Source organism: Saccharopolyspora oryzae (genome assembly GCF_027853915.1).
Lineage (GTDB): Bacteria > Actinomycetota > Actinomycetes > Mycobacteriales > Pseudonocardiaceae > Saccharopolyspora > Saccharopolyspora oryzae.
In genome coordinates, this window is the sequence record NZ_JAQGLA010000030.1 from 1 (window position 1) to 56,790 (window position 56,790).

Consider the following 56,790-nt stretch of genomic DNA (forward strand, 5'->3'; position numbering starts at 1 on the left):
CGGCGGGCCCCGACACGCCGACACCTGTGGACAAGTCGTCCTGCCTGTGGAGAACTTCCGCAAATTCAATGGAAATTGGATGTCCAATTTCCATTGAATTTGCGGAGGGTGCGGTCTGTGACCGCGAAGCACGGCCGGCACCGCGCGGTGAGGGTCGCATGCGCCGCAGGCGCATAGCACGCCCTCGGCACTCGCACCGCCACGCAGAGAGCGGATGGAAAACCCTCAGTGGGAACTGCGGATCCCTGGCGGGCGTCACCGGGCGGGCAGGCGGTTGGCGTAGATCGCGAGGCTGCCGACCAAGAGGAGGACGACCATGGACAGCAGGCCGACCACCGTGCTACCCGTGGCGTCCTTGACGAAGCCGATCAGCGTCGGGCTGACGAATCCGCCCAGCAGTCCGATGCTGTTGATCAGCGCGATCCCGCCCGCCGCGGCCGTGCCCTTCAGGTACTGCGACGGCATCGCCCAGAACACCGTGTACGACGCCCACATGCAGGCCGTCGCGATGACGATCGCGATGAGCGACACCGCGAAGTTGCTGGCCGTGAACGCCGCGACCGCGAGCGCCACGGCGCTGAGCAGCGCGGTCACCGCACTGTGCAGGCGACGTTCCCCGGTGCGGTCCGAACGGCGTCCGAGGACGATCATCAGCACGATGGCGAACGCGTAGGGCACGGCCGAGTACAGGCCGATCGTCACGGTGTCGGTCAGCCCGTTCTCCTTCAGGATCGTCGGCAGCCAGAAGCTCACCGCGTACAAGCCGCTGATCAGGCAGAAGTACCCGACGGCCAGCAGGTACACCTTCGGGTCGCGCAGCACCTGCCGGAAGCTGTGCTGCCCCTTGTCCTGATCGACGGCGATGTCCCGCCGCAGCTGGTCCTTCTCCGCCGCGCTGAGCCACTTCGCCTGTTCCGGCGTGTCCGCCAGCGTCTTCCAGACGATGAACCCGAGCACCACGCACGGCAGGCCTTCCAGCAGGAACATCCACTGCCAGCCGTGCAGTCCGGCCACGCCTTCGAAGTTCGTGATCAGCCAGGACGAGATCGGCCCGCCGAGCATCGAGCCGATCGGGCCGGGCAGCATCAGCAGGCCCATCGCCGCCGCCATCCGCGCCGGCGGGAACCAGTACGTCAGGTAGAAGATGATGCCCGGCGCGAACCCCGCCTCGAACACGCCGAGCAGGAACCGCAGCACGTAGAAGCTGGTCGCGTCGCTGACGAACATCATCGCCGCCGACGTCAGCCCCCACAGCACCATGATGCGGAAGATGGTCTTGCGGGTGCCGATCTTGGCCAGCAGCAGGTTGCTGGGGACTTCGAAGATCACGTAGCCGAGGAAGAAGATCCCGGCGGCCAGCCCGTAGACGGCGTCGCTGATCCCGACGTCGGACTGCATGTGCAGCTTGGCGAACCCGATGTTCACCCGGTCCAGGTACGCGAAGGTGTAGCAGAGGATCAGCAGCGGGAGGATCCGCCAGCTCACCCGTCTGTAGAGGGCGTCCGTTGCCGCAGCGGTCTGGGTCATGTCTGCTCCGTCAGTCGCGGTGACGACCGAAGACCGGGTCGCCCGGCAGCCGGTCGAGTTGGATCTGCGCATCGCGGACCACGAAGGTCCCGCCCACCAGCACGTGGTCGACGCCGGTGGAAGTCCGCACCTGGGTTCCGGTGGCGGGGCTGGCGATGGTGGCGGGGTCGAAGACCACGACGTCGGCGTCGGCCCCGACCTGGATCCGCCCCTTGCGCTGCATCGCGGGAGCCGCCGGTTCCAAGATCTGGGCCGGCAGCAAGGTGCACCGGCGAACGGCCTCGCCGAGCGAAAGCACCCCGAGCTCGCGGACGAGCCAGCCGAAGGTGCGCGCGTAGCAACCGACGCTGCGCGGGTGGGTGTGCACGTCGTCGGCGACCGGCCAGGTGTCGTCGACCTGCCCCATCAGCGGCACCGCGTCGGAGGCGATGGCGGTGTCGGCGAACAGCAAAGACCGTTGCAGCGTCTCGAGATCCGCCGGCGAGGACTCGTCCAGCCAGTCGAAGACGATCAGCTCACCGGGGCTCTTCTCGCGCAGTTCGGCCAACCGCGCGGCGTTCGCGACGCGCTCCCCCGTCGCCACGCAGAGGATGTTCTCCGGCTTCATCCCGAGCCGGTGCAGCTTCTCCGGCGCGAGGAACGCCGCACCGATCACGGTCGACGCCGAACCGTACGGGTAAGCCTCGGTCGTGACCTGCACGCCGTAGCCGCGGGCCCGGTCCACCGCCGCCGCGATGTCGTCGATCATCCGGTTCGACGTGCTGTTGAGGTGGCACATGTGCATGTGCGCGCCGGTCCCGGCCGCGGCCGCGATCACCTCCAACGCGCCCTCCAACGACGTTCCCGGTTCTTCGGTGGAGATGAACCGGGTGTGCGTGAAGGTCGGCACGCCCAACCGGGCTGCCAGCGACGCGACGGCGAAGTACTCGTCCCGCCCCGAGTCCGGCGCGTACCCGACGAGCATCCCGATGCCCAGCGCACCGTCGCGCACCTGCTCTTCCAGCAGGTCCAGCACCCGCGCCTGGTCCCGCGCACCGACCGGGAGCCGCCAGTTCGGCGCGCCTTGGTACTTCGCGAACACGTCGAACGACCCGCCCGGTTCGGCGCCGTCGAGCAGCCGCATCCGCGCCAGCGCCCACCCGGCCGAGAACCCGAAGTTGATGGGCCGACCTTCCGCGGCCGCCCCGGCGTAGGCGTCCCGGACCGGCAGGGCGCCCGCTTCCAGCTCCAACGCGGTGGTGACGCCGTCCATGGCCTGCAGCCGGAGCCCGGTCACCGTCTGCGCGTGGCTGTGCATGTCGATGAAACCCGGTGCGAGCACGCGGTTCGAGACGTCGACGACGGTGTCGCCGCGGAGCGGGTCGGCGGTGACCGCAGCGATGCGCCGACCGTCGATGCCGACGTTGCGCACCGCGTCGAGCCCGGTTTCGGGGTCGATGACCCGCGCCCCGGCCAGCACCAGGTCGAAGTGTTGTGGATCGCGCATGCGAAGCAGCGTCGGAGAAACCTCGCCACAGCACGCCCAGAACGATGGATTTCCGCGTTCCACCCCGCTTGGATGTCTGAAAACGACACCGGAGGCGCCGTGCTGGACGAAGTCGACCTCGCGTTGGTGGACGCGCTGCAGATCAATCCGCGGGCGAGCTGGACGGCGCTCGCCGAAGTCCTGGAACTGGCCCCGATCACGCTGGCCCGCCGCTGGCAGCGGCTCACCGACGCCGGAGCGGCCTGGACGACGGTGGCGCTGGGCAACAGCGCATCGCGGGGCGCGACGGTCGAGTTCGCCTGCGCGCCGGGCACCGCGACGGAGGTCGCCGAGCAGCTGGCGGAGCTGCCGCACGTGATCACGGTCGGCGTGACCACCGGCGAGTACCAGGTGTTCGCGCTGATCATGGCCCCGTCGCTGGCGGCGATCTCGGACGTGCTGCTGCGGACGCTGCCGACGCCGCCGCAGGTCACGAAGGTCCGCAGCCACGTCTTCGGCAGCACCTTCGGCGGCGTCATCTGGCGGCTGGGCGTGATGAACCGCAGCCAGGCCGACCAGGTCCGCGAGCAGATCGGCCCGCCACCACGCGAGATCCGGCCGTTCGGCGCCGAGGACCGCGCCCTGTTCCTGGCGCTCGGGCACGACGGCAGGCGCAGCTACGCCGATCTGGCCGCGGAGCTGAATTCCTCGCCGCAGGCGGTGAAACGCCGTCTCGACCGCCTCCGCCGCCACGGCGACATCGCGTTCCGCTGCGACGTCGCCCGCCCGCTGGCCGGTTGGCACACCATGGCCCTGCTCTGGCTGACCGTCCCGGACACCGAGGTCCACCAGGTCGGCCGAGCGGTCGGGGCGTGGCCGGAAACCCGCCACTGCGCAGCGGTGACCAGTCCGGCGAACCTCGGCCTGATCGTCGGCCTCCGCTCCCTGAACCACCTCGACGACCTCCTGCTCCGGCTGGCCGAAGACCACCCGAGGGCGAAGGTCGTGGACCGAAAACTGGTGCTGCAGATGACGAAGGTCCACGGCCGGATCCTCGACGCCCAGGGCAAGAGCACCCGAGTGATCCCGGTCGACCCCTGGGCCGCAACAGCTCCCAGCAGCGAGCTGTGATCGAGCACACGTAGTGGAGTGGGTGTTCTAGAGTGTGCGCTCCAGTACGGTCCGGCTGTGGCTCGACCTCGACTGCACTCGCTCGACGACCTGCTCGACGTCGCCGAGCAGCTGGTGACCAGCAGTGATCCTGCCGGGCTGACCTTGCGCGCGTTGGCGACCAGTGCCGGGGCGTCGAACGGCACGATCTACCACGCGTTCCGCTCGAAGGAGGACCTGCTCGCGAAGTTGTGGCTCCGCGCGTGGTCCCGGCTCGGCGAGCTCATGAACGAGGCGCCCGCAGCCCACGAGGGCGGGATCGAGGCCGTGGTGGCGGTCTCGCTCGTGCCCGCCGAGTTCGTGCGCCGCTTTCCCACCAGCGCGCAGCTCTTCTTCACCCAGCGCCGCGACCAGCTGTTCTCCCCCGAACTACCCGCGGACGTCGCCGAGGAGCTCAACGCCACGCAGCAGTGCTTCGTCGACCTGCTGATCTCGCTCGCCCGGGGCGTCTGGGACCGCGGCGATCGGGAAGCCGTCGAGGCGATCGCCGTCTGCGTCGTCGACGTGCCCGGCGGAATCCTCCGCCGCGCCCTGCTCGAAGGGCGCAGTCCCGACGAGGCCACCGGGCGCCGGATCGAAGCGGCCGTCCGCGCGATCCTCGCCCTCGACCCTCCCCCACCGCAGGAGAGAGGATCCAGATGACCGGCACAGCGCAGGGCCTCGACCGATCGGTCCTGGCCCGCCCCCTCAAGCTCCCCAACGGTTTCGAGATCCCGAACCGCCTGGCCAAGGCCGCGCTCAGCGAAGGCCTGGGTCGCCGCGACCTCTCCCCGGGCGACCGGATCAAGAACCTCTACCACCGGTGGTCCGGCAGCGGTGTCGGCCTGACGATCACCGGGAACGTCATGGTGGACCGCACCGCGCTCGGCGAACCGGGCAACGTCGTCGTCCAGGACCGCCGCGACTTCCAGGACCTGACCGAGTGGGCCGCGGTCGCCAAGTCCGGCGGATCCAAGGTCTGGGTGCAGATCAACCACCCCGGCCGGCAGACGCCCCGCACGCTGACGTCCCGTCCGGTCGCGCCGTCGGCGATCGCAGTTCCGGGCACCGCAGGCGTTTTCGCCCAGCCGCGCGAGCTCACCTCCCGCGAGATCGAGGACCTGATCGGCAAGTTCGCGACCACCGCAGGCATCGTCACCGAAGCCGGTTTCGACGGCGTGCAGATCCACGGCGCACACGGGTACCTGATCAGCCAGTTCCTGTCCCCGCTGTCCAACCAGCGCACCGACGACTGGGGCGGTACTCCGGAGAAGCGCCGCCGGTTCGTCGTCGAGGTGCTCCGCGCGATCCGGGCCGAGGTCGGGGCGGAGACCCCGGTCGCGATCAAGCTGAACTCCGCGGACTTCCAGCGCGGCGGCTTCGGCGAGGACGAGTCCATCGAGGTCGTCCACGCGCTGGCCGCCGAAGGCGTCGACCTGCTCGAAGTCTCCGGCGGCACGTACACCTCGGCGGCGATGCTCGGCGTCGATCCGTCGCTGAAGGAGAGCACCCGCAGGCGCGAGGCGTACTTCCTGTCCTACGCCGAGCGGGTCCGGTCCGAGCTCCCCGACCTGCCACTCATGCTCACCGGCGGTTTCCGGACGGTCGACGGCATGGTCGACGCCCTGGACTCCGGCGCGGTCGACGTCGTCGGCCTCGGGCGACCGCTCACCGTTCAGCCCGACTTCCCCGCCGAGCTGCTGGCCGGGCGTGCCGACGAGAGCATCGTCAATCCGCGCCGCAGCGGCATCCGGATGCTGGACAACCTCACCGAGCTCACCTACTACAGCGTCCAGATGCGGAGGATGGCCGCAGGGAAGGAACCGGCACCCGACCGGCACGCCGCCCTCAACGTCGGCCAGTACCTGCTCAACAACGGTTTCGAGAGCCTGCGGAGGCCTCGGCGCGGCCACTGATCGGAAGGGGAAGCACGTGCACACGCTCACCACCACCCGGACGATTCCCGCTCCCATCGACGACGTCTTCGAGGCCTACATCGACCACGAGAAGTTCTCCCAGGTCCCGCTCGTCCGCTCCTGCGAGCTGACGCGGCGGGGCGACACCGAGAAGAACGGGCTCGGCGCGGTCCGCGAGCTCGACTGCGGCCCGTTCCAGTTCCGCGAGGAGATCACCGGCTTCGACCGCCCGCACCGCATGGAGTACCGCATCCGGGAGTCCCGGCCGTCTCTCGAGCACACCTTCGGCCGCGTCGACCTGGCCGAGGTCCCCGGCGGCACCTTGGTCATCTGGACCACGGTCTTCGGCGTCCGGGTCCCGGTGGTCGGCAAGCTCGTCGACCCCGTCTTCGGAATCGCCCTGGAGATCGCGTTCGGCCTGATCCTGTGCAACGTGGAGAAGCGGGCGATCGCTTCGGCGAAGAGGCGCTGACACGGGCGCTACGACGTGTCAGGCTGCTGACCAGTAGGGAGAAGGAGAGGCCGTGTTCGACACCTCCGACGACGTCGGCACCAAGCTGTCCACAGTGGATTACCTGGCCGGGCCTGCCACCGCCACGACGGTGTTCCTGGCCGACCGGCTCGGCAAACCGCTGCTGATCGAAGGTCCCGCCGGGGTCGGCAAGACCGGTCTGGCGCAAGCGGTCGCCTCAGCCACCGGCGCGGAGCTGATCCGCCTGCAGTGCTACGAAGGCCTCGACGAGGCCCGGGCGCTGTACGAGTGGAACTACGCCACGCAGCTGCTGCGCATCCAGGCCGGGCGGGACGCGGACTGGGAGCACACCCGCGCCGACATCTTCACGCCCGAGTTCCTGCTGGAACGCCCGCTGCTGGCGGCGATCCGCCGCGAGGGGCCGACGGTGCTGCTCATCGACGAGGTGGACAAGGCCGACGTGGAGTTCGAGGCGCTGCTGCTGGAGGTGCTGTCGGACTTCCAGGTCACCGTCCCCGAGCTGGGCACCGTCCAGGCCCGGCACCGCCCGTTCGTGGTGCTGACCTCCAACGCCGCCCGCGAGCTCTCCGAGGCGCTCAAGCGGCGCTGCCTCTACCTGCACATGGACTACCCCACGCCGGAGCGCGAGCGCGACATCGTGCTGACCCACGTGCCGGCGCTCGGCGAGACCTTGGCGGGCAAGCTCACCGAGGTCGTGGCCGCACTGCGGAACCTGGAGCTGACCAAGGCCCCGTCGATCGCCGAGACCATCGACTGGGCCCGTTCGCTGCTGGCGCTGGGCATCGACGACCTCGACGACCCGGCGCTGGAGTCCACGCTCGGGGTGGTGCTCAAGCACCCCGGCGACCACGAGCGCGCCCTCGTGGGGCTGGGGCTGCGCGGCGCGGAAGCACCGCGGCGATGAGCCTGCTCGACCGGCACACCGATTTCCTCGCCGCCCTGCGCGAGCACGGCATCGCGGTCTCCACCGCCGAGGGCATCGACGCCGCCCGCGCGCTCGCCTCCGTCGACCTGCTGGATCGGGAGACGGTGCGGATCGCCTACGCGGCCACGCTGGTCAAGCGCCACAAGGACGTGGCGGTCTTCAACGCCCTGTTCGACCTGTGGTTCCCGATCGCCGTCGGCGAAGGCCTCACCACCAGCTCCGAGGTCGAGCAGGAGGTGGAGGTCACCGGCGCCCACGGCACCTCGCCCGAGCTCCACGCCATGCGCACCGAACTCGCCCAGGCGCTGTACACCGGGGACAACGCGGCGTTGGGTCAGATCGCCCGCCGCGCGCTGTCGCAGTACGGCAGTTTTCCCGGCTCGGGCGGGAATCCCGGCTCGTGGTCACCGCGTGCCGCTTTGGAGCAGTTGGATCCGACAACGCTGCTGGCCGGACTGATGCGCACCGCTGAGGGGAAAGCACGGCCCCTCGGAACCACCGCCACCGCGACGAAATCCCGGTTCACCAGCCGGATCGACCGGTTCAAGCAGCTGGTCACCGCTGAGGCCTACCGGCGCATCGCCGAGCAGAAGGGCGAGCGGTACGTTGCCGACAACCTGACCGACCCCGCGCTGGACCAGGTGTCGTTCCTGGGCGCTTCGCAGGCCGACATGGCGGCGATGCGGCGGGCCGTCCACCCCCTCGCCCACCAGCTCGCCACCCGCATCCAGCGCAAACGGCGCCACGGCACGCGCAGCGGGACGCTGGACTTCCGCCGCACCCTGCGGTCCGCGCTGGCCACCGGCGGGGTGCCGATCAAGCCGCACTTCCGGCCGCGCCGACCGCACAAGCCGGAACTCGTGGTCCTGTGCGATGTTTCGTCGTCGGTGGCGAACTTCGCGCACTTCGCGCTGCTGCTGGTGTACACGCTGCACGAGGTCTTCTCCCGCACCCGGGTGTTCGCCTTCGTCCGCGACGTCCACGAGGTGACCGACCACCTCCGCCGCGGCCGAGACGCCGCGGAAGCCCTGGCCGCGGTCCGCCGCGACACCCTCCAGCTCCCGGGCACCGGGACCGACCACGGCCGCGTGTTCACCGACTTCGCCGACAAGCACGGAGACGTGCTCACGCCTCGCACGGTCCTGCTGATCCTCGGCGACGCGCGCAACAACAACTACGACCCGGAGCTCGACGCACTAGCCGACCTGACCGACCGGTGCAAGCGAACCCTGTGGCTCAACCCGGAACCCAGCACGTCCTGGGGCACCGGCGACTCCGTGGCGCCCGAGTACGCCGACCTCGTCGAAATGGCCGAGTGCCGCAACCTCGCGCAGCTGACCGACCTCGTCCAGTCGCTCGCCTAAAGGTTGTCCCATAATCATGGGTCTGGGGCGGTAGTGGATCATGTAGCGGTGCAGGTGGTGCGGATCGCACCATGTCTGCTCAGGTGCGGCCGGAGTTCTGCGCCGGTGCCCGGAGCGGCCCAGAACCCTTCTTCTACTTCGAGGACCCAGTGCACTCCGCGGGAATCGGGCGCATCGGGGTTAAACCCGATGCCACCGAGATTCCACGCAGGCGAGCCGTGCCGGACTACCCTCTTGCTCAAACGAAGCGAACATCAGTGGCGGAGGGATCCGATGACTGGGCGCTATTTTGAAAATCCCGCTCTCGACCCAACACATCCATGGGAGGACAGCCCCGAAACAGAAACGGAGCTAACCCTCTTGATCAGCGGAATACGGAAACGAGTACACGAACACTGGGGCGTGGACGTCACGCAGTTCCTCGCCGCACTCGCCGAATCCGGCACGGCACTCGCGAAAGAAGACGAGCCTGTTGTCGCGTTCGTCAACAAAAACGCCACGGCCTTCGGGTACGTTCCTTTGATCGAGCGTCATCAGGGATCGTGCTCGGTGACGCCCGGGGCACGGGAACCACTGCGCAGGGCACTGGACAGAATCGCCCGCAGCGCCGGCTGAGCATCAGGCATCACACCGTCTCGGGCCGCGTTTCCCTCGCACGCCACCAGTACTTGATCATTACGGGACAGCCTTTAGGGCGTCACGAGGTCGAGGAATTCCCAGTGCGCTTCGGGCTTTTGGCCGCTGAGCGACTTTCCGCAGTTCTGCAGGACCAGCGGGCCCGATGTGACGTGCTGGCTGCCGGTGCCGAGGTCGCGGAGGAACCGGTCGATCGGTCCACGCCGGATCGCCGTCGTGCCCGCCCACCGGTGCACCGTGCGGCCCACCTCGTGCGCGGTCCAGGTCGCGTGGTTGAGGGTCAGCTTGATCAGCGTTTCCTGCTCGGTGCTCACCGGCTCGCCCGCGGCCAAGGTGTCCTCGATGCCCCGCCACTCCTGCATCACCCACGCCCGCGCTGAGCGGAGCTTGGCTTCGGCGGTCGCGAACTCGGCGTGGAACTGGGCGGTGTCGACCGCGGCGTTGTACGTGCCCGATTTGGCCACCGCGACCGACTTCAGCTCGTCGAGCAGCCGCCGTCCGACGCCGAGCGCCCAGCCGGTGTGCCCGATCGCGGCCATGTTCACCAGGCCGATCCGGTAGACAGCGCCGCCGTTGGCCGGGGTGGTCGTGGTGGCGACGTAGGTGTGCGTTTCCGGGACGAACACGTCGGTGCAGTGGTAATCGATGCTGTTGGTCGCGCGGAGCCCGAGCACGTCCCAGTTCTCGACGAGCTCCACCTGCGATTTCGGCATCGCCAGCACCCGCAGCTCCCCGGTGCCCTCGACCTGGATCGCGCTGTGGACGTGGGTGGCCAGCGCCATCCCGGAGGCGAACTGCCAGCTCCCGCTGACCAGGAAGCCGCCGTCCACCGGAACTGCCCGGCCGGGCCGGGTGCCGTGCCCGGCCAGCCGCGCGTAGGAGCCGTTCGCGGTGCCGGAGAACAGGTCTTCCGCCGCCACGTCACCGAGGTAGGCCGCCGTGGTGCCGGTGACGTGCTGCATCGCCATCATCGTCCAGCCGGCCGCGGCGTCGTGGTAGCTGAGCCGCTCGATGGTCTCGATCATCTGGCGCGGGGCGAACTCGTGACCGCCGAGGTTCGCTGGCAGCGCCGCCCGGATCACCCCGAGGTCCAGCAACGCCTGCGCGGTGTCCCCGGTGAAGCGACCGAGCTCCTCGGCTTCCGCCGCGTTCGACTCGAGGGTCCCGGCGAGTGCGTCGATCCGTTCGAGCATCGCCGGGAACTCCGAGCTGACGTGCAATCGAACCATGGACTGGTCACTCCTCGTGAACGGTGCCGATGCACGGCCACCGTACCCAGGAGGTCCCGCCGCTCATGGTCGTTCGATCGAGATCGAACCGCGCTTCTGCCGCACCAACCCGACGGTCACGGCGACCGCGGCGACGGAGAAGGTGAGGAACAGCGAGTGCCGGGTGGACGGGTCGACGACCATGAGCGCGAGGAACGCCACCAGCGCGACGACCACCGCCCACGACAGGTACGGGTAGCCCCACATGCGCACCGTCAGGTGCTGGCCGTCGCGCTCGGCGCGGGCCCGGCTGTGCAGCTGGGTGGTCGCGATCGTCAGGTAGAGCAGGACGATCACGGAACCGCTGGAGTCGACCAGGAAGTCGAAGATCGCGGTGGTGGTGAAGAAGTAGTTCGCCGTGACGGTCGCCAACCCGGCCAGCGCCACCACGAGCACGGCGGGCACCGGCACCCCGGAGGCGTTCGACCGGGCGAGCACCCGCGGGCCCTCGCCGTTGCTCGCCAGCGCGTACAGCATCCGGGACGCGGTGTAGATCCCCGAGTTCAGGCAGGACAGCACCGCGACGAGCACCACCAGGTCCATGATCAGCCCGGCGTTCGGGATCCCCAACCGGTTGAGCACCGCCGAGTACGGGCTCTCGGTGATCCCGGCGTCGTCGTACGGCAGCAGGGTGGTGATCACCGCGATGGAACCGATGTAGAAGACCAGGATCCGCACCATCGTGGTCCGGACGGCCCGCCGCACCGCCTCGGCCGGGCGCATCGCCTCACCGGCCGCGATCGTGACGACCTCGGCACCGCTGAACGCGAAGGACACCACGAGCAGCGCGGGCAGCACCGCGTACCAGCCGTTGGGCGCGAATCCGCCCTGCCCGAACAGGTTCGTCCCACCGGGCGCCGGAACTCCGGGCAGCACACCGAAGATCGCCAGCAGGCCGAGCCCGATGAACGCGACGATCGCGACCACCTTGATCAGCGCGAACCAGAACTCCACCTCGCCGTAGGCGCGCACCGCGACCAGGTTCGAGCCGGTCAGCACCAGCAGGAACACCAGCGCGGCGGCCCAGTCCGGCACCACCGGCAGGATCCCGTGCAGCAGCGCGCCGCCGATGACGGCTTCCACGCCGACGGTGACGCTCCACGAGTAGGCGTAGAGCCAGCCGATCGCCAGCCCGGCCCAGCTGCCGAGCTCGCGCGAGGCGTAGCTGGCGAAGGACCCGGTTTTCGGTGCGGCGACGGAGAGTTCGGCGAGCATCCGCATGATCAGGACGACCAGCAGCCCGGCGATCGCGTACGCCACCAGCGCCGCGGGACCGGCCTTGTTGATGACCGCGCCGCTGCCGACGAAGAGGCCGGCGCCGATCACCCCGCCGATCGCGATCATGCTCATCTGCCGGTCCCGGAGCGCTGGTCGCAGCCCGCTCGCTCCGGTGGATTCCTGGGTCCGTTCCGCGGACGTCGATTGATCGTTCATCTTGCCTCCAAGATGTCTCAACCGATCGATCGATCGAGAGATTCATGCACGATAGGTCCCGCAAATCGGAGGGTCAATAGCGACTTCTGCTGCCCACGCCCGATGTATCCGTGTCGTCACCGGTACGGTTGGAGGCGATCAGATCGATCAATCGACCGACAATTCGGGGAGCGCGAAGCGATGAGCGCACGAGGACGCGCGGGAGACGACACCCAGCGGCAGGTGTGGGCGGCGGCCGTCCGGCTGTTCGCCGCGCAGGGCTTCCACGGCACCGGCATCCGGGAACTCGCCGACGCCGCGCAGCTCTCCCCGGCGACCCTCTACCACTACATGGGCACCAAGCAGGACCTGCTGTTCTCCATCATGCGGACCTGCTTGGACCGGCTGGTGACGGCGGCCGAACGGGTCGCGGTCGACGGCGCCGAGCCGCAGGAGATCATCGCCAGCCTGGTGCACGTCCACGTGCTCACCCACGCGCTGCACCGCGACGAGACGACCGTGGTGGACAACGAGCTCGGGGTCCTCGACGCCGAGCGCAGGGCGACGATCGTCGAAATCCGGGACCGCTACGAGGAGTTCTGGCGCAGCGCGGTCGCGGACGGCTGCGAGCGCGGCGTCTTCGCAGTCCCGGACCAGCGCTTCGCGCGGATGGCGGTGCTGGAGATGTGCTCCGGCGTGGCGAAGTGGTACTCCCCCGAGGGCGAGGAGAACCTCGACGCGATCGCCACCGCGCACGCGCAACTGGCGCTCCAGCTGCTCGGCGTCCCGGCCACCCGCCTCGCCTCGACCGCCCTCCCCGAGGCCACCGACATCCACGGCCTCGTCGAGGAGATCTGGCACATCCAACTACCGTCCATGCGAGCCCGAGCAACCCGCACCTGACCTGCGCTTCCGCTCGGAGTGCCGCAAATTCAATGGAAATTGGATGTCCAATTTCCATTGAATTTGCGGGCCCCAGGGGACGGAGGGGGTGCGGCCGGGCGGTGTCGGGGAGGGGAGCGATCCCGCCCGGCCGCTCGACTCGATGCTCGGGGGAGGTGCATCGAGCCGGGTTCAGAGGCGTCGCAGGGTTTCCAGGACGCGGTGTTGGAGTTCCAGCGGCGGAGCTTCAGGTGGGGTTTCCGGCCATTGCGGTGGTGGTTCCGGGGACGGCTCGCGGAGGTGGTGCCTGCCGGTGGAATCGGCGCGGCGGGCTTCGGATTCGACGTGCTCGATCAGCTGCCAGACGTTCGTCGCGCCTTCGCCCGCGCCCGCGTGCTGGGGAAGCCGCCGGCGGTGGACGTGCATCAGCGTCATGCCAGTGAGCAGCGACAACAGGCAGGCCAGGGCGGTCAGCATCGGGGACATCAGTTGGTTCCTCCTGGTTGATCGATCGTGGTCGGCGGGATCTCCCGCAGCAGGTGGACGACTTCTTCGAGGGCGGTGGCCGTCGCATCGACGTCGGCGGTGTCGAGCTGATCGGCTCCGGCGCTGAACGCGAGGTCGTCGATGAGCCACTGGGCACGACGCAGGAACACCGCCAGGGTGGCGGTTTTCGAGCTCACGGCTCGACACCGGCGAGCCGCCGAGCCTCCCGGTTGCACTCGACGCAGGTGCCCCACAACCAGGCCAACTCGCTGTTGTCCGCGGAAACCACCTGCTGGCACAGCGTTTCGAGCTCGGTCCCGCTCGGATAAGCACACCCAACGGCCTTCTCGGCCAAACTCGCATGCCGCTGCCCAGCAGCAGGCACCCAATGAAACGGATACATCGGCGACCCCCAGGAAGGTTCGGTTCCGTTGGTACCAGTGGTTCTGTGTCAGATTTGACACCCGGAACCGACAGTCCCGCAATTAACCGTTCGAGGGATCTTCACCAGCGGTTATCCGCCGGTAGTGTGTGGTGCATGGCTGGTACCACCCCGAAAGCGCGAGCACTCGGCGCGGAACTCCGCAGGGCGCGCGAGGAATCTGGTCTGGGACTCCGGCAGTTGGCAGCCAAGCTCGGTACCTCGCACGCGACGGTCTCCCGATGGGAGAACGGAGCGCGATCGCCGAAGCCGGAGGACGTGGCCGCATATCTCGCCAAGGTCGATGCATCAGCTGAGCTGCGAGCCGAACTCGTTGAGCTGGCACGAGATCCGGACGGATCGCACTGGCTGTCCGTCGGCATGCCCGATCAGCACCGACAGCTGGCGGCCCTGCTGGAGATCGAGCGCGAAGCCACGAAGATCACCACGGTCTCGCCGCTGCTGGTTCCCGGACTTCTCCAAACAGCCGACTACGCAAGGGCGATCATGACGGTCGGTGAAGTTCCGAATGACGAGATCGACATGCGAGTCGCTGTCCGGCTCGGGCGGCGGGATGCGATCCTCCGGAAGGACGCGGCCGAACTTCGTGCCTTCATCGGAGAACCCGTGCTCTACCAGCTGATAGGCGGTTCATCCGTCATGGCGGACCAGCTCCGTGCGCTACTGAAGTGCAGCGAGATGCCCAACGTCGAACTGCGGGTCATTCCTATGCGCAGTGAATGGCATCCGGGTCTAGAAGGGCCGTTCTCGCTCGACGAGTTCGAGGACAGAGGACCAGTGGTCCAGCTGGAGAACCGGGTGTCTGCACTCTTCCTGCACGAACCCGACGAAGTCGGGGCTTACGTGCATGCCGTCGATAAGATTGCCGCGGTCGCGATGAGCCAGGCGGAGTCGGTAGAGCTCATTGGCGATGCGATCGGGAGGACGGAGAAGGCGCGATGAGTCCACGACGAAACATGCCTAATAGCTGGCGGAAGTCGAGTCGCAGCACGAACACCGACAACTGCGTCGAAGTCGGGCGGGTTGAGTCCGGCGCGGCGGTGCGGGACTCGAAGGCCCCTGACGCCGGGTACTTCACTACGACCGCTGACCAGTGGCGGTTATTCGTCACCGCCGTCAAGGCGGGCCGCTTCGAGGGCTGAGTCGCCCGGGGGTCGTGAGTACTTTGAGGGGCTATAGCCCCTCAAAGTACTCACGACCCCTGACCAGCCGAAACGTCCGCGACACCGGAAGACGGTGGCTCAGCCGGTCAGGCCCATCCGGTCGTGCTTGATCTCGCCGCCGACGACGGTGGCCGTCACCTCGACGTCCTTGATCGCGCGGGGATCGACGCGGGTGAGGTCCTCGGACAGCACTGTGAAGTCAGCGAGCATGCCGCGGGCGAGCCGTCCCTTGCGGTGTTCCTGGTGGTCGGCGTACGCCGAGCCGCTGGTGAACGCGCGCAACGCCTGCAACGGGGTCAGCCGCTCGGCAGCACCCATCACCTGTCCGTCCGCGGTTTCCCGGTTGACCAGCGCGTGGATTCCCAGCAGCGGAGCGCCTTCCACGATCGGGCAGTCCGAACTGCCCGGAACCTCGACACCCGCGCGCAGGAAGCTGAGCTGCCGGTACGCGAGCTCCGCCCGCTCCGCACCGAGCGCAGCGATCATCCCGTCCCCGAGCTCGTCGATGAACCGCCCCTGCGGCACCGGCACCACGCCCAGCCTGGCGATCTCGGCGACCTGGGCATCGCTGGTCACGCCGCAGTGCTCGATGCGATGCCGAGCATCGGCGCGGGGAAACTGCCGCTGCGCACGGGCGTATGCGTCCAGCACCAGCTGCACCGCCGCATCCCCGATCGCGTGCGTAGCGACCTGCCAGCCCGCCCGGTGCGCCCGAAAGATCTGCTCGCGCAGCCGCTCCGGATCGTCCTGCGTGAACCCCCGATTGCCCACGGCATCGGCATAATCGCAGCACATCGAGGCCGTGCGACCGATCAGCGAACCGTCGGAGAACAGCTTGACCGCGCCGATCCGCAAGGTGTCGTCGCCCAGCCCAGTCCGCAGCCCGAGGTCGAGCCCGAAGCCCGCGGACCCCGGCTCTCCCCCGTCGACGTCGTGCAGCGCGGCCATCTCCGGCATCACGGTCGCCCGCACACCGAGCACCCCGCGCTCCCGAGCAGTGAGGAACGCGTGCAGGTCAGCCGGGCCGTTGCCAGTGAGGCGCCCCGCAATACCGGGCTCGGTGACGCTGGTCAGCCCTTCGGCCAGCGCGACCTCCGACCCCAGCTCGATGGCCCGCACGTAGTCCTCCAGCGGTTCCGGCCGGATCAGCTCGTACACCAGGCCCTGCGCCTGTTCGGTGAGCAGTCCGGTGGGCACGCCGGCCGAGTCGCGTTCGACCGTGCCTCCGGGAACGTCGGGCAGGTCGCGCGGATCGGCGTACCCCATCAGCCGGATCGCCGCCGTGTTGACCACGCCCATGTGCGCGGAGTTGTGCGCGAGCCAGACCGGCCGACCACCGGTCAGCTCGTCCAGCACTTCCCGCGTCGGGTGCGCACCGCCGATGCGGTTCTGGTCGTACCCGTGCCCGCGCACCCAAGCGCCTTCCGGCAACCGCTCGGCGTGCTCGCGGATCGCGGCGTACAGCGCATCCATGCTGGTGACGGCGCTAGGACGCAGATCGAGCTGGGTCAGGCGCTGCCCGCGCATGCTCAGGTGGTGGTGGGCGTCGTGGAATCCCGGAACCACGTGCGCGCCACCGAGGTCGACGACGTCGGCGGCGGTGCAGCCGTCGAGTTCGTCGTCCAGTCCGACGAGCACCCCGCCGAGCACGCCCATCTTGCGGGCGCTGGGGCGATCCGGGTCCAGGGTCGTGATGTCGCCGTTGATGTACAGGACGTCCAGGTGCATGGGTGATCCTTCGACTGCAGGCGGTGGGCCGGAACAGACTCGCGCGTCTTGCGTCCCGGGCGCGAGCAACTCTACTCTGTCGATCGATCGATCGACTAGATTCGGATCGGAGGGCGCACCGACGTGATCGAGCACTGGTCACCGGTCCACTTCGACGAGCTGGACCCCAACGGCCACCTGCACAACGCGCGCTTCGCGCTGCACGTCGAACGGGCCCAGACCGCGGCTTTCGCGGCGGCGGGGTTCGACACCGCGGCCGTGGCGGACCGGCATCCCGACCTGCACTACGTCGTCCGCCAGTTCAACATCGAGTTCCACGCACCCGTCAGCAGCACCGGGCACCTGCTGGTGGCGCTGCGCCTGTCGAAGCTCGGCCGGACCAGCGCGACCTGGGCGTTCCGCTGCGGCCCGCCCGAAGCGCCCAACGCCACCGGCGAGCAGACGATCGTGAAGGTCGGCGCCGACGGCCGACCGCTCCCCTGGTCACCCCGGATGTCCGCGCTGCGCCAGGACGGTTGACCCCGCACACCAGCCCCGAGGAGGCAAGAATGTCCGCACCCCAGACCGGGTCGCTGGTCGAGACCGAGTTCGACGGCGACATCGGCGTGATCCGGCTGAACCGCGCGAAATCCCTGAACGCGGTGAACACCGCGCTCGTCGAGCAACTGGTCGCCGCGTTCGACTCCGTGCTCGCCGCGCAGGCCCGGGCCGTCCTGCTCACCGGCAGCGGCCGCGCCTTCTGCGCAGGCCACGACCTGAAGGCACCGCCCGAAGATCCGGCGACCGTGCGGGCCCGGCTGGACCGGATCCAGGACGTCACGCGCCGGATCCGCAGCTGCCCGGCGCCGGTCATCGCGGTGGTGCAGGGGTACGCCGTGGGCGCGGGCGCGGAGTTCGCCCTGGGCTGCGACCTGGTGCTCGCCGCCGAGGACGCGCAGTTCCGCTTCCCGGAGGTGGGGCTCGGGCTCAGCGCCACCGGCGGGCTCTCCGCCCTGCTGCCGATGCTGGTCGGCCCGATCAAGGCCAAAGAGCTGGTGATGTTCGGCGAACCCCTCGCCGCCACCGACGCCCACCGGCTCGGGCTGGTCAACGCCGTGACCCCCGCCGACGAGCTGCTGCCGACCGCGATGAGCTGGGCCCGACGACTCGCCGAGCTACCACCGGCGCCGCTGGCGATGGCCAAGGAAGGCATCGACGCCGGCACCGATCGCGCGCTGGAATCGGCTCTGTCGCTGGAGATCCAGCACGCGATCCGCACCGACGAGTTGCGCGCGACAGGGGGCAACCGATGAGCAGCTCCGTGCCAACCCGAGACCTCCTCAACCGCACCTCAGGGGACCGTGGCGGTACCCAGCCACAAGAAGCCGCGAAACGCGAGATCGATCCCGAACGCAACCACCACTGTGGATCCCGGAGAGGCGGAACAGCGAATGAGCAGTCCCTGGCCGATCTCGTCCGCCGCGCGGCCGAGCAGTGGCCGCAGCGGGTGGCGTGGACGTTCGACGCGCTGGACCAGGAGCTCACCTTCGCCGACGTCGACCGGCGCAGCGACGCCTTCGCCGCGCTCCTCGCCGAGCACGGGGTCACCGCGGGCGACCGCGTGGCGCTGATGCTGGGCAACCGGCCGGAGTTCCCGCTCGCCTGGCTGGCCGCGGCCAAGCTCGGCGCGGCGATGGTCCCGGTCAACACGAACTACCAGGACTACGACGCCATGCACGTCCTCGCGCACTCCGGCGCGCGAGTCGTCCTAACCACGGCGCAGCACGCCGACCTGCTCACGCGGATCAAGGGTTCCACGTCGCTGCACCACGTCCTGGACGTCGATGCGGTCCCGATCCCCGATGCGCAACCGCCGCAGGGCCCCGCACCGGTGCCCGAAACGATCGCCAACATCCAGTACACCTCGGGCACCACCGGAGCCCCGAAGGGCTGCGTTCTGCCCCACCGCTACTGGGTTTCGCTGGCCGCCGGGCTGGTCGAGGACTTCCCGCGGATCAACGCGCAGGACACGATCCTGACCGCCCAGCCCTTCCACTACGTCGATCCGCAGTGGAACACCGCGCTCGGCCTCGCCTCCGGCGCCCGGCTCGTGGTGCTGGACCGGTTCCACCCCACGACGTTCTGGTCCAAGGTCCGCGAGCACGAGGTCACCTGGCTCTACTGCCTCGGCCTGATGCCGAAGCTGCTGCTGGACATGCCCCCGTCGGAGCACGACCTCGACCACCGGGTCCGCGCGATCAGCGCCTCGGCGATCCCGCCGGACCTGCACGCCGCGCTCGAAAAGCGCTGGGGCGTCCCGTGGTTCGAGGCCTTCGGCATGACCGAGACGGGCAGCGACATCCGGATGACCCCCGAGGACCACGACGACACCGTGGGAACCGGCTGCCTCGGCCGGGCCATCGCCGGCCGGGAGGTCGCGATCCTCGACAGCACCGGAGCTCCGGTACCGCGCGGTACCACCGGCGAGCTGGCGATCCGGGGCGTCGGCCTGATGCACGGCTACTTCCGCGACGAGGACGCCACCGCCCGGGCCTTCCGCGCGGGCTGGTTCCACACCGGCGACCTCGCCAGGATGGACGAGCACGGCCGCGTCTACTACGCGGGCCGCACCAAGGACATGATCCGCCGCAGCGGCGAGAACATCACCGCAGGCGAGGTGGAACGAGTCCTGCAACTGCACCCGGCGGTGGACGTCGCCGCCGTCCTCCCAGAACCGGACGAGCTGCGGGGCGAAGAGGTCCACGCGGTCGTGGTCCTCCGCGACGAGAACTGCACCCCGGACGACCTGGCCGACTTCTGCGGCCGGCAGCTGGCGTACTTCAAGGTCCCCCGCTACTGGACCTTCCGCGCCGCCCTACCCCGCACCGCATCAGAACGGGTCGCCAAACCAGCCCTCCGGGCCGAGCTGGAAACCGACCAACCACCCCGGTACGACCGAAAAACCCAGCAGTGGACGTGATCCGCGACGGTGCGCGGGCTCAGCGGCCACTTCTGCGCTGTTCCCTGAGCATTTCGCCCGGGATGCGTGATTCACCGCTGATCCCGGCCTCCCTGGCCCGCTGCCACGCTGCTTCGCTCACACCCCGGGGGCGCTTCCGGACGTCCTGGAACCTGTGCCGCGGAACAACGGTGATCAGCTGCCCCGGCCGTGCGCGCAACGCGATCACGCCACCGAACCGAGGATCACCGGCGAACCGAAACCCCTGGACAGACGCCTGAACCACAGCCCGCCGCCGCTTCATCCCCAACGAAGACCGCCGGGCGATCACCTCGACGCTCTTCCCCGGCTCGTCCGGATTCGGAACCTTGAGCACCTCACCACGCACCGACGCGGGCACGTCGTGCCAGGGATAGGTCTCCAGGATCGGCTTCATGTCCTTCAACACGCCCTGACGGCGCGTGCACGGAACCATCAGCAGCAGCGGAGGAGCCGCCAGAGCGGCGCACACGACCACCGACGCATCACTGGCTTCCAGCGCGGAGAACGGAAGAGCGAAGGCCACGACGGTCAACAGGATCAACGCCCAAAGGACTCGCCGCCGCGCCCGACGCCATCCGCGCAAGGTCTCCGGATCGTGAAGCGCGCCCGAAAGCGAAGTCCCCGTCATGGAGTGGAAATCCCCTTCGGTCGCAAGGCTGTGAAACAGCGGGCAACGACCGTACCAACGCAGCAAGCCCGCCCTGCGAGCCGACCGCAACGCGAAACCGGGGAAGCGCCCCGCGCGAGCAGGGCGCTTCCCCGGTTTGGTCAGGCTTCGACCAGGTGCAACTCCTGCAGCACCAGCCCGGCCGCGCTCGGGATGGGTTCCACGATCTCGCAGGTGCGGGCCTCGGCGATCCGGCGGGCCGTCTCGCTGAGCGGCCCGCCCGCGATGATCACCGCATCGGCGTCGTCCGCCTCCGTGCAGCGGTCGACCGCCGCGGCCAGTTCCGCGAACTGCCGCTCGGGGTCGGCCGCCAGCACCAGCGGCTCCGACTCGGTCAACCGCACGCCGGTGAACCCCTCGGACATCCCGTGCTCGGCGACCAGCGCGGTGAGCGAGTCCACCAGCTGCGGCGTGCTGGTGGCCATGCCGAACCGCCGTCCCGCTCGCCCCGCGGCGCGGATCGCGGCCTGCCCGATGCCGACGACCGGCAGGTCGAGCTCCTCGTCGAGCCGGCTGCGCCCCGGGTCCCCGATCGCGGCGACGATCACCGCGAGGTACCTCCGATCCGCGGCGTCCAGCGCTCGCAGCACGGCATCGCGAACGTGCCTCTCGGACTCCTTCAGCGCCGCCGGGTCGAGGAGCATCGACGGCCCGGCCGCTGCCGTGACTCCGTCCACGCCGAGGCCGCTGCCGAGGAACGATCTCGCGGCGAGCGCGCGCATCATCTCGGTAGTGGCCCGGTTGGTGTTCGGATTGACCAGGAGCACGCTCCCGGTCTCAGGCGTGGACAACGTCTTCGTCCTCCTCCATCGGCTTGCCGAAGGTCTCCGGCGGGAACTGGACCGCGATGCCGAGGACCACGAACAGCCCGGCCATCATGGCGAACATGCCGGTCAGACCGCTGGCGTCGAAGACGAAACCGGCCACCAGCGGGAACAGGCCACCGGACAGCGACCCCATCGCCAGGATGATCGAGGTCCCCATGCCGCGGACCCGGGTCGGGTAGAGCTCCGGGGCGAACAACCAGATCGTGGTGTTCAGGATGACCACCGAGAAGTTGAACAGGCAGCCGAAGACGAGCACCAGCGGCAGGGTGCCGGAGAACAGGGCGATCGACAGACCGGCCAAGCAGCCGAGGACGGCACCGCCGGTGAGCACCTTCTTGCGCGGCAGCCGGCTGGCGCCCAGCGCCGCGGCGACCGCACCGGCCAGCGAACCCGTCTGCATCAGCAGGGTGAACCCGAGGCTGGAGGTCAGGTCGTGGCCGCTGGCCACCAGGATCGTGGGCATCAGCGTCAGCATCGAGATCTGCGCGGCGTAGGACATGCACACGGCCACGGTGAGCAGCACGGTCCGGCGCAGCAGTCGACCCTGCAGCACGCCGCGCCAGTCCGAGCGGGGCTGCTTGCCCTGCTCCTGCGCGCCGGTTCCGGTCAGGTACTGCTCCGGGTTCTCGATCGGTCCGCTCAGCTGCCCCCGGGCCAGCCGGTTGATCACCGTGTTGGCCTCGTCGACCCGCCCGCTGGCGGCCAGGAACCGAGGGGTCTCCGGCACGTACCGGCGGAAGAACATGATCAGGATGGACGGCAGGAACAGCAGGCCGAACAGCCAGCGCCACTTGTCCGGACCGTCGAAGACCGCGAACACCAGGATGCCGAACAGCGGCGCCAGCATGTTCCCGAGACCGGCCGAGGTCACGTTGATCAGCCCGACCGCGGTGCCGCGGTGCTTGGCGGCGAAGAACTCCGCCATCATGATGACCGCCACCGAGATCTCACCGCCGAGCCCGAAGCCGACGATGAAGCGCCCCGCAGCGAGCACCGCGTAGTTCGGCGCCAGCGCGCACAGCAGCGAACCACCGGCGAAGATGATCAGGTTGATCATCAGCATCGTGCGCCGACCGAACCGGTCGATGATCACGCCCGTGACCAGCCGCCCGAGAGCGGTCGCGGTGAAGGTCATCGTGTTGAGGAAGCCGATCTGAGCGGCCCCGAGCCCCCACGACTCCTTCAGCACGGGCCCGGTCAGCCCGACCGCGTTCTGCTCCAGGGCGTCGAACCAGATGCCGATCAGAACCATGATCAAGATGTGCTTGTGCGCACTGGTGACGCCGATCCGCCCGTAGGCGCTCTCGATCTGCTCGGCGAACCCGCCCTTGCCCCCGGACGATCTCTCAGTCTGACCTGATGCCGCTTCCACAGCGCTACCTCCGATGCCCCATTGCATGGACGAGGGCCGCCCTCAGACGACCGAAGACAGAATTGGCCCAACCAATTTCCGCAATCCGAAATATACATCTCGAATCACGAAAGGAAGCGGAAGCGTAACCCACCAAGCACTCGCTCGCCAAGATGGGATCCCGAAAAATATACCCCCCGACCTCGCCCGCACACCCCGAACCCCAAGGTCCAGCAACACGACGCAGGGCGGTTCCCGGCATTCATTAGTCCACTATGGACAAGAAACTGCACCGGAACGACCGCACAACGAGTACTGGAAGTAGTGGACGAAACGCGACCGCTGCCACGAGCCGTCCGGCCAGGGTCGTCGCCGTCGCTGCTACCGACTCCTCAGCCGAGGCGCAAATGGAAGGACGGGCATGGCGCTTCCTCGCGCTCGCGAAGCGTCAGAAACTTCGCGAGCACCCGTGGCCATGCCCGTCCTGCCGGCACCCCAGCGGAGATCAACTGCCCACGCCTGGCACCGGGACTTCCCGCGTTCTCCCCCTAGTGCGGCGCGAACCGCGCCGTGGACGCCTCGTCCGAGTACGACTGACCCGCGTGGGGAGACTGTCCACCGGGACCGACGTAACGCGCCCCACCGAAACCCAGGATCGGGATGCAGATGACCGGGAACAAGAACGTCAGCACGCCGAAGCCCGTCCCCTTGCCGAACGACTTCGCCAGGTCGAGGGCGAAGATGATCGCCACGACGACGTTGACGAGCGGGATGAACATCAGCAGCAGCCACCACCCGGGCCTGCCCGCGATGCGCAACGACACGATGGTGTTGTAGAAGGGGATGATCGCCGCCCAGCCCGGCTGCCCGGCCTTGCTGAAGAGGCGCCAAGCCGCGGCGATCATCAGCAGGGCAAAGGCCAGGCTGATCAAGATGATCGGTGTCACCGCAAGGCCGATGCCGAGGCCACCACCCCCGTGGTGACCGTTCTTCGCGAAGTACATGTCCATCCTTTCTCGTTCACACAGCAGGTGCGGCTCTTCCGAGCGAGCTATGACCAGAGCATCAATTGGCCGCCACCGAGCGACGCACTCATCGACCGCCGCAGGGCGCGCGGCTATCGAGGCCAGGTATTCGTGGAATGTCCGGATTTGCATTACCAGGAGAGCGGCCGAGCACAGCAGATTTCGACCACAAATCACCTTTTTCGCGATTCGGACGTAATACCATTCCCCCTGGCCAGCGGTGCACATCAAGCGCCTTTTCAGGCCTGCTCGCCCCCTGCTCCACGACTTTCATCAGCAGGGACGAGCAGGCGGCGAGGGTCGACCCTAAGGGAGAGCCGGTTTTCGATCTCGCACGGGGGTGATCTTCACAATGCGACGCAATGGACAACATTGTCACGCACGTCGGATCGTCCAAGCGGTTGAGCGAGCCCACGAAGAGCAGACATGCCCGCTCGGCAATAGAACATTTCCCCGCCGATTTGCCGATGGGGAAAATGCGCGAGGTCATTTAGTTGTTCAGCCCGTCCGAAGAGTGATCACCACGGCGAGCTTGCGACCTTCCTGCCCGCACTCGCAACCGGCCTCGTTGGTGCCGAAAATCGACACCTCGACCCATTCGAACTCCCCGAGAACACCGGCCGCGACCGCGCGGGGACTAGTGACCTGCGTTGAGCAGTGCGCGCTCCACGGAGCCCACCCACTCACCCGAGCCCACCCACTCAACGCACCCGACGCGATGGGGGTCCGGGGACCTCCCCGGGCGGGGCCTGGGGGTCGCACCCCCAGATGAAATGACGAGATCGAAAAACAGCGAAGGCGCACCCCGCCGAGCAGGGTGCGCCTTCGATCGAGTGGAGGTGCCGGGAATCGAACCCGGGTCCTCCGCCGCTTCACCAAGTCTTCTCCGTGCGCAGTCCGCTATGTCTCTGCTTGGCTCCACCGGTCACGCGAACTAGCCGATGTGACGAGCCCAGTCGCTGTTTGATGTCCCACCAGGTTCCGCGACCGAACCTGGCGGTGTGAGCCTCCTAGCTGATGCCGGATCCCGGGACGGAGGCGTTCCCGGTCCGACAGAGTCGCTCCTCGCTCAGGCGGCGAGGGCGAACTCGCGCTGACTCTTGTCGGCGCTTATTGGTTTGCAGCGACGCTCACGGTGGTCTCCTGCCTGCACCGGCACGCTTCCCTCAGATCAACGTACGGAGTCGAAACCGTTCACCCCCTCGTCTCCGGCTCGGCTTTCGAACCGGTGTACCCCAGCATAACGCGTGGCGTCCGAGCGATCATTCCCATATCCCTGAAACGATCACGCCAGCAGTCGGGCCGGGGTGTCGTGCAGCACTGCGCGCAGGAACTCCGCGCCGAGCCGCCCGTCTTCTTCCGCCCATCCCGCGATCGCCGCCAGCTGTTCGGCGTACGGGTACGGGATGTTCGGGAAGTCGGTGCCGAGCACGATCCGGTCGGCGTGCTCGGCCAGTCGCGCCGACCAGTCGTCCGGCAGCGACGCGAACTGCTCGCTGAAGGCGACGCCGACCATGGTGGTGTCGATGTGCACCTTCGAGTACTTGCCCACCAGGTCCAACGCGGTGGCGTGCTCGGGCATTCCGGCGTGCGCCAGCACCGCGACCAGCTGGGGGTGGCGGTCCAGCACCTGCTCGAACACGTCGAGCCCGGTGTGGGCGCCGGGGCGCGGGCCGTTGCCGCAGTGCACGACGACCGGGATCCCGGCCTCCGCGAGCAGCCCCCACGCCGGCTGGAGCAGGTCGTCGCGCGGGTCGAAGGCACCGACCTGGACGTGCACCTTCACGCACTTCGCACCGGCGTCCAGCGCCTTGGCGAGGTAGGTGCCGACCTCGGGTTCCGGGAAGATCGTCGCCGTCGGCACCGCGCCCGGGGTGCGGTGCCCGAAGTCCACCGCCCAGTCGGTCAGCCATTCCGCCATGCCCGGCTTGTGCGCGTAGACCAGCGGCGCGAACGTCGTCACGCCGAGTTCGCGCAGCACCTGCAGGCGGGCTTCCTCGGGGTGCCGGTAGAAGATCGGCCACTCGACGCCGTAGTGCTCACCGGCCTGGTCGAAGTAGGCCCAGACCTTGTGCAGCACGCGCTCCGGCAGGAAGTGCGTGTGGATGTCGACCAGGCCCGGGACGCCGAGCCCGGCCAACCAGCCGGGGACCTCGGCGTCGCTGCGCGGCCCCGTCAACGCATGCCCTTGCGGGCGCGGCCGATGGCTCGCTGCATCTCCCGCTGGGCGTCGCGCTTGGCCAGGTCCTGCCGCTTGTCGTGGTCCTTCTTGCCGCGCGCGAGCGCGAGCTCGACCTTGGCCCGGCCGTCGCTGAAGTACAGCGACATCGGGATGAGGCTCAGCCCGCTCTCCTTGATCTTGCCGACCAGCCGGAGGATCTCGCTCTTGTGCAGCAGCAGCTTGCGGGAACGGCGCGGCTCGTGGTTGGTCCACGTCCCCTCGGTGTACTCGGGGATGTGCACGTTGCGCAGCCAGACCTCGCCGTCGTCGACGGTGGCGAAGCCGTCCACCAGCTGGGCCTTGCCCTGCCGGAGGCTCTTCACCTCGGTGCCGACGAGCGCGATGCCGGCCTCGTAGGTGTCCAGCACCGCCCAGTCGTGCCGCGCCTTGCGGTTCTGCGCGATGACCTTGCGGCCGCGTTCCTTCACCATGACAACAACTCTAGCTTCCGTGTCACCCGGGTTTTCCCAGCCGCGTTCGCGGGTCGAAACACCTCGGGGGCCGCAGCTGCAACCCGTGCAACCGCGACCCCCGAGGGAACTTGCCTTACAGGCGCACGTACAGGCGCAGGGTGACGTAACCCGTGATCGCCGAGACCGCCGCTGCGACCAGCAGCAGGATCGGCGAGACGACCGCGATGTCACCCCATTCGATGTTGGGGATGATGCCGGTGCCGAACACCGGCGCCATGACGCGGTCGATGAACGTCGCCTTGGCGATCAGCAGACCGCCGATGGCCAGCACCGCGCCGATCAGACCGGAGACCACCGCTTCCAGGAGGAACGGCAGCTGGGTGTACCAGCGGGTCGCGCCGACGAGGCGCATGATGCCGGTCTCGGTGCGCCGGGTGAACGCCGAGAGCTGGATGGTGTTGGAGATCAGCAGCAGCGCCGCCAGCGCCTGGATCAGCGCGATCGCGAACGTGGCGTTGCGGAAGCCGTTGAGCACGTCGAACATGCGGTTCAGGTACTCGGCCTGGTTGACCACGTTGTCCACGCCGGGACGGCCCTGGAACTCCTGCTGGACCGCACCGAAGCGCTCCGGGTCGCTCAGCTTGACCCGCAGCGAGGCGGGCATCGCCTCGGTGCGGGCGACGTCGCGCAGCTCCGGCTGCGACGCGAAGACCTTCTTGAAGCTCTCGAACGCCTGCTGGCGGTTCTCGTACTTCACCGCTTCGACGCCGGGGACGTTCTTGAGGTCGGACATGATGTTCGCGCAGGGCTGCTGGGTGCAGTCGTTGTCGTTCGCGCTGACGTCGTCGGTCATGAACACCACGACCTCGACGCGGTCCTGGTAGGTCTCCTGCATCTTGTCGATCATCCGGACCACGAGGAGACCGCCGCCGAGCAGACCGACCGAAATGGCGGTCGTCAGGATCATCGCGATGGTCATCGTCACGTTGCGCCGCAGGCCGTTGACGACCTCGCTGAATACGAAGCTCGCGCGCATCTTTAGTCAGCTTTCCTAGCCGGTCGGGGGTGTGTCAGTGCCGCAGGTTCGGGGGGCCTAGCGGCCGACGCCGTAGACGCCGCGGGCGTCGTCGCGAATGACGCGACCGAGGCTCAGCTCGACCACGCGGCGCCGCATCGAGTCGACGATCGAGTGGTCGTGGGTGGCCATCACGACGGTGGTGCCGGTGCGGTTGATCCGCTCCAGCAGCAGCATGATGTCCTGGCTGGTGTCGGGGTCGAGGTTTCCGGTCGGCTCGTCGCAGAGCAGCACCAGTGGGCGGTTGACGAAGGCCCGCGCGATCGCGACGCGCTGCTGCTCACCACCGGAGAGCTCGTGCGGCATCCGGTCGGCCTTGCCGTCCAGACCGACGAGCTGCAGCACCTGCGGCACCACCCGGCGGATGTCGTTGCGCGGCTTGCCGATGACTTCCAGCGCGAACGCCACGTTCTCCGCGACGGTCTTGTTGTTCAGCAGCCGGAAGTCCTGGAAGACGCAGCCGATGCGCTGGCGCAGGCGCGGGACGCGGCGCCGCGGCAGCTTCGCCACGTTCCAGTCGGCGACGAAGACCCGACCGCGGCTGGGCACGTCCTCGCGCAGCAGCAGACGCATGAACGTCGACTTGCCGGACCCGGACGGGCCGATGAGGAAGACGAACTCGCCCTTCTCGATGCCTACCGAGACATCGTCGAGAGCGGGCCTGGTCGACGTCTTGTACGTCTTTGACACGTGCTCAAGGCGGATCACAGGGCGTGAGTTTACCTGCGTCCATAAGGGGGACCGCGACTCACCCGGTTCGGCGGTGCGTCCTTGATCACCTTCGCGTTCCGCCTGGTAGCGGCACGTGCCCGTCAGGCCACGCTCCGCTGCCCGGTCAGGCCACGCTCTGCTGCTGGCGGCGCCAGCGGATGCCTGCCTCGAGGAACCCGTCGATGTCGCCGTCGAGGACCGCGTCGGGGTTGCCGACCTCGTGCTCGGTGCGCAGGTCCTTGACCATCTGGTACGGGTGCAGGACGTAGGAGCGCATCTGGTTGCCCCAGCTGGACCCGCTGTCCTTGAGCGCGTCGAGCTCGGCGCGCTCCTCCTCCTTCTTGCGGGCGAGCAGCTTGGCCTGCAGGACGCGCATCGCGGCGGCCTTGTTCTGCAGCTGCGACTTCTCGTTCTGGCAGGACACCACGATGCCGGTCGGGATGTGCGTGATGCGCACCGCCGAGTCGGTGGTGTTGACGCTCTGCCCGCCGGGGCCGGAGGACCGGAACACGTCGACCCGGATGTCCTTCTCCGGGATCTCGACGCTGTCGGTCTCCTCCACGACCGGCAGGACCTCGACGCCGACGAAGGAGGTCTGGCGGCGGCCCTGGTTGTCGAACGGCGAGATGCGCACCAGGCGGTGCGTGCCCTGCTCGACGGAGAGGGTGCCGTAGGCGTAGGGGGCGTTGATCCGGAAGGTGGCGGACTTCAGCCCGGCCTCTTCGGCGTAGGAGGTGTCGTAGACCTCGGTCGGGTAGGAGTGCCGCTCCGCCCACCGCAGGTACATCCGCATCATCATCTCGGCGAAGTCGGCGGCGTCGACGCCACCGGCCTCGGCTCGGATGGTGACCATCGCCTCGCGCTGGTCGTACTCGCCGGACAGCAGGGTGCGGACCTCGAGCGTCTCCAGGTCCTTCGCGAGGGACTCGCGCTCCTGGTCGGCCTCGGCCAGCCCGGAGGTGTCGCCCTCGTCCTCGCTGAGCTCGTAGAGGACCTCCAGGTCCTCGATGCGCTGCCGCAGCTCGGTGACCCGGCGCAGCTCGGCCTGCCGGTGCACGAGCTGGCTGCTGACCCGCTGCGCGTGATCGACGTCGTCCCAGAGGTCGGGCTTGGCCGCCTCGGTTTCCAGCTCCGCGATATTCGCGCGCAGAGCGTCCAGATCCATCACGCTCTCGATGCCCTCGAGGGTGTTGGTCAGTTCCTTGAGCGAAGCTGCGACGTCGGGATTCACAGTGCTCAGCGTACTTCACCGAGCACGGGCCGCCCACGAGGACGGCCCGTTCTCCATTTGCCCTCGACTGCCCGCTCCGCCGCGCGGAGCGAGCAGCTGCACCGGATCAGTCCGGGATGGCGTCGAGGAGCTTGATGATCGCCCGGTTGTAGGCCACCGTGAAGTCCGCGGCCGCCTTCTCGTACGGGTCGCCCGCGGTCTTGGCCGCGTTCTTCGCCTCGTCCATCTTCACCGCGTACTGGCCGCGGGCCGCTTCGACCAGGCCCGCGCGCTGCTTGGGCGTCAGCGAACCGGAGTGGACCAGTCGCAGGATCAGCGGGCTGCGGACGTTGTCCGGGCCCGGCTCGGTGTTCAGCCACGACTTGAAGGCCCGCTTGCCGGCCGCGGTGATCGCGTACTGCTGGCTGGAGCGCGGTCCTTGCTTGCCGAGGCGCAGCAGGCCGGCGTCGGTCAGCGCGGGCAGCTCCCGGTAAACCTGGCTGCGGGTCACGCTGAAGAACCCTCCGAAGCGCTCGGTGGCAGCAGCAACCAGCTGGCCACCGGTCTTCGGACCTTCGTGCAGTAGTCCCAACAGGGCAGCGGATGTCGCATTCAGCTCGGTCACACTGCCACGGTGCCATGCTCGCGCCGAGCTGTCCACAGTGGTCGCCAGTTCTGTCCACTGTGGTTGCAGCGGACTGGGCCGAGTGGACGAACGGTTGCGCCATCGGCGCAGCGGCCGGACGACTGCCACCCCGGCGGACCGGACACATTGCGCAGCCGGTTCCCGGCGAGCGCCTGCACGCATTGCTACGAGCACGAGCGCCGTTCGCCTGGACGGGCGTTCTTGGCTGCGCAATGAGGTGCTATCGGGTTCTGGAACTGCCCAACGGCGCCCGGTCGCACGCACTGTGGCTCTGGGCCGGCCAGTCGACGGCCGGGCGACCTAGCAGGAGGTGCGGGAAAGTGCATCGCAGTTGGTTGCGTACCAAGGTCAACGAGAGCAAGTCCAAGGTGACCAGCAAGGTCGCGGAACGCGCGAAGTCGCTGGTGCCCAGGCCGCGCGAAGGTGAAACCGACTCCTGCATGGTCTGCGGCAGGTCGATGCGCCAGACCGGCACGGTGCGGGGCGACGGCAGGGTCTGCTCCCCCGGCTGCGCCCGCCAGTGGGCCCAAGGCCTCTAGACCACAGACTCGGAAGACGAAAAAGGGAAAGCCCCCGACCGAAGTCGAAGGCTTTCCCTTTTAGTAGCGGGGACAGGATTCGAACCTGCGACCTCTGGGTTATGAGCCCAGCGAGCTACCGAACTGCTCCACCCCGCGCCAGCAACCTTTCCGGCTGCGCTCTTCTGTTGTGCCGCTAACTTTACACACCCCCAAAACCCCACCGACAAGGGGGTCCCCAAAACCCAAAAAACCCACCCCCACCAGCAAAAACACCCCACCGAAAGGTCTAGCCAACCCCGGAAGGCCGCAGAACCCCGAGAACAGAGATTTCGCCGCGCTCCCCGGCGCAGGACCACCACCGACGGCAAAGCCAAAAAGCTGGTCTCCACCCAGGCCGGGAACGCACCCCCAGGCGAGGAGCCGACGAAAAGCGACCACCGCACCGTGGGGGTTTACGGGGGCTCGGCCCCCGTATGGAAATGAAGTCCAACGGGAAAAGGGCCCCGACATCGTCGGGGCCCTTGACCATTCGAATGGTAGCGGGGACAGGATTCGAACCTGCGACCTCTGGGTTATGAGCCCAGCGAGCTACCGAACTGCTCCACCCCGCGTCGTGTGTCCTTAACCTTACGGACTGCGGAAGCCTAGTGCAAATCCGGGGGCCTGAAAAGTGACGCACGGCATTCTGCACCCGATCGGACGTCTCGGAAACGCCGAGGGGCGAGGACCGCCGCGGTCCTCGCCCCTCACTGCGAATCGGCTGGTCAGCCGCCGCTGCCCTGCGACTTCTCGAAGCGCTTGATGGCGTCGTCGAGCTGCTGGTAGGCCGAGCCCAGGTCACCGAAGTTGCCGGACTGCTGCGCCTTCCGGACGTGCTCCAGGGCGGCCCGGATGTCGCTGACGGACTTGTCCAGCTCCGGGTTGCCGCCCGGCGTCTGCCCCGGCGGCGGGGTCTGCCCCGGTGCCGGCGGCTGCTGGTGCTCGCCGGTCTGGGTGCCCTGCCCGGCGCCGGAGCCGAACACCTGGTCCAGCGCGCCCTGCAGGGTCTCGGAGAAGCCGACCTTGCCGCCGAAGGACACCAGCACCCGGGCCAGCTGCGGGTAGGACTCCTGCTCGTTGCGCTGGATGTAGATCGGCTCGATGTAGAGCAGACCGCCCGCCACCGGCAGCGTCAGCAGGTTGCCGAAGATCGCGTTGACGTTCGGGTTGTTGAACAGGGTGCGGTTCTCGGTGACCTCCGGAGTCGACTCCATCTGGTTCTGCACCTGGTTCGGACCCGGCGTGAGGGTGTTGGTCGGCAATCTCAGCACCCTGAGCTTGCCGTAGTCCTGCGGATCCGAGGAGGCCGAAACCCACGCCGACATGTTCTGCCGCTTCAGCGCGGTGAGCGCACTGGTCAGCTGGAAGGTCGGGTCCTTCTGGTCACCGATCTGCGCCAGCACGTAGTAGGGCGGCTGCTGCCCTTCGGCGCTGGCCGTGTTGCCGCGAGCGGTCGGGTCGGACGGCACCTCCCAGAAGGTCTGGGTGGAGAAGAAGTCGCCCGGGTTGTCGACGTGGTACTCGGTGAGCAGCTTGCGCTGCACCTTGAAGATGTCCTCCGGGTACCGGAAGTGGTCGCGCAGCTCGGGGCTGATCTCGCTGGACGGCTTGACCACGCCCGGGAACACGCCCTCCCAGGCCTTGAGCACCGGGTCCTTGTCGTCCACCGAGTAGAGCTCGACGTTGCCGTCGTAGGCGTCGACGGTGGCCTTGACCGAGTTGCGGATGTAGTTGATCTGCTGGTTCGGCTGCCGCTCGACGCCGGTGAGGGTGTCGTTGGTGGCCTCGCCAAGCTCGGTCAGCTGCGAGTACGGGTAGTTGTTCAGCGTGGTGTAGCCGTCGACGATCCACTTGATGCGGCCGTCGACCACCGCCGGGTACGGGTCGCCGTCGAGCTTCAGCCAGGGCGCGACCTTCTGCACGCGGTCTCGCGGGTTGCGCTCGTACATGATCTTCGAGTCGCTGCCGATCACACCGCTGAACAGGAAGTTCCGCTCGCCGTAGTAGGCGGCGAAGACCATCCGCTGGAACAGGTTGCCGACCGGGACACCGCCGAGGCCGGTGTAGGTGTACTGCTGCTGGTCGGTGTCGTACTCGCGCGGCGCCTCGCCCGGGTTGCCGCCGACGATCACGTAGTCGTTGCGGCCCACCAGCTCGCCGTAGTAGACGCGCGGCTGCTTGACCGGGATGGCGCCCTTGCCGTCGTTGGCCACGTCGCTGATCTGGAAGACCGGGTAGCCGCCCTGGGTGGCGCCTTCGCGGAAGGTCGAGTCGACCCGGTCGGCCGGCGCGGCGACGAAACCGTTGCCGTGCGTGTAGACGGTGTGCCGGTTGATCCAGTTCTGCTGGTTGACCGCCAGGCCGTCGGTGTTGAGCTCGCGCAGCGCCACCAGGTAGTCGCGGAGCTTGCCGTCGCCGTCGCGGTAGCGGTCGACGTCCAGCTTGTCGGTGAAGCCGTAGAAGTTGTACTGCTGGGTCAGCTGGGTGAACGTCGGGGCCAGCACGTTCGGGTCCAGCAGCCGGATGTTCGGGATGGTGCCCTTGTCCGCGGCGACCTCGTTGGGCTGCAGCTGGGTGCGGCCCGGGTAGTCGGTGATGTCGACCTTGTCCGGGCCGATGCCGAACGCCGACTTCGTCGCCGCCAGGTTGCGCTCGATCGACTCGGCCTCGCGCTGGTTGGCGTTCGGCCGCACCGAGAACTGCTCGAGCAGGGCCGGCCACACCGCGCCGACCACCACGCTGGACAGCACCAGCAGCACCGCGGCCAGCGCCGGGATCTGCAGGTTCTTCAGGAAGATCACCGCGAAGAACGCCAGGGCGCAGAACACCGCGATGCACATCAGGATCAGCTTGGCGGGCATCACCGCGTTCAGGTCGGTGTAGCTGGCACCGGTGAACAGCGAGTTGCGCTGGGACAGCAGCAGGTCGTAGCGGTCCAGGAAGTAGCTGACCGCCTTGAGCAGCACGAACAGCCCGGCCAGCACCGCGAGCTGGACGCGCGCGGGCATGGACAGCTGCCCGGAGCGACCAGCCAGCCGGATGCCGCCGAAGATGTAGTGGGTGATCAGCGCACCGATGAACGACACGGTGACCGCGATGAACGCCCACGACAGCAGGAGCCGCCAGAACGGCAGCTGGAACGTGTAGAAGCTGATGTCGTTGCCGAACTCCGGGTCGGTCTGCCCGAACGGCACGCTGTGCAGCCACAGCTGCAGGGTCTGCCAGTCGGCCTGCGCGGCCAGCCCGCCGATCACGCCGATCACGATCGGGATGCCCAGGCCGAACAGCCGGGACCGCTCGGTGACCACCGTGCGGTACCGCGCCAGCGGGTCGTCCGGGCCGCTGATCGGCACGAACACCGGCCGGTTGCGGTAGGCCAACCACAGGTTCAGGCCCAGCACCACGCCGAGGAAGACCGCGGCGCCCACTCCGAGCCCGGCACGGGAGAACAGCTGGGTGGTGAAGACCCCCCGATAGCCGACCTCCCCGTACCAGAGCCAGTCCACGTAGGTGCCCAGCAGACGCGATCCGGCGATCAGGGCGACCAGCACGATGCCGCCCAGGATCAGCAGTATCCGACTTCGCCGGGACAGTTTCGGCATTCCGACCGGGGGCCGCATGGCCACAGCGCACGCTCCTGGTGACGATCAGCGGGCAGGTGGGGGCGGTGCCGGTGCCAACCACCACCGACCGCCCTCGTGATGTTCAACTCTACGGCCCCGGTGTGAAGTTCCTGGAAGGGGCTTCGCGAATTGGATTAATCCGACATCTCGCCGCGCCGGGGTGCGCCGTTCGGGCCGCCGCGGCGGTGCGACCATGAACGACATGTCGCAGACCCCCGAACACGACCTGACCGCGGCGCTGCCGACGGCCACCCGCGAGGTCGAGGAGTTCGTCGCCGCCGCCGGGTGGGACCAGCCCACCCAGGTGTTCGCCCTGGTGTCCACGCAGAGCCTGCTGGCCGCCGAACCGGGGCTGGCCGACCAGCTCGACCCGGCATCGCCGCTCACCCCGATCGCCCAGGAGTCCCTGCCCGCCGAGGACCTCGCCGAAGCGCTGGGCCACATCGAGTGGCCGGAGCAGGTCGCCGGGTGCGCGCTGGTGCAGGAGATCGTGGTGCTGCCGCCGGAGGCGGAGGCCGGGCTCCCGAGCGACGCGGCGGAGGCGAGCAAGGTCGCCGCCGAGCACCCGGAGCGCCGCGAGGCGCGACTGGTCGCGTCGGTGCTGCGCAACGGTGCCGAGTTCTGCGTGATGCGCCTGCGCGTCGAGGACGGCGAGGAGAGCGAGCTCCTCGCGGACACCTCGCTGGCGCCGAACCTGCTCGCCGCGCTGCACGCGACCTTCGCGGAGTGACCTCGCACCCCTGAAGTGCGGAGAAGCCCCCTGGGAACGACTCGCTCCCAGGGGGCTTCTCTGATCTTGGTCTTCGGTTGAACAAGCCTGAAAACAGGCTTCGCGAGGTCAGCAGCTGGTCGGGACCTTGCCCTCGCGGATGGCGTCGAGCGCCTTGGTGGCGTCCTGGAGGGTGGCCACCCGGGCCAGCTGGAGGCCGTCCGGAGCCTGCGCCTTCGCCTCCGCGCAGTTGCCGTCCGGCACCAGGAAGGTCGTCGCCCCGGCTTCCCGGGCCTTGATCATCTTGAACGGGATTCCGCCGATCGGGTTCACCTGGCCGTCCGGGGTGATCTCCCCGGTGCCCGCCACGAACTGGCCGCCGTTGAGCTCGCCCGGCGTGAGCTTGTCGATGATCGCCAGCGTGAACATCAGGCCCGCCGAAGGCCCGCCCACGTCCGCCAGGCTGATCTTGATGTCGAAGTTGACGTCCGGGCGCTCGATCGCCGCCACCCCGAGGAAGCCCTGGTCGTGCCCCTCCGGACCCTGCGCGAGCTGCACGCTGGCGACCTGCTCCGGCTGGTCGTCGTGGCGGAACCGGATCTCCACCCGGTCACCGGCCTTGGTGCCGTTCAGGGCCGACCGCAGCGCCTGCGGGTCGGTCACCGGTCGGCCGTTGGCCTCCAGCAGGCGGTCCCCCGGCGCCAGCACGCCGTCCGCCGGGCTGCCCTTGACGATCTGCCCGGCCAGCACCTTCTTCGGGTAGCCGAGGTAGCTCAGGGCCGCCGTCTCCGCGGTGGTCTGCGAGTCGTTGAACGCCTCGGTGTTCTCCTGCTCGATCTGCTGCTCGCTCTTGTCCGGCGGGAAGTACAGATCGCGCGGCGCCAGCGCGTAGCGCCCGCTGGCCCACAGGCCGAGCGCGCCGAACACCGACAGCTGGTCGGTCACCGACACCGTGGTCATGTTCAGGTGACCGCCGGTCGGGAAGGTCTGCTGACCATCGATGCTGATGACGGGCGTGTCGCCGTCGAGTCCGAGGGTGTCGTACGTCGGTCCCGGACCGAGCGCCACGTACGGCACCCGGACGAACGCACCGAGCAAGCCGAAGGCGACAACCAGCACGACGCTCATCAGCAGCGTCCAGGTACGGCGGTTCACGAGGCGACAGCGTACGTGTTCGCTGTTGGCGATGTGTGCGGTGTTCGCGCACATCGAGCGCCGGACGGCTTCTACCTGGCGGCTCAGGCCGCGTACCGTGGATGTATGACCAACTTGCCGTTCGGGTTCGGTTCGCAGGACCCAGACGACCCCGACAAGGGCGACTCGTCGAAAGGCCGCTCTGAGGGTGGCGCCGGAAACTTCGGGGACACTCCCTTCGGTTTCGCCGGCATGCCCGGTCCGGGCGGCATGCCCAACTTCGACATGAGCCAGCTCGGCCAGATGCTGACCCAGCTCGGCCAGGCGCTCAGCTCCGGCAGCGCCGGCCCCGGCGGGTCCGGCGGCGGGCCGGTGAACTACGACCTCGCCAAGCAGCTCGCGGTGCAGCAGCTGCACAACAACCAGCGCACCGAACGCCCCAGCCAGGAGCAGGTCAAGGCGATCGACGACGCGGTGCGGCTCGCCGAGCTCTGGCTCGACGCCGCGACCTCGCTGCCCGCCGGCGTGCGCTCGGTGCAGACCTGGTCGTCCGTGGACTGGGTGGAGAAGACGCTGCCCACCTGGCAGCGGCTGTGCGACCCGGTGGCCCAGCGGATGTCCAGCGCCTGGCTGGAAGCGCTGCCGGAGGAGGCCAAGCAGGCCGCCGGCCCGCTGCTGTCCATGCTCGGCCAGATGGGCGGCATGACCTTCGGCTCGCAGCTCGGCAACGGCCTGGCCCAGCTCGGCAGCGAGGTGCTGACCTCCACCGACGTCGGCCTGCCGCTCGGCCCGACCGGCACCGCCGCGCTGCTGCCCGCCAACATCCAGGCCTTCGTGGAGGGCATGGACCGGCCGGTCAGCGAAGCGACGGTGTTCCTGGCCGCCCGCGAAGCCGCGCACCACCGACTGTTCAGCCACGTGCCGTGGTTGGCGCAGCGACTGCTCGCCACCGTCGAGGAGTACGCGCGCGGCATCAGCATCGACACCTCGGCGCTGGAAGACCTGGCCGGGAAGATCGATCCGTCCAACCCGAGCTCGATGCAGGAGCTGATGGGCTCCGGGATGCTCGAGCCCAAGACCACCCCGGAGCAGGAGGCCGCGCTGAAGCGGCTGGAGACGCTGCTCGCGCTGGTCGAGGGCTGGGTCGACGTGGTCGTCTCCGAGGCCGTCGGCGAACGGCTGCCGGGCGCCGACGCGCTGGGCGAGATGGTGCGGCGCCGCCGGGCGACCGGTGGTCCCGCCGAGCAGACCTTCGCCACCCTGATCGGCCTGGAGCTGCGCCCGCGCCGGATGCGGGACGCGGCGAACCTGTGGCGGCTGATGACCGAGCGGCACGGCGCCGAGAGCCGGGACCGGATCTGGGACCACCCGGACCTGCTGCCGGACAGCTCGGACCTGGACGAACCGCTCGACTTCGCCGACCGCTGGGGCAGCACCCCCGCCGACCTGGACGACCCGATCGCCGCGATCCGCCGCGCCGAGGCCGAGGAGGCCGCGAAATCCGGCGAGAACGACACCGGCGAAGACGGCACGGGCGAGGACCGGCCGAAGCGCGACGACCAGTCCTGACCTGCTGACCGACGGGCTGAGCGACACCCCCTCGGGGACGTTCCTCAGCCCGTCGTGCTGTTCAGGGACTCGCAGGACGAGTTCGAGGACAGATTCCTCACCGGGTCCCGTCGCCGTCCGCTTCGATGTCGAGGTGCGCGGCCGCGGAGAGCCCTTCCAGGTAGCCGATGGCCCGCTCGGTCTTCGGGTAGCGGCGAACCCACTTCCAGAAGTCCGGGCCGTGACCGGGCACCAGCAGGTGCGCCAGCTCGTGGACGAGCACGTAATCGAGCACCCAACCGGGTACATCTCGGAGGCGTCGACTCACCCGGATGGTGGCCTCGCTCGGGGTGCAGGAGGCCCAGCGGGTGCGCATCGGCGCCACCCACCGCACACCGTTCGGTTCGGCCCGGCCGTCCAGGTACTTCTCGGACAGCTCGTGGCAGCGCTCGACGAGCGCCTCGTCGGACTCGCGCGCAGGCGAGCGGCGACGCGTTTCGCTCCGCTGGAGACGGCTGAGCATGTCCGCCACCCAGCGCTTTTCTTCCGCACGGGTCATCCGCGCCGGAAGCAGCACCACGATCTTGTCACCGTCGCGATAGGCGCTCACCGTTTGGCGGCGGCGCTTGCTGCGGCGCACCTCGACCTCGGGTTCAGCCACGAAAATGGACCCTAGCGAGTAAGGCCGACAATCGGATCCTCCGGTGAGCCGCACCACATCGCCTACGCACCGTTACCCCTCGAGGGATTACCCGATTAAGTCGAACATGCGATGCTCTTAATGCATGCATGTCGTATAGCCCACATGTACCGTTCCCCCAGCCGCCCGGAGGAGGGCGCAGCCGATCCAGCCAGCGAGCTGGGTCACGACATTAAGGAGGGGAGCCGTGGCCGAGACCTACAACGGCTACTGCGTCAAGTGCCGCGAGAAGCGCGACTTCTCCGGCGAGGTCTCCGAGACCAACGGTCGCCGGATGGCCAAGGGCACCTGCCCGGTCTGCGGCACCAAGATGACCCGCATCCTCGGCAAGGCGTGACCCGGGCCCGGGTGGGCCGCCGCAGGCCCACCCGCCTGTCCGACGACCCGCCGGACGCCGCAGCGGTCGCCCACCGCTGCGCCGGGGACGCATGCGCCCTCTCCCGCCCGCAATGGTTCGCACCAGGCGAAATGCGCAAACCGCGCTCGAGCGGTTCGCACCCGCGATTCCGGCTGACTTCACCCGGAAAGACGCCTCGCACCGTTCTCCGCAGATCGGCGGAGCAATCGAATCCACCTGGCGTCGCAAAGTCCGCGCCAACCTGGCCATCGCGCCCCAAGGCGCGCCCGGAAACCTCTAGCATGTGACTGGGTTCCCCGATTTCGAACGCGTCTTCGGACGCCTCCGGGATCGGGAGGGTTTTCCTGCGCGCACCAAGGAGAATTCGTGGCCGACATCCCGCGCCGGGCAGCGCACCGCACCGCCAAGCTCGCCAGCCTGCCGCTGGGTGTCGCCGGTCGACTGGCGGCCGGCTGGGGCAAGCGGCTCACCGGCCAGGACGCCGCCCAGATCAACGCCGAGGTGTCGGCCAAGACCGCGGAGCAGCTGTTCTCCGTGCTCGGCCAGCTCAAGGGCGGCGCGATGAAGTTCGGCCAAGCGCTGAGCGTCTTCGAAGCAGCCGTTCCCGACGAGATGGCCGGCCCGTACCGCGAGGCGCTCACCAAGCTGCAGGCCGCGGCTCCGCCCATGGAGGCCGGCAGCGTGCACCGGGTGCTGACCGAGCAGCTCGGCAGCGGCTGGCGCAAGCGGTTCAGCGAGTTCGACGACACCCCCGCCGCCGCGGCCAGCATCGGCCAGGTCCACCGGGCGGTCTGGCACGACGGCCGCGAGGTCGCGGTGAAGGTCCAGTACCCGGGCGCGGACGAGGCGCTGCGCTCCGATCTGCGCCAGCTGACGCGGTTCTCCCGGCTGTTCCAGTCGCTGGCGCCCGGCGCGGAGGTCAAGCCCCTGCTGACCGAGCTGCAGGACCGGATGGTCGAGGAGCTGGACTACCGCACCGAGGCCGACAACCAGCGGGCCTTCGCCAAGGTGTTCAAGGACGACGAGCGCGTCCGGGTGCCCGCGGTGGTGGCGAGCGCCCCCAAGGTGGTCGTCACGGAGTGGGTGACCGGCACCCCGTACTCGCGGATCATCGCCGACGGCGACCGCGAGCAGCGCGACACCGCCGGTCAGCTGCTCGCCGAGTTCCACTACTCCGCGCCTTCGCGGGTCGGACTGCTGCACGCCGATCCGCATCCCGGCAACTTCATGCTGCTGCCGGACGGCCGGCTCTGCGTGATCGACTTCGGCGCGGTGTCCCGGCTGCCCGACGGCCTGCCCACCACCTTCGGCCGGATGGTCCGCCTGGCCCTGGAGGACAAGCCCGCCGAGCTGCTCGACCTGCTGCGCGCCGAGCGGTTCGTGCAGCCCGACCGCGAGCTGCGGGGCGAGGACGTGCTGGCCTACCTGGCCCCGTTCGTCGACCCCGTCCGCACCTCGACGTTCCGCTTCACCCGGCGTTGGCTGCAGCGGCAGGCCGAGCGGGTCGGTGATCTGCGCAGCCCCGACTTCCGCACCGGCCGCTCGCTGAACCTGCCCCCGGACTACCTGCTCATCCACCGCGTGACGCTGGGCGCGACCGGGATCCTGTGCCAGCTCGACGCGGAGGTCGGGGCCCGCGACATCATCGCCCGGTGGCAGCCCGGCTTCACCGACTGACCGCTGCCGTCACCGGGTTCCGACGTGGACCGTGTTGGCGGTCAGGTAGTAGACGTCGTCGCGGTTCGCGGCGCAGTGCTCGCCGCTCTCGTCCACCAGCTGGTCGAGCGCTTCGAGATCCGCCGGGGCCAGTCCGTCCTCCGCGTGCCTGCGCAGCAGTTGCAGCCGGCGGAGCACCGCGCTGCGGCCGACCTCGTCCAGCGGAGCCGGCCGGTCCACCAGGTAGCTCCACGAGCGCACGTCGGACAGCCCGGCCTGGCTCAACGCCTTGCCCCAGCCCACCGGCAGCCGCGCCGAACCGTCCATCTCCGCGCGCATCTGCTGGAACGACTGGTCGCGCGCAGCGATCAGCCTCGCCTCGAGCCCGGGCTCGCCCAGTCCGACGTCGTCGGGCAGCACCCTGGTCTGCAGCCCGAACTCGATGATCGCCAGCCGGCCGCCCGGACGCACCAGCTCAGCGAGCCGGCGCAGCCCGGCCAGCTGGTCCGGCAGGTGGTGCACGACGAACGCGGCGAACACCAGATCGGCCTGGGCAGGCGCACCGGCCTGCACCACCGCCTCGGCCAGCCCGTCCTCGGCGGCGTCGGCCCGGACCGCGTGCACGGTCACCCGGTCCGACACCGCCCCGGCCCGCTCCCCGGCCGCCGCGAGCAGTTCCGGCGCGGTGTCCACCACCGTCACCTCGCCACCGGATTCCGCCAGCGCCGCAGCGAACGCAGCCGCGGTGCCGCCGGCCCCGGCGCCGATCTCCAGCACGGTGCGGTCCCCCGGCCGCACCAGCTTGCCGACCACCTCCGCGATCTCAGGCGCGTTCAGCTCGTCGGCCGCCCGCAAGCGCTCCAGGTGCGCGTCCCAGTCGATGTTGTCGTGCGAATGCATACCCACGAACGACAACCCTACGACGCACGTTTTCCGCTTTGCAGTTCTCAAGGTGCACGGTTTCCGGTCGCTGTCGCCCAGAATGCGACGGCGACCGGAAACCCCTTGTGCCTCAACGTGGTTCGGCGATGATCAGAAACATCGCTGCGCGGAATCGGCCCGCCGGTGCGCGTAGGCGGCCAGCCACCGCCACCAGCGCCCGGCGGACATGTTCCGTGCAAGGCGTTGTCGATGCGCTTCCTCGCGCAGTTCGATCATCCGCAACCGGGTCATCTCTTCAGGTGCCATTGCTCATTCCTCGTTCGTCGAAGTGCCGGAGCACGGGGTCGTTGATCGGATCGGCGTTACGCCGCCTGCTCCTGGCGGCGGTTCGGGACTGCGGCCGGCCGGTCGGCGGGCAGCGGGTGCTTGCGCGGGCGGCCGCGCGGGCGCTTGCGGGCGACCACCGCACCGCGCTCGAAGATCTCGCCGCCCCAGACGCCCCAGGGCTCGCCGCGGGACACCGCACCGGCCAGGCACTGCGCCCGGATCGGGCAGTCGGCGCACCGCGCCTTGGCCTGGTCCAGTTCCCGTGGGTTCTCGGCGAACCACAGGTCCGGGTCCTGTCGGCAGGGCAGCTCGTCGTCCAGGCCAGGTGCGCTGTTGAGCAGCCCGGCGACGCTGTCAGCAGCTGGCTGCAAGTCCGTGCCCGAGTTCGATATCGGCACACTCGCGGTCAACATGCGACTTCCTCCTGTAGTCGATCGGAAGCAGGTCGTGGTTGTGGATGTGGAAATGTCGGCAACACAAGAAGGCCGCGGACCCAATCGCTGGTCCGCGGCCTTCGAGAAGCCTGAGAGGCGCCCCTAGATCAGTGGATCAGGGATTCGCCGACGAACGGACCTACGCGGGGCCACCGCGCTCACCGGGAGCGCGCGGAACCAACGCGGCTGGAACTTTCGGCCATAACCGCCGTGAGAATCAGCTGGGAACGGCGCAAAAGTGATACGGAACAGCGCGATGGCCCCGGCCATCAGGTGGCAGGGGGTGCTGTTGATCAGATTCGTAAACACCAGAGCCACCTCCCATCCAGGGCTTCAGATCGCGGTCCGGTCGACCGCAACTCGCGCTCCTGCAGGTTATTGGCAGGGCGGCACCGGTCGCAACGTATTTTTCAAAGATTCCGCCCGATGGCCTGAAAAACGCCACCACCAGGCGTTTTACCTCGCGCCAGGACGGTCGCCCGCGACCAGCGCGAGGACGTCGGTGCCGAACTTCTGCACCTTCGACGCCCCGATCCCGGAGATGCTCACCAGCGCGCTCTCGTCGACCGGGCGCTGCTCGGCGATCGCGGTCAGCGTGGCATCGGTGAACACCACGTAGGCGGGCACCTTCAACTGCCGGGCCCGCTCGCTGCGCCACGCCTTCAGCTGGGACAGCAGGTCTTCGTCCACATCGGACGGGCAGTCCGCGCAGCGCCCCAGCTTGATGTCCATCGTGCCGGCCAGCGTGGCGTTGCAGATCCGGCAACGCGGTTTGACCGGCTTGGCCAGCTTCGGCAGCTGCTCGCGCTGCTTGACCCGGCCCGGCAGCGCGGCCGGGTGCTCGTCCGGGACCAGGCTGTACAGGAACCGGCTGCGGCGCCGGTAGCGCCGACCGCCGGCGCGCGCCAGCGCCCACGACAAGCACAGGTGCTCGCGGGCCCGGGTCACCCCGACGTAGAGCAGCCTGCGCTCCTCCTCGACCGCCGCATCGGTGTCGGCGTGCTGGATCGGCAGCGTCCCCTCGACCAGACCGGCGAGGAACACCGCGTCCCACTCCAAGCCCTTCGCCGCGTGCAGCGAGGCCAGCGTGACGCCCTCGACCGTCGGCGGGTGCTGCGACTCGGCGCGCGCGTCCAGCTCCGCGACGTAGCGGGCCAGGTCCGCGTCGGGCACCGTCGCCGCGAGCTCCTCGGAGAGCTCCACGAGCGCTATCAACGACTCCCAGCGCTCACGGGCAGCGCCACCGGCCGGCGGCTCGTCGGTCAGTCCGACCTCGAGCAGCACGTCGCGGACGGTTGCGGGCAGGTCTTGCGCGCCTTCGTCGCGGGCGACGGCAGCCCGCAACGTGACCATCGCCTGCCGCACCTCGGCACGCGCGAAGAAGCGCTCACCGCCGCGGACCTGGTACGGGATCTCGGCGTCGGACAGCGCCTTCTCGTAGACCTCCGACTGCGCGTTGACCCGGAACAGCACCGCGATCTCCGACAGCGCCACCCCGCGCTTAGCCAGCTGAGCGATCTTGCGCGCGATCGCCTCCGCTTCCTCGGTCTCGTCGTCGTACTCGGCGAAGTCCGGGCGCGGCCCGTCCGGGCGCTGGCCGATCAGCTTCAGCCGGGTGCCCGCCGGGCGCTCCCGGGCCGCGCCGATGACCTGGTTGGCCAGCGACACCACCTGCGGCGTGCTGCGGTAGTCCCGCTCCAGGCGGACCACGGTGGCCTCCGGGAACCGGCGCGGGAAGGCGATCAGCCACTTCGGCGAAGCGCCCGCGAACGAGTAGATCGTCTGGTTCGCGTCGCCGACCACCGTGAGGTCGTCGCGGTTGCCGAGCCAGGCGTCGAGCACGCGCTGCTGCAGCGGGTTGACGTCCTGGTACTCGTCCACCACGAACGAGCGGTAGCGGCTGCGGAACTCCTCGGCGATGTCGGAGCGGTCCTCCAGGATCGCCGCGATGTGCAGCAGCAGGTCGTCGAAGTCGAGGACCTGCGCGCGGTTCTTGAGCTGCTCGTAGGCCGCGAAGGCCTTGCTCAGCTGCTCGGGCAGCACCGGGACGTCGCGCCCGGCGGCGGCAGCGGCGGCCGGGTACTGCTCCGGGCCGATCAGCGAGGACTTGGCCCACTCGATCTCGCTGGCCAGGTCCCGGACGTCCTCCTTCTCGGTGGACAGCCCGATCTTGTTCGCGGCCTGCATCATCAGCCGGAACTTGTTGTCCGTCAGCTGCCACATGTGCGTTTCGTGCACCCGCGGCCAGAAGTAGCGCAGCTGCCGGAACGCCGCGGCGTGGAAGGTCTGGGCCTGCACCCCCGCCGCGTCCAGGCCGCGCAGCCGGGTGCGCATCTCCCCCGCCGCACGAGCGGTGAAGGTCACCGCGAGCACCTGCTGCGGCGCGACGAGCCCGCGCTGCACGAGGTAGGCGATGCGGTGGGTGATGGTCCGGGTCTTGCCGGTGCCCGCACCGGCGAGGACGCACACGGGCCCGCGTGGTGCGATGACCGCCTGCCGCTGCTCCGGATCGAGACCTTCCAGGAGTCGCGGTTGTTCGGCCATGCCCGGCATCTTCGCAGACCTGCTCGCCCGATCGGGGCCACACCCCGAAGACCGAACCGCGTGTCGAGAACCGCCACCGAGTGGTTCACCCGCGCAATCGAGCGGTGATCATGCCGGTGAACTGGGGAAATGCATTCGGCGTCGATGGGTTCGCCGGCGTGATCCGGGGCCGGTCGGAGCGGGTCCGACCGGCCCCGCGATCAGCTCTGCCAGGTGGCCCAGCCGCGGATCATGCGGTGGGCGATGGAGACGCTGGGCGGCAGGCGGAGTCCGTCGACCGCGCCTCCCTCGGACTGCAGCGCCGCCAGCACCGTGTCCCGGTGCATCCAGCGGGCGTCCTCGATCTCGCCGTCGGCCGGGACCAGCGGCGCCGACGGGTCGGCGATCGCGGCGAAGCCGAGCATCAGCGACCGCGGGAACGGCCACGGCTGGCTGCCCAGGTAGCGGACCTCGTCGACGGCCACCCCGACTTCCTCGGCGATCTCGCGCGCGACGCACGCCTCCAGCGACTCGCCGACCTCGACGAACCCGGCCAGCACCGAGTACCGCTCGGCCGGCCAGCTCGGCTGGCGGGCCAGCAGCACGCGGTCCTCGCCGTCGTGCACCAGGCAGATCACCGCGGGATCGGTCCGCGGGTACTCCTCGCGGTCGCACCCCGTGCACCGGCGCGCCCAGCCAGCGCTCACGCGCGTCGTGGCCGCGCCGCACACCGCGCAGTAGCGCGCGTTGTCGTGCCAGCCGAGCAGCCCGACCGCGGTGGTGAACAGACCCGCGTCGGTGTCGTTGAGCAGCGCACCGCCGGTGCGCAGATCGCGCCAGCCGTCCTGCGCGCCGTCGTGATCGCTGCGCAGCGCCCAGTAGCTGACCTCGCCCTCGACCCCGAGCAGCACCGCGCCGGGCGCGGGGCGTTCGCCGAAGTCACCTGCCGGGTGGGCCACCAGCCGCGAACCCGCGTCGATCTGGGTGCGGCCCTTGGCGTCGACCAGCACCACCTTGCCGGTCGCCCACAGCTCGGCGCCGCCGTCGGCGACGTCCCGCAGCTGCTCCCGCCGGTCCACTGTGGACCTGGACAGCAGCGGTGCGGAATCCAGCTGGAAACCCGTTCCCGCGAACACGTTGGAGGTCATTCGCCCGCCTCACCGGATAACTCGATCACGGCAGCACCACACCGCCGAGCAGCCTCAACTGGTCCGCCAGCTTGTCCGCATCGCCGACGACAACACCGGTGAACGAGGTCGGCGCGAACCACTTCGCCGCCTCCGCCACCTGCTCGAGGGTCACCCCGCGCAGCCGCTCCGGGTGCTCGACCAGCCAGTCCTTCGTCAACCCGGCCACCGCCAGCGCGAGCAGCGTGGAGGCCATCCCGGACTGCGACGCCGTGGAGGTGAGCAGACCGCCGATGGCGTACTGCCGGGCCGACTCGACCTCGGACTCGGTCGGCGGCACCAGCGACAACCGCGCCAGCTCGTAGCGGGTTTCCAGCAGCGCAGCCGCGGTCACCTCGCTGGCCGTGTCGGCGTCCACCAGGAGCGTGCCGTTGCCGGGGGTGAACTCGAACGAGGAGTGCGCGCCGTAGGTGTAGCCCTTGTCCTCGCGGATGTTCTCCACCAGCCGCGACGAGAAGTACCCGCCGAAGGTCAGGTTCGCGATCTGCAGCGCCGGGTACTGCGGGTCGGTGCGCGGCAGCGCCTGCGCCGAGAACCGCAGCTGCGACTGCACCGCACCGGGCCGGTGCACCAGCTTCACGTCACCGCCCTGCACGACCGGCAGCGACGGCAGCTCGTGGGCGCTGTGCTCGGACTGCCAGGCGCCCAGGATCCGCTCGACGGAGGCCACGGCCTGCTCGGGGTCGATGTCACCGACGAGCACCAGCACCGAGCCGCGCGGCAGGACCGCCGCCGGGTGCAGCGCGCGGACCTCGTCCGCGGTCACCGCGGCGACGTCCTCGGCCTCCGGCACCTCGCGGACGAACGGGTGGTCGCCGTAGCGCTGGCGCTGCAGCTCCTCCCGCGCGATCACCCGCGGCTGCGAGCGCGCGACGGCGATCCGCTCGACCAGCCGGGCGCGTTCCCCGGTGATCTCCTCCTCGCGGTAGGCCGCGCTGGTCAGCGCGTCGGCGAGCACGTCGAGCAGCGTGTCCAGGCCGGTGGCCAGGGCGTTGCCGTGGAGGCTGAGCCGCTCCGGGTCGACGACCGCGTTCAGGTCGCCGCCGACCGCGGCCAGATCGGTGTCCATCTGCACGCGGCTGCGGCGCTCGGTGCCGGTCAGCAGCGTCTCGGCCAGCACCTCGGCGCGCGCCGCGTGCTTCGGGTCCTCACCGGCGAACGGGATCCGCAGGCGCACCTCGACCATCGGCACCACGCCGTGTCGGGCGGCGATCACGCGCAGCCCGTTGCCCAGCACGGTGTCCACGGTGGCCGGCGGCTGACCGGTGCGGGGTTCGCCGAGCGGCGGCAACGGCCGCGGACCCAGCTCGGTGCGGCCGATCTCCTCGGCGCTGCGGTGCGTTGCGCGGGTCATGCCGCACCTCCGTTCTCATCACCAGCGGGTTCGATCTCCAGCACGGCGCGGGCGTCGGAGCGCAGCGCCTTCGCCGCCGCCGCGACGTCCTCGGCGGTGACCTCGCTGATCCGCTTCGGCAGCTCGGAGATCAGCTCGGCCCGGCCGTGCAGCAGCTCGGCGCTGCCCAGGTCGAGGGTCCGGGAGATCACCCGGTCGTGCCCCCGGTGCAGGTCGGCGGCCCAGCGGGCGGTGACGCGGGCCAGCTCGTCGCGGCTCGGACCGTCGGTGGCCAGCTTCTCGAGCTCGTCGTCGATCGCGCCGACCACCCGGTCCAGCCCGACCTCCGGGGTGTGGATCGCGGTGATGGTGTCCGGGTCGCGGGCGTCCAGCGGGGCGCCCATCAGACCGCAACCGGCGTGCACGTCGACCACCAGCGAGTCCTGGTGCAGCATGCGCTGCTGCAGGCGAGAGGCGTCGCCGTCGGTCAGGATCGCGGCCAGCACCACGTCGGCCAGGTAGGCGTCCAGCTCGCCGACCGGGTCGGGCAGCCGGTAGCCCAGGGCGACCGCGGGCAGAGGCGCGTGCGGGTCCACGTGCTTGCCGCGCAGCTCACCGGCCGGGAACGGCTCGCCGAACGACGGCCGCTGCGAGACATCGCGGGCCGGGACGTCGCCGAAGTGCTTGTCGACCAGCTCGACGGTGCGCTCGACGTCGATGTCACCGGCGATGGTGAGCACCGCGTTGCCGGGAGCGTAGAAGGTGTCGAAGAAGGCGGCGCAGTCGTCGACGGTCGCCTGCTCGAGGTCGGTGAAGTCGCCGTAGCCGTTGTGCGCGTTGGCGAAGGTCGAGTACAGCACCGGGGGCAGCAGGATCCACGGGAACCCGCCGTAGGGGCGGTTGAGGACGTTGAGCCGGATCTCCTCCTTGACCACGTCCACCTGGTTGCGCAGGTTCTCCTCGGTGATCTTCGGCGCCCGCATCCGGTCCGCCTCGAGGAACAGCGCCCGCTCCAGCGCCGCCGACGGCAGCACCTGGTAGTAGTCGGTGTAGTCCTGGTGCGTCGAACCGTTGAAGGTGCCACCGGAGCCCTGCACGTGGCGGAAGTGCGCGAGCTTCTCCAAGCTCTCGCTGCCCTGGAACATCAGGTGCTCGAAGAGGTGCGCGAAGCCGGTGCGCCCTTCCGGCTCGGAACGGAAGCCCACGTCGTAGTGCACGCTGACACCGACCACAGGAGCCCGCCCTGACGCTTGGCCCGCTGCCGAGTCCGGTGCCAGCACCACGCGCAGCCCGTTGGGCAACGTAACGCGATGCAGCTGGGGTTCGACCATGCCATGCAGCCTACGTGCGACGCCCGCAGCTGCGCGTGCCCCCTTCACCACGCTTCGAAACCGCGAAGCACCGCAGCGTCACCGCACCTGAGCGATCAACCGCTCGATCTCGGCCCCGATCGCCCGCGCATCGGCCGGGGTGAGCATGTAGATCTGCTCGCCGGTGTTGCCGCGCACGTTGTGGTCGAGGTAACGACCGTCGGGTTCGACGTTGTCGAACCACTTGACGACCGACGAGCGCTTCGTGCGCCCGTACTGGTCGCGGAGGTTGGCCGCGAGCTGGCCGAACCGGAGGTGCTGGGTCTTGCCGATCTGCTGGTACAGCTCGTACTCGCGGTCGCCGCTGCTGCCGCGCTCCCGCGTCGCGGTCTGCATGAAGCTGCCCTGCTCGTCCTCGTCCGGCTGGGCCGGGCGGAACGAGCTGGCAGGCACCCGCGCCGGGCCGCGATTGCCCGGCGGAGCGGGCGGCAAAGTCGGCAGCAGCACCTGCGGCAGCGGAGCGTTCTCGTGCACCTCGACGGTCAGCATTCCGCCGTAGGCGGGGTCTTCGCTCGGGGTCTGCACGCCGAGCACCACCCGGTTGCCCTCGGTCACCGCCGCGACCGTCCGCCAGCAGTGGTCTTCGCCGGCTTGCGGGAACCAGATCGAATCCACCCACAGGTAGGGGTGGGCGAGCAGCTTCAGCGCCTCGACGAGGTTCGGCTGGACCTCGTCGTTGACGAGGATCCCGGCAGCGACCATGCGCTCCGTCTCCGCCTGGGCGATCCGGCCGAGGTGCTCCGTGGTGTATCCGAAGGAGCGGGAGTTGAGCGGCAGCGTCAGCCCGTCGATCTCCAAGTACTTGAGAACGACGTCAAGATGAACCGGCAGCATCTGCCAGCGCCCCAACACGCTCACCGTTTGGTTCCTCCCCAATCACCGCGGTCCGGTGGTGATTCTGTCGAACCACCACCGGACCACGTCCTGAAGTGCTGTTACTCGCCCAGAACCGGAGGCGCGGTCTTGGGCATGTCGTTCATCCAGACGTCGTCCTGCTCTTCGAGCCACGACGGACGCTCGTGCTCGTCGTCTTCGCCGCCCTTGCCGCCGCCTCGGCCGGCGCCCATGCCACCGGCCCCCATGCCGCCGCGACCGCCGGCTGCGCCTCGAGCCCCAGCGCCAGCAGCACCGGCGCCACCACCAGCACCAGCACCGAGCCCGCCAGCACCGGCCTTGCCACCGGCACCCAAGCCAGCACCAGCACCACCAGCGCCGCGTCCCATGCCACCGGCGCCCATGCCGCCAGCCCCAGCGCCGCCAGCGCCCATGCCACCGATCATCCCGGCGCCCATGCCACCGCCGGCGCCACCAGGACCGAGACCACCACCGGCGCCACCGGGACCAAGCCCTCCGGGGCCGCCGATCCGGCTGGGATCGGTGCCGGCCCACTGGCTGTCAGTCCCGGACGGCGGGGTGTAACCACCTGGGCCGCCGATCCCGCCCGGGCCACCGCCGATCCCGCCAGGACCGCCACCGGTGCCGGTGCCGCCCGGGCCGAAGCCACCGCCGCCGGGGCCAACACCGCCGCCACCTGGACCAACGCCACCGCCGCCAGGGCCGCCAGTGCCCGGACCGGGGCCACCGCCGCCGGGACGGCGTCCCCAGTCGGTGGGCTCCTGCGGGGGCGGTGGCGGAGGAGTGACGATCTGCCCGTCGGGCTTCTGGTACGCGGGCATCTGGCTGTCGACGTTGGTGAACGTGGGGCTGTAGACGCGCCCCATCGTCTCCTGCGCGGCCTTCTCGGCCTCCTCGCGCTCCTTCATCTGCGCGAGCGCGTCACCACCACCACCGAGCGGCCCACCAGCGAGCGTCGAGACGGCGGTCCGCCCCCAGCTGTGCCCCTCCGGCTCCGGCACGGTGGCCTTGACCTGACCAGCCGCCGAACCAGCGGACTTCAGGTTGTTGCCGGTCATCTCGAAGGCGTTGCCGCTGCCTTCCATCCAGTTCTTGACCGGCTCACCGAGAGTCTTGGCCTGATCAGCGGCTTCACCCTGCCAACCGCCGCTGATGATTTCCTTGAGCTTGGAGTCGAACTGAGCACCGCGCTCGTGAAGGGCCTTTCCCAGTTTCACCCAGGCATCAGCAGATTCGCCGACCCGGTCTTCCTTGATGCTGTCCTGGTTCGTCTTGTAGATGTCAGCGTGGCTGAAGCCCGACCAGTTCACGCACTGCGAGATCCCGGGCGGGTCGTACCCGGTAACGCCGTCCTGCAGCGCTTGGTTGCGCTGCTCCAGCGCGTTCCGTTCGTTCTGACCGGCCTCCGTCGCCTGCTTGGCACGCTCCTTGGCCTCCTTCTGGGCCACGGTGTCGTACCCGAAGACATCAGCACCGGCGTCGTGAATGGTGTTCCCGACGTCCTTGATCCGGTCCCCGACCCAATCCCCAAATCCCATGACTCCCCCTAGCTCCTATCACTCAGGAAGTCTCGAAGCGGTCTGATTGGCGATCTTCTCCGCCTCAGCGCAGGCGTCCACGGAGTCGCGACGCGTGCCGTCGACCATGTAGATCGCTACCCCGCCACCAGCGTCGACGAGCACCGTGCAGCTGCCCTGTCCAACCGTGCCAGGTTCATTGGCGATCGCAGCCGAGCGGCCGCCAATGGTCTTCTTGTCGTAACGCTCCCAGCTCCCGCTCTGCTGATACGACGCAACGGACTCTTCGGCGTTCTTCTGCAGCGCGAGGCCCATCTGGTCCCCATCCCACTTGCAGCCCGGCTCGGACTTCACCGGCGAGAAGTCCTCGCTCTGCGTCGACAGCCCCCACGAGGTCAACTCGCCAGGCTCGAAGAACGTGCACGGATCGAAGCTCGCCAGACCAGCCCCAGCGGCAGCCGAAGTCGGAGACTCTTCCGAACCGCTGGAGCTGCCGCCGCCCGAGCAAGCGGAAAGCCCGAGCAGAGACGCCCCTGCAACTGCCGCGATCACAGACCGGGAAAGTGCACTCACTACATACCTCGCTGAATGTCCTGGGCGTGCTGTTCGTCGATGGCACGGTAGTCTTTCGCCGCAGCGCGATAGGCATCCGCCATCTTCTGCAGCTCGTCTTGCATCTGGCGAATCATGGCGAACGCGCCAGCACCACCATCATTGGCTTTCGTTTCAAACCGGTGAGTCAGGTCCTGACCATCCGGGTAGTTGCCAAGCCCCTCGATGCGCGCGATTGCTCGCGCTTCCTGGATCAAGCTACGAAGCTCGCGGATCTCGTCCTCGCAGTGCTTCGCGGCCCTCTCCGCAGCATCCGGCTCCAGGGCGAGCTTGCCCGCTCCGGCCTGCTGGTTCACCCAGTTCGTCTGTGCCGCGACAGCTTGGATCCCCGCGGCCGCCCCAGCGAAGCCCGCACTCTCAGCGCTTGCCATCCCAGATCCCTCCGGACTCTGCGATCTCCCCCAATAACCCGTGGACACTCTAGCCTGACGCAGGCCGGACCGGAACGGTTCCCACCAGCATTGATCCCGTCCGATATCACCCGTTCAGCCGCAGTCCACGACGTTGGGCTGGCCGCAAAGCATCGAAACGGCGGTCCGCCCAGCTGGATCCCTCTGGTTCGATCCGTGGTCTTAGCCTGATCAGCGGCCTCACCTCCCAATCTCTGCTGATGATCTCCTCGAGTTTGGAGTTGACCTAGGACCTGCGCCGGTCAAACGCCTTGCCCAGCTTCGCCCGGGTTTCAGCGGTCTTGCCGACATCACCTTCGTTTGGTTCCGCTCCTGATCAACAGCTTTCGTCGGCTGCTCCGCAGCACGCTCCTTGGCTTCCTTCTGTGCTACTCGGGAAGTCTTGGCTCGATCTGCCGCGCGACCTTCTCCGCCTCACCGCACGGATCAGCGACCGAATCCTTCATCAGGCCCGTCACCGTCACCGTGACCGTGCCACTTCCAGCGTCGATGAACGCTGAACAAATGCCTTGACCTTCCGATCCCTTGGTCACACCGGTCGCAGCTTTCCTGCCGCTGACCTCGAACGGCTTCAGCGAGTCGAAGTTGCCCTTCTTCGTGTAAGCGTCGAACGGGGTGCCGGGAACCTTGTAGAGCGTGACGTCCTTGTCGTCGCCCTGGAAGTTGCATCCCGGCTCGGTGTCGACCGTGCTGTCCGGCTCACCCGGGCCCTTCACGCCGAAAGCGGACAGCTCGTCCGCGGTGAAGAAGTTGCAGACGTCGAGGTCAGCCAACCCTGAACTCTTGGCCTCGGAGGTCTGCTGCTGCTCATCGCTTCCAGTTGCCCCGCCAGAACAGGCGGACAGCCCAACCAACGCCAGACCTGCGGTCACCACGATCAAAGACCGGGAGTACAAGCTCACTGCATACCTCGCTGAATGTCTTGGGCCTGCTGTTCGTCGATGGTTTGGAACGGTTCCCACCAGCATTGATCCCGTCCGATATCAGCCGTTCAGCCGCAGTCCACGACGTTGCGGCTGGCTGGGACGGGTTCAGGGCTTCAGGGTTGCGTTCAGGCTGGTGACGAGGGTCGGGAAGGTTCGGCGGAAGTTCTGGAGGTCGGGGGCCGCTTCCGGGGTTGCGTACCAGTAGAGGCCTGGGGTTCCGTCCGCTGCCGGGTCGAGTTCGGCGAATTCCGCCAGCCAGCGGTCCGTTTCGCCGAGGACCACCGCGTACGGGAGGGAGCGGGAGAACACCGTTTCCCGGTCCGCCGGGGGCAGGGAGTTCGCCGCGGCGTCGTGGAGGTAGCCGCGCAGGCCTCGGACCTGCATGACCAGGGCGCTGCCGCGGCGGGTTCGGGCCGGCATCAGGCGGGCGCTGGCCACCATCGCGATGCCGCCGAGCACCACGCCGAGGCCGAGGAGGGCGACCGAGGTCGTCAGCGCCAGGGCCGCGGTGAGCGCCGCGCCGCCGATCGCGACGCCGATCCCGCTCCACCAGAACAGGTTTCGGTCCGAGTCCGGGCGGCGGGCGAACCACTCCTTGTCCACGACCTCCGCGTACAGCGCGTCGCGCACCTGGTTCAGGTTCAGGCCGCGCAGCTGGGACAGGCGGACTTCCGGCGCCCGACCGACCAGCAGGTCGTAGATCGCGCGCTCGTAGGGGCGCAGCGCCTCGTCCGGCGGGTTGATGCGCGCGAAACGCCAGTCCTGGCCGGGCAATTCCTCGATCCACAGGTAGTTGCGGACCGCGAGGTCGATGATCGTCGCCGTCACGTCGACCGGGTCGACCCGTTCGTCGACGACCGTGCCGATCTCGCCGGGCAGCACGCCGTCCGGGGAGGCGAAGGTGACGCCGCCGCGCTCGTCGGTCATCAGCACCTCGACGCGCCCCACGTCGTCGCCGAACGCGTGCGCGTCGCGGCCCCGGACGTACCAGACCAGGCCGAGTCCGCCGATGAGCACCAGGCCGATCGCGGCCAGCCCGACTCCGGTGCCCGGGGTCAGCGAGAACGCCTTCGCCAGGCTGAAGTACTGCTCGGTCACCGCCGTCGCCGGGACGGTGCCCGCCGGGAGCTTGAAGGTGATGTCCATCCGTTCTCCGGGTTCCAGCCCGGAGGTCATCGCCCGCATCTCCTGGGTGTGGGAGATCTCGAACTGGTCGCAGCGGTGCTCGCTGCCCAGCGGACCGGCGAGGCACACGATCGCCTGCGGCACCCGCGGCGACAGCAGCGACACCTCGATGCGCTGCACCGGCACGCTCCAGCCGCCGGACACCTGCCAGCGCACGTCCTGCAGGTCACCGGCGTCGGCCACGGCACCGCGCACCGCGTATTTCAGCGTCGACGCACCGGGTTTCAGCGTCACGCGCATCTCGTCGCCGTCAACCTGCACGTCGCCGCCGCCGTCGACCGAGGCGTCGGAGACGGTGAACACCCGCTCCTCGCCCGGGCCGGTCGCCTGCCGCAGCGGCGTGCTCCGGGTCACGGGCGAGCCCTGGGGGACGGTGATCCGCTCGGTGACCGACACCAGCCCGTCGCGCTCCAGCTTGAGGTGAACGTCGCTGGACACGGCGTCGGACGGCGCAGCCGGTTGTGCTTGGGCCGCTGCCGTCGGGACGCCCAGCAGCGCCCCGGTCAGTGCGATCACCAGCCCCCATTTGGTCAACACGGCCCGAACGATATCGGCCCGAAGCTAAGCTCTGGTCCGCAACCGGCGAGATCGATTCGAGGAAGTTGGGGAGATGACGGCCCGGCGGCGGACCGCTGAGCTCGACTGACCGTCCACTTCAGATACACCGCGAGGAAGACCGCATGACCCAGCCGCCTCGGCCGCCGCAAGGACCGCGACCACCGCAGCAGCCGTGGCCGCCCCAGCACCCCCGCGGCGGGCAGCAGCCCCAGCGACCGCAGGGTGCACCGCAGGGTCCGCAGGGTCAGCGCCCGCCGTTACCCCCGCCCGGAGTCCGACCTGTTTCCGGGCCGCCGCCGGTCGCGCCGCCCCCGACCGCTCGCCCGTTCCCACCGCAGGGCGCCGCTCCGGGCCCGCAGATGCCACCGATGCCGCCCATGCGGCCGCCGCAGCGCAAGAGCAACGCCGGGGTCATCGTCGCGCTGGTGCTGGTCGGCGTGACGTTGTTCAGCATCACCATGATCGGCGCAGTCGCCGCCGCGATCACCTCGGACAGCGCTTCGGACTACAGCAGCTCGAGCAGCAGCGAGGCCACGACGTCCGAGGAGAGCACGTCCAGCACGACCTCGAGCTCGAGCAGCAGCGAGACCACGACCTCGAGCAGCACTTCGGAGAGCAGCACCTACGAGCCGGAGGACCAGGTCCGGCCGGTGTCGCGGCTGGGCGACCACCCGATCAACATCCCGAGCAACGGCGCGGTGAACACCTCCTGCAACCTGCCGTCCTTCGACACCGACGTGCAGTCGCAGGACCGCTTCTACCAGGCCGCGCTGCCCTGCCTGATGGAGGCGTGGACCCCGCTGCTGGAGGACGCGAACCTGCCGGTCCGGATGCCGCAGGTGATCACCAGCGGTGACGACTTCGAAACTCCTTGTGGCACGCGGAAGTGGGACCAGACCGCGATGTACTGCCCGGGCAGCCACACGATCTACATGACCGCGCGGTACTACTCCGAGAAGGAGCAGCGCACCGATGCCGGCGCGTACCTCGGCCAGTTCGCGCACGAATTCGGGCACGCGGTGCAGGGCATGGCCGGGATCAACGCCGCCTACGGCGACGCCTCTTACGACGCGGGCGGCGGCGACACCGCGGCCGGTCTGGAGCTGACCCGCCGTTCGGAGCTGCAGGCGACCTGCTTCGAGGGCATGTCGCTGGCCGCGCTGCAGAACGGCGGGGTCAGCAACGACTACATCTTCCCGGCGCTGCAGGACTCCCGCGAACGCGGCGACGAGTACAACGCGCAACGCGACCACGGCACCATGAAGACCAACCAGGCGTGGATCGACCAGGGCTTCTACAAGAACGAGGTCGCCCAGTGCAACACCTGGCTGGCCGACCCGTCCGATGTGAACTGAACCGGGCGGACCAGTTTCGGGATCAGCGGCGGCCGAGCATCAAGCCGTAGCCGCCGCCCGCTACGCAGGCGAGGGTGAGCAGGATCCAGTGAGCCCGCTCCGCGAGTTCGTCGAGCGGTGAACCGTTCGCCGTGGCCGGGCGCACGACGACGTTCCCGGTCGCATCGGCCGGGACCAGCACCGGGAACTTCTGGCCGCGGCTGTGCCCGCAGCCGTCGAACGGGACTCGGCGGACTTCACCGCCGATCTCGACCTCGACCAGATCGCCCGCCGCCTGCACGCCGCACGGACGCGATTCGACGACGGTCGCCGTCGCCGGGCGCAGCTGCGCGCGTTCGCGATCAGCTGCCACCACCAGCGGCCACACGACCGCTCCCGCCAGGGCCGCGCAGAGCAGCCCCAGGACAAACAGGGTCGACGCGACCGACGCCGAACCTCGTCGCCTTCGCACGACTCCGATATTGCCAGGACTTCCGGCGGTGACCGCGGGTCGTCGCGGAATCACCGGTCGCAGCGGGAGATCACGGCTCCGCCGGGGTCACCTTCTTCACGTACAGCAGGCGGTCACCGGACTCGATGGCGTCGGCTTCCGGCGCGTCCACGCGGTACAGGTGCCCGTCGCGGACCACGCCGAGCACGATGTCGGACAGGTGCCGCGGCGAACCGCCGACCTCCTGCTCCTCCACCTCCCGCTCGGCGATCGCCAAACCGGCGTCCGGGGTGAGCAGGTCCTCGAACATCTCCACCACGGACGGCGTGGACGTCGCCATGCCGAGCAGCCGCCCCGCCGTTTCGCTGGAGACCACCGCGGAGTCCGCACCGGACTGCCGCAGCAGGTGGACGTTCTCGGCTTCCCGCACCGCCGCGACGATCTGCGCCTTCGGTGCCAGCTCTCGCGCGGTAAGGGTGACCAGCACCGCCGTGTCGTCGCGAGCCGGGGCCACCACGATGGCCCGCGCGCGCGTCGCACCGGCCACCCGCAGCACGTCCGAGCGGGTGCCGGAGCCGTTGACGGTGACCAGCCCCTGCGCGGAGGCCGCCTCGA

55 protein-coding genes, 2 tRNA genes and 1 other RNA gene (1 of these 58 only partly in view) are annotated in these 56,790 nt (G+C 69.2%); 19 read left to right on the forward strand and 39 right to left on the reverse strand.

Translation table 11 applies throughout. The features are described from left to right. Nucleotides 1-255: 255 nt before the first annotated feature. Both OU415_RS19015 and OU415_RS19020 read right to left on the reverse strand, forming a co-directional pair. On the reverse strand, nt 256-1,527 hold the full coding sequence (locus OU415_RS19015) for an MFS transporter (protein ID WP_270950221.1): 1,272 nt from the start codon (nt 1,525-1,527) through the stop codon (nt 256-258). Between the two features lie 10 nt (nt 1,528-1,537). Beyond that, on the reverse strand, nt 1,538-3,013 hold the full coding sequence (locus OU415_RS19020) for an amidohydrolase family protein (RefSeq protein WP_270950222.1): 1,476 nt from the start codon (nt 3,011-3,013) through the stop codon (nt 1,538-1,540). Nucleotides 3,014-3,085: 72 nt separating this feature from the next. Between OU415_RS19020 and OU415_RS19025 the strand changes: the two genes are divergently transcribed. The 7 genes from OU415_RS19025 (at nt 3,086) to OU415_RS19055 (ending at nt 9,454) form a co-directional block, all read left to right on the forward strand. After that, nucleotides 3,086-4,123, forward strand: coding sequence for an Lrp/AsnC family transcriptional regulator (locus tag OU415_RS19025; protein ID WP_270950223.1), 1,038 nt, complete (start codon nt 3,086-3,088; stop codon nt 4,121-4,123). A gap of 57 nt (nt 4,124-4,180) precedes the next feature. Then, entirely contained in the window at nt 4,181-4,804 is a 624-nt protein-coding gene (locus OU415_RS19030) for a TetR/AcrR family transcriptional regulator (protein WP_270950224.1), read from the forward strand. Continuing rightward, nucleotides 4,801-6,057, forward strand: a complete 1,257-nt coding sequence (locus OU415_RS19035) for an NADH:flavin oxidoreductase/NADH oxidase family protein (protein WP_270950225.1) — start codon at nt 4,801-4,803, stop codon at nt 6,055-6,057. The genes OU415_RS19030 and OU415_RS19035 overlap by 4 nt, the downstream gene beginning before the upstream one ends. Before the next feature lie 16 nt (nt 6,058-6,073). Next, on the forward strand, nt 6,074-6,529 hold the full coding sequence (locus tag OU415_RS19040) for an SRPBCC family protein (protein ID WP_270950226.1): 456 nt from the start codon (nt 6,074-6,076) through the stop codon (nt 6,527-6,529). A gap of 52 nt (nt 6,530-6,581) precedes the next feature. Continuing rightward, the gene (locus tag OU415_RS19045; RefSeq protein ID WP_270950227.1) at nt 6,582-7,454 is read left to right on the forward strand and encodes an AAA family ATPase; all 873 of its coding nucleotides are present in this window, start codon (nt 6,582-6,584) and stop codon (nt 7,452-7,454) included. Beyond that, a complete protein-coding gene (locus tag OU415_RS19050; RefSeq protein WP_270950228.1) occupies nt 7,451-8,839 on the forward strand; it encodes a vWA domain-containing protein in 1,389 nt (462 codons plus the stop codon). Before OU415_RS19045 ends, OU415_RS19050 begins: the two co-directional genes overlap by 4 nt. 273 nt (nt 8,840-9,112) lie before the next feature. Further along, a complete protein-coding gene (locus OU415_RS19055) occupies nt 9,113-9,454 on the forward strand; it encodes a hypothetical protein (protein WP_270950229.1) in 342 nt (113 codons plus the stop codon). Nucleotides 9,455-9,528: 74 nt separating this feature from the next. On the opposite strand, the gene OU415_RS19060 is transcribed toward OU415_RS19055, so the two are convergent. Further along, nucleotides 9,529-10,704: an acyl-CoA dehydrogenase family protein gene (locus OU415_RS19060; protein WP_270950230.1), complete on the reverse strand. Its 1,176-nt coding sequence runs from the start codon at nt 10,702-10,704 to the stop codon at nt 9,529-9,531. A gap of 63 nt (nt 10,705-10,767) precedes the next feature. Then, a complete protein-coding gene (locus OU415_RS19065) occupies nt 10,768-12,177 on the reverse strand; it encodes an amino acid permease (RefSeq protein ID WP_270950231.1) in 1,410 nt (469 codons plus the stop codon). 180 nt (nt 12,178-12,357) lie between these two features. On the opposite strand from OU415_RS19065, the gene OU415_RS19070 reads away from it, so the two are divergent. Continuing rightward, nucleotides 12,358-13,059: a TetR/AcrR family transcriptional regulator gene (locus tag OU415_RS19070; RefSeq protein WP_270950232.1), complete on the forward strand. Its 702-nt coding sequence runs from the start codon at nt 12,358-12,360 to the stop codon at nt 13,057-13,059. A gap of 171 nt (nt 13,060-13,230) precedes the next feature. Here OU415_RS19070 and OU415_RS19075 read toward each other — a convergent pair whose 3' ends face one another. From OU415_RS19075 to OU415_RS19085, 3 genes are read right to left on the reverse strand one after another with little or no spacing between them, the layout of a single operon-like run. Beyond that, nucleotides 13,231-13,524, reverse strand: coding sequence for a hypothetical protein (locus OU415_RS19075; protein ID WP_270950233.1), 294 nt, complete (start codon nt 13,522-13,524; stop codon nt 13,231-13,233). Further along, on the reverse strand, nt 13,524-13,721 hold the full coding sequence (locus OU415_RS19080; protein WP_270950234.1) for a hypothetical protein: 198 nt from the start codon (nt 13,719-13,721) through the stop codon (nt 13,524-13,526). The genes OU415_RS19075 and OU415_RS19080 overlap by 1 nt, the downstream gene beginning before the upstream one ends. Further along, entirely contained in the window at nt 13,718-13,927 is a 210-nt protein-coding gene (locus OU415_RS19085) for a zinc finger protein (RefSeq protein WP_270950235.1), read from the reverse strand. Before OU415_RS19085 ends, OU415_RS19080 begins: the two co-directional genes overlap by 4 nt. 135 nt (nt 13,928-14,062) lie before the next feature. Between OU415_RS19085 and OU415_RS19090 the strand changes: the two genes are divergently transcribed. Beyond that, nucleotides 14,063-14,908: a helix-turn-helix domain-containing protein gene (locus tag OU415_RS19090; RefSeq protein ID WP_270950236.1), complete on the forward strand. Its 846-nt coding sequence runs from the start codon at nt 14,063-14,065 to the stop codon at nt 14,906-14,908. 14 nt (nt 14,909-14,922) lie between these two features. Next, nucleotides 14,923-15,108 carry a DUF397 domain-containing protein gene (locus OU415_RS19095; RefSeq protein WP_270950237.1) on the forward strand — a complete coding sequence of 62 codons (186 nt, stop codon included), beginning with the start codon at nt 14,923-14,925 and terminating at the stop codon, nt 15,106-15,108. Between the two features lie 99 nt (nt 15,109-15,207). Here OU415_RS19095 and OU415_RS19100 read toward each other — a convergent pair whose 3' ends face one another. Continuing rightward, on the reverse strand, nt 15,208-16,857 hold the full coding sequence (locus OU415_RS19100) for an amidohydrolase (RefSeq protein WP_270950238.1): 1,650 nt from the start codon (nt 16,855-16,857) through the stop codon (nt 15,208-15,210). Nucleotides 16,858-16,980: 123 nt separating this feature from the next. On the opposite strand from OU415_RS19100, the gene OU415_RS19105 reads away from it, so the two are divergent. The 3 genes from OU415_RS19105 (at nt 16,981) to OU415_RS19115 (ending at nt 19,816) form a co-directional block, all read left to right on the forward strand. Continuing rightward, a complete protein-coding gene (locus OU415_RS19105; protein ID WP_270950239.1) occupies nt 16,981-17,376 on the forward strand; it encodes an acyl-CoA thioesterase in 396 nt (131 codons plus the stop codon). Nucleotides 17,377-17,405: 29 nt separating this feature from the next. After that, nucleotides 17,406-18,149: an enoyl-CoA hydratase/isomerase family protein gene (locus OU415_RS19110; protein WP_270950240.1), complete on the forward strand. Its 744-nt coding sequence runs from the start codon at nt 17,406-17,408 to the stop codon at nt 18,147-18,149. Between the two features lie 149 nt (nt 18,150-18,298). Beyond that, a complete protein-coding gene (locus OU415_RS19115; protein ID WP_270950282.1) occupies nt 18,299-19,816 on the forward strand; it encodes an AMP-binding protein in 1,518 nt (505 codons plus the stop codon). A gap of 19 nt (nt 19,817-19,835) precedes the next feature. Here the strand turns inward: OU415_RS19115 and OU415_RS19120 are convergent, their stop codons facing one another. The 11 genes from OU415_RS19120 to OU415_RS19170 all read right to left on the reverse strand — a co-directional run bounded on the left by OU415_RS19120 (nt 19,836) and on the right by OU415_RS19170 (nt 29,962). Then, nucleotides 19,836-20,465, reverse strand: a complete 630-nt coding sequence (locus OU415_RS19120) for a hypothetical protein (RefSeq protein WP_270950241.1) — start codon at nt 20,463-20,465, stop codon at nt 19,836-19,838. 140 nt (nt 20,466-20,605) lie between these two features. Further along, nucleotides 20,606-21,295 carry an aspartate/glutamate racemase family protein gene (locus OU415_RS19125; protein ID WP_270950242.1) on the reverse strand — a complete coding sequence of 230 codons (690 nt, stop codon included), beginning with the start codon at nt 21,293-21,295 and terminating at the stop codon, nt 20,606-20,608. Further along, complete coding sequence (locus OU415_RS19130; protein WP_270950243.1) at nt 21,282-22,703, reverse strand: MFS transporter; 1,422 nt, start codon at nt 22,701-22,703, stop codon at nt 21,282-21,284. Before OU415_RS19130 ends, OU415_RS19125 begins: the two co-directional genes overlap by 14 nt. Before the next feature lie 527 nt (nt 22,704-23,230). Next, nucleotides 23,231-23,692, reverse strand: coding sequence for a DUF5684 domain-containing protein (locus OU415_RS19135; RefSeq protein ID WP_270950244.1), 462 nt, complete (start codon nt 23,690-23,692; stop codon nt 23,231-23,233). An 846-nt stretch (nt 23,693-24,538) separates the two neighbouring features. Continuing rightward, nucleotides 24,539-24,909, reverse strand: a transfer-messenger RNA (tmRNA) gene (gene ssrA / locus OU415_RS19140). An 83-nt stretch (nt 24,910-24,992) separates the two neighbouring features. Beyond that, a complete protein-coding gene (locus OU415_RS19145; protein WP_270950245.1) occupies nt 24,993-25,886 on the reverse strand; it encodes an amidohydrolase family protein in 894 nt (297 codons plus the stop codon). Beyond that, entirely contained in the window at nt 25,883-26,359 is a 477-nt protein-coding gene (gene smpB, locus OU415_RS19150; protein WP_270950246.1) for an SsrA-binding protein SmpB, read from the reverse strand. Before smpB ends, OU415_RS19145 begins: the two co-directional genes overlap by 4 nt. A 115-nt stretch (nt 26,360-26,474) precedes the next feature. Then, nucleotides 26,475-27,377: a permease-like cell division protein FtsX gene (gene ftsX, locus OU415_RS19155; protein WP_270950247.1), complete on the reverse strand. Its 903-nt coding sequence runs from the start codon at nt 27,375-27,377 to the stop codon at nt 26,475-26,477. Between the two features lie 57 nt (nt 27,378-27,434). Beyond that, nucleotides 27,435-28,124, reverse strand: coding sequence for a cell division ATP-binding protein FtsE (gene ftsE, locus OU415_RS19160; RefSeq protein ID WP_150065356.1), 690 nt, complete (start codon nt 28,122-28,124; stop codon nt 27,435-27,437). Nucleotides 28,125-28,251: 127 nt separating this feature from the next. Then, nucleotides 28,252-29,358 carry a peptide chain release factor 2 gene (gene prfB, locus OU415_RS19165; RefSeq protein ID WP_270950248.1) on the reverse strand — a complete coding sequence of 369 codons (1,107 nt, stop codon included), beginning with the start codon at nt 29,356-29,358 and terminating at the stop codon, nt 28,252-28,254. Between the two features lie 106 nt (nt 29,359-29,464). Further along, nucleotides 29,465-29,962 carry a PadR family transcriptional regulator gene (locus OU415_RS19170; RefSeq protein ID WP_270950249.1) on the reverse strand — a complete coding sequence of 166 codons (498 nt, stop codon included), beginning with the start codon at nt 29,960-29,962 and terminating at the stop codon, nt 29,465-29,467. 341 nt (nt 29,963-30,303) lie between these two features. Between OU415_RS19170 and OU415_RS19175 the strand changes: the two genes are divergently transcribed. Beyond that, nucleotides 30,304-30,522, forward strand: coding sequence for a hypothetical protein (locus tag OU415_RS19175; RefSeq protein ID WP_270950250.1), 219 nt, complete (start codon nt 30,304-30,306; stop codon nt 30,520-30,522). A 64-nt stretch (nt 30,523-30,586) separates the two neighbouring features. Here OU415_RS19175 and OU415_RS19180 read toward each other — a convergent pair. From OU415_RS19180 to OU415_RS19190, 3 genes are all read right to left on the reverse strand, one after another. After that, nucleotides 30,587-30,660, reverse strand: a tRNA-Met gene (locus OU415_RS19180). A gap of 378 nt (nt 30,661-31,038) precedes the next feature. Next, nucleotides 31,039-31,115, reverse strand: a tRNA-Met gene (locus OU415_RS19185). 153 nt (nt 31,116-31,268) lie between these two features. Further along, nucleotides 31,269-34,163: a UPF0182 family protein gene (locus OU415_RS19190; RefSeq protein ID WP_270950283.1), complete on the reverse strand. Its 2,895-nt coding sequence runs from the start codon at nt 34,161-34,163 to the stop codon at nt 31,269-31,271. Between the two features lie 205 nt (nt 34,164-34,368). On the opposite strand from OU415_RS19190, the gene OU415_RS19195 reads away from it, so the two are divergent. After that, a complete protein-coding gene (locus tag OU415_RS19195; protein ID WP_270950251.1) occupies nt 34,369-34,896 on the forward strand; it encodes a PPA1309 family protein in 528 nt (175 codons plus the stop codon). A 108-nt stretch (nt 34,897-35,004) separates the two neighbouring features. Here the strand turns inward: OU415_RS19195 and OU415_RS19200 are convergent, their stop codons facing one another. Beyond that, nucleotides 35,005-36,030: a YlbL family protein gene (locus OU415_RS19200; RefSeq protein ID WP_270950252.1), complete on the reverse strand. Its 1,026-nt coding sequence runs from the start codon at nt 36,028-36,030 to the stop codon at nt 35,005-35,007. A 105-nt stretch (nt 36,031-36,135) separates the two neighbouring features. Here OU415_RS19200 and OU415_RS19205 point away from each other — a divergent pair, with 105 nt between their 5' ends. Then, nucleotides 36,136-37,578, forward strand: a complete 1,443-nt coding sequence (locus tag OU415_RS19205) for a zinc-dependent metalloprotease (protein ID WP_270950253.1) — start codon at nt 36,136-36,138, stop codon at nt 37,576-37,578. A 97-nt stretch (nt 37,579-37,675) separates the two neighbouring features. Here OU415_RS19205 and OU415_RS19210 read toward each other — a convergent pair whose 3' ends face one another. Further along, on the reverse strand, nt 37,676-38,218 hold the full coding sequence (locus OU415_RS19210; protein WP_270950254.1) for a M48 metallopeptidase family protein: 543 nt from the start codon (nt 38,216-38,218) through the stop codon (nt 37,676-37,678). Nucleotides 38,219-38,444: 226 nt separating this feature from the next. Between OU415_RS19210 and OU415_RS19215 the strand changes: the two genes are divergently transcribed. Together OU415_RS19215 and OU415_RS19220 are read left to right on the forward strand one after the other, a co-directional pair. Beyond that, a complete protein-coding gene (locus OU415_RS19215; RefSeq protein WP_010693945.1) occupies nt 38,445-38,594 on the forward strand; it encodes a DUF5679 domain-containing protein in 150 nt (49 codons plus the stop codon). Between the two features lie 387 nt (nt 38,595-38,981). Further along, nucleotides 38,982-40,292 carry an ABC1 kinase family protein gene (locus OU415_RS19220; protein WP_270950255.1) on the forward strand — a complete coding sequence of 437 codons (1,311 nt, stop codon included), beginning with the start codon at nt 38,982-38,984 and terminating at the stop codon, nt 40,290-40,292. A gap of 9 nt (nt 40,293-40,301) precedes the next feature. Here the strand turns inward: OU415_RS19220 and OU415_RS19225 are convergent, their stop codons facing one another. The 13 genes from OU415_RS19225 to OU415_RS19285 all read right to left on the reverse strand — a co-directional run bounded on the left by OU415_RS19225 (nt 40,302) and on the right by OU415_RS19285 (nt 54,369). After that, nucleotides 40,302-41,171, reverse strand: coding sequence for a methyltransferase (locus OU415_RS19225; RefSeq protein WP_270950284.1), 870 nt, complete (start codon nt 41,169-41,171; stop codon nt 40,302-40,304). 132 nt (nt 41,172-41,303) lie between these two features. Further along, entirely contained in the window at nt 41,304-41,459 is a 156-nt protein-coding gene (locus OU415_RS19230; RefSeq protein WP_270950256.1) for a hypothetical protein, read from the reverse strand. Nucleotides 41,460-41,515: 56 nt separating this feature from the next. Then, nucleotides 41,516-41,893, reverse strand: coding sequence for a WhiB family transcriptional regulator (locus tag OU415_RS19235; RefSeq protein ID WP_270950257.1), 378 nt, complete (start codon nt 41,891-41,893; stop codon nt 41,516-41,518). Between the two features lie 477 nt (nt 41,894-42,370). Then, the gene (locus tag OU415_RS19240; RefSeq protein ID WP_270950258.1) at nt 42,371-44,458 is read right to left on the reverse strand and encodes an ATP-dependent DNA helicase UvrD2; all 2,088 of its coding nucleotides are present in this window, start codon (nt 44,456-44,458) and stop codon (nt 42,371-42,373) included. 200 nt (nt 44,459-44,658) lie between these two features. Continuing rightward, nucleotides 44,659-45,585: an NAD(+) diphosphatase gene (nudC, locus tag OU415_RS19245; protein ID WP_270950259.1), complete on the reverse strand. Its 927-nt coding sequence runs from the start codon at nt 45,583-45,585 to the stop codon at nt 44,659-44,661. Between the two features lie 25 nt (nt 45,586-45,610). Further along, nucleotides 45,611-46,978: a M16 family metallopeptidase gene (locus OU415_RS19250; protein ID WP_270950260.1), complete on the reverse strand. Its 1,368-nt coding sequence runs from the start codon at nt 46,976-46,978 to the stop codon at nt 45,611-45,613. Continuing rightward, nucleotides 46,975-48,288, reverse strand: a complete 1,314-nt coding sequence (locus tag OU415_RS19255) for a M16 family metallopeptidase (protein ID WP_270950261.1) — start codon at nt 48,286-48,288, stop codon at nt 46,975-46,977. Before OU415_RS19255 ends, OU415_RS19250 begins: the two co-directional genes overlap by 4 nt. Before the next feature lie 78 nt (nt 48,289-48,366). After that, nucleotides 48,367-49,185 carry an ESX secretion-associated protein EspG gene (locus OU415_RS19260; RefSeq protein WP_270950262.1) on the reverse strand — a complete coding sequence of 273 codons (819 nt, stop codon included), beginning with the start codon at nt 49,183-49,185 and terminating at the stop codon, nt 48,367-48,369. 77 nt (nt 49,186-49,262) lie between these two features. Continuing rightward, a complete protein-coding gene (locus tag OU415_RS19265; RefSeq protein WP_270950263.1) occupies nt 49,263-50,720 on the reverse strand; it encodes a PPE domain-containing protein in 1,458 nt (485 codons plus the stop codon). Between the two features lie 18 nt (nt 50,721-50,738). Continuing rightward, complete coding sequence (locus tag OU415_RS19270; RefSeq protein ID WP_270950264.1) at nt 50,739-51,251, reverse strand: DUF3558 family protein; 513 nt, start codon at nt 51,249-51,251, stop codon at nt 50,739-50,741. A 20-nt stretch (nt 51,252-51,271) separates the two neighbouring features. Then, nucleotides 51,272-51,682, reverse strand: a complete 411-nt coding sequence (locus OU415_RS19275) for a hypothetical protein (protein WP_270950265.1) — start codon at nt 51,680-51,682, stop codon at nt 51,272-51,274. Between the two features lie 407 nt (nt 51,683-52,089). After that, entirely contained in the window at nt 52,090-52,596 is a 507-nt protein-coding gene (locus OU415_RS19280) for a DUF3558 family protein (RefSeq protein WP_270950285.1), read from the reverse strand. 156 nt (nt 52,597-52,752) lie between these two features. After that, nucleotides 52,753-54,369, reverse strand: a complete 1,617-nt coding sequence (locus OU415_RS19285) for a DUF2207 domain-containing protein (RefSeq protein WP_270950266.1) — start codon at nt 54,367-54,369, stop codon at nt 52,753-52,755. Between the two features lie 389 nt (nt 54,370-54,758). Between OU415_RS19285 and OU415_RS19290 the strand changes: the two genes are divergently transcribed. Then, nucleotides 54,759-55,745 carry a neutral zinc metallopeptidase gene (locus OU415_RS19290; RefSeq protein ID WP_270950267.1) on the forward strand — a complete coding sequence of 329 codons (987 nt, stop codon included), beginning with the start codon at nt 54,759-54,761 and terminating at the stop codon, nt 55,743-55,745. Nucleotides 55,746-55,767: 22 nt separating this feature from the next. Here OU415_RS19290 and OU415_RS19295 read toward each other — a convergent pair whose 3' ends face one another. Together OU415_RS19295 and OU415_RS19300 are read right to left on the reverse strand one after the other, a co-directional pair. Continuing rightward, entirely contained in the window at nt 55,768-56,196 is a 429-nt protein-coding gene (locus tag OU415_RS19295; protein WP_270950268.1) for a hypothetical protein, read from the reverse strand. A 70-nt stretch (nt 56,197-56,266) separates the two neighbouring features. Next, nucleotides 56,267-56,790, reverse strand: partial view of a potassium channel family protein gene (locus OU415_RS19300; RefSeq protein ID WP_408641872.1) — the 3' portion only. 472 nt of this gene lie beyond the right edge of the window; the window shows 524 of its 996 coding nt (coding positions 473-996); the start codon falls outside the window, past its right edge — the gene reads right to left on this strand; the stop codon is at nt 56,267-56,269.

Excerpts from the sequence above, each read along its gene's own strand:
- OU415_RS19015 (WP_270950221.1), bottom strand. The coding sequence starts at position 1,527 with ATGACCCAGACCGCTGCGGCAACGGACGCCCTCTACAGACGGGTGAGC.
- OU415_RS19020 (WP_270950222.1), bottom strand. The coding sequence starts at position 3,013 with ATGCGCGATCCACAACACTTCGACCTGGTGCTGGCCGGGGCGCGGGTC.
- OU415_RS19025 (WP_270950223.1), top strand. The coding sequence starts at position 3,086 with ATGTCTGAAAACGACACCGGAGGCGCCGTGCTGGACGAAGTCGACCTC.
- OU415_RS19035 (WP_270950225.1), top strand. The coding sequence starts at position 4,801 with ATGACCGGCACAGCGCAGGGCCTCGACCGATCGGTCCTGGCCCGCCCC.
- OU415_RS19050 (WP_270950228.1), top strand. The coding sequence starts at position 7,451 with ATGAGCCTGCTCGACCGGCACACCGATTTCCTCGCCGCCCTGCGCGAG.
- OU415_RS19055 (WP_270950229.1), top strand. The coding sequence starts at position 9,113 with ATGACTGGGCGCTATTTTGAAAATCCCGCTCTCGACCCAACACATCCA.
- OU415_RS19060 (WP_270950230.1), bottom strand. The coding sequence starts at position 10,704 with ATGGTTCGATTGCACGTCAGCTCGGAGTTCCCGGCGATGCTCGAACGG.
- OU415_RS19065 (WP_270950231.1), bottom strand. The coding sequence starts at position 12,177 with ATGAACGATCAATCGACGTCCGCGGAACGGACCCAGGAATCCACCGGA.
- OU415_RS19070 (WP_270950232.1), top strand. The coding sequence starts at position 12,358 with ATGAGCGCACGAGGACGCGCGGGAGACGACACCCAGCGGCAGGTGTGG.
- OU415_RS19075 (WP_270950233.1), bottom strand. The coding sequence starts at position 13,524 with ATGTCCCCGATGCTGACCGCCCTGGCCTGCCTGTTGTCGCTGCTCACT.
- OU415_RS19085 (WP_270950235.1), bottom strand. The coding sequence starts at position 13,927 with ATGTATCCGTTTCATTGGGTGCCTGCTGCTGGGCAGCGGCATGCGAGT.
- OU415_RS19090 (WP_270950236.1), top strand. The coding sequence starts at position 14,063 with ATGGCTGGTACCACCCCGAAAGCGCGAGCACTCGGCGCGGAACTCCGC.
- OU415_RS19095 (WP_270950237.1), top strand. The coding sequence starts at position 14,923 with ATGCCTAATAGCTGGCGGAAGTCGAGTCGCAGCACGAACACCGACAAC.
- OU415_RS19100 (WP_270950238.1), bottom strand. The coding sequence starts at position 16,857 with ATGCACCTGGACGTCCTGTACATCAACGGCGACATCACGACCCTGGAC.
- OU415_RS19110 (WP_270950240.1), top strand. The coding sequence starts at position 17,406 with ATGTCCGCACCCCAGACCGGGTCGCTGGTCGAGACCGAGTTCGACGGC.
- OU415_RS19120 (WP_270950241.1), bottom strand. The coding sequence starts at position 20,465 with ATGACGGGGACTTCGCTTTCGGGCGCGCTTCACGATCCGGAGACCTTG.
- OU415_RS19135 (WP_270950244.1), bottom strand. The coding sequence starts at position 23,692 with ATGGACATGTACTTCGCGAAGAACGGTCACCACGGGGGTGGTGGCCTC.
- smpB (WP_270950246.1), bottom strand. The coding sequence starts at position 26,359 with ATGGTGAAGGAACGCGGCCGCAAGGTCATCGCGCAGAACCGCAAGGCG.
- ftsX (WP_270950247.1), bottom strand. The coding sequence starts at position 27,377 with ATGCGCGCGAGCTTCGTATTCAGCGAGGTCGTCAACGGCCTGCGGCGC.
- OU415_RS19190 (WP_270950283.1), bottom strand. The coding sequence starts at position 34,163 with ATGCGGCCCCCGGTCGGAATGCCGAAACTGTCCCGGCGAAGTCGGATA.
- OU415_RS19195 (WP_270950251.1), top strand. The coding sequence starts at position 34,369 with ATGTCGCAGACCCCCGAACACGACCTGACCGCGGCGCTGCCGACGGCC.
- OU415_RS19205 (WP_270950253.1), top strand. The coding sequence starts at position 36,136 with ATGACCAACTTGCCGTTCGGGTTCGGTTCGCAGGACCCAGACGACCCC.
- OU415_RS19225 (WP_270950284.1), bottom strand. The coding sequence starts at position 41,171 with ATGCATTCGCACGACAACATCGACTGGGACGCGCACCTGGAGCGCTTG.
- OU415_RS19230 (WP_270950256.1), bottom strand. The coding sequence starts at position 41,459 with ATGGCACCTGAAGAGATGACCCGGTTGCGGATGATCGAACTGCGCGAG.
- OU415_RS19235 (WP_270950257.1), bottom strand. The coding sequence starts at position 41,893 with ATGTTGACCGCGAGTGTGCCGATATCGAACTCGGGCACGGACTTGCAG.
- OU415_RS19240 (WP_270950258.1), bottom strand. The coding sequence starts at position 44,458 with ATGGCCGAACAACCGCGACTCCTGGAAGGTCTCGATCCGGAGCAGCGG.
- nudC (WP_270950259.1), bottom strand. The coding sequence starts at position 45,585 with ATGACCTCCAACGTGTTCGCGGGAACGGGTTTCCAGCTGGATTCCGCA.
- OU415_RS19250 (WP_270950260.1), bottom strand. The coding sequence starts at position 46,978 with ATGACCCGCGCAACGCACCGCAGCGCCGAGGAGATCGGCCGCACCGAG.
- OU415_RS19255 (WP_270950261.1), bottom strand. The coding sequence starts at position 48,288 with ATGGTCGAACCCCAGCTGCATCGCGTTACGTTGCCCAACGGGCTGCGC.
- OU415_RS19265 (WP_270950263.1), bottom strand. The coding sequence starts at position 50,720 with ATGGGATTTGGGGATTGGGTCGGGGACCGGATCAAGGACGTCGGGAAC.
- OU415_RS19275 (WP_270950265.1), bottom strand. The coding sequence starts at position 51,682 with ATGGCAAGCGCTGAGAGTGCGGGCTTCGCTGGGGCGGCCGCGGGGATC.
- OU415_RS19290 (WP_270950267.1), top strand. The coding sequence starts at position 54,759 with ATGCCGCCCATGCGGCCGCCGCAGCGCAAGAGCAACGCCGGGGTCATC.